This is a genomic window from uncultured Limosilactobacillus sp. (assembly GCF_934202705.1).
GTDB lineage: Bacteria > Bacillota > Bacilli > Lactobacillales > Lactobacillaceae > Limosilactobacillus.
The window spans coordinates 1-57671 of sequence record NZ_CAKPYE010000004.1 but is presented as its reverse complement, the minus strand read 5'-3'; the positions used below and the strand labels follow the sequence as shown (position 1 = coordinate 57671).

Below are 57671 nucleotides of genomic sequence, written 5' to 3'. Positions count from 1 at the left end.
CTAATAAATTAATGTTGGTTTTGTCTCTCCGTAATAGTTGGTACTCAATCGCTACCCGACGAATCCACTGATCCGGATCCATTGACCAACGTAGCATGATCGCGTTAACCGCATGATCACGTAATCCTAACTGACCAATTGGTTTCATCAACTTATCAATTGTGTCCCACCACTGTTTTGTACGCAGATATTGTTCAATTTTTGGCAAATCTTCAATTGTAATTAAATTTTCAACCTGAATTAAGTAATCGCAAACAAAGTATTGCATTTCACGATGTGGATCATGCCACGCCTGATCTAATAGTTGCCAATTAATTGAATTACTATGTTTAGCACGTAATAAATCCTGGTGATACAGCTGTTTTCTTTTAATACTCTGATAGCCATAAAACAAAAATTGGTCCCGCATATAAGAAGACATTTGTTGGGCTAAAGCTAAATTGGCGTTTTTATCAAACCGTTCCTTTAATTCTTTAAATTTCACAATCAATTCTCCAATTTTCTCTTTTCTCTGTATTTAATTATGATAATGATCACTAAACTCGTCAACTAAATCCCATTGTTTAAAATCGATGATGCTATAATTAAATTGATTCAATTATTAACTGTCAATTGAAAGGAGCTCTTAATCATGACGGTCAATCCATTAGTCGCCCAAGATGTCTGGAAAGACGCTGGTAGTAACGTGCTTTTTACAACGTTTGAGCTTAATCGCCAAAACCAAGTTACAGAGCAGGAAGCCATTCAAGAATTTGTAGATCGCTATCAAGCAATTATCCGGTCAATGAGGATTCGTGCTGATAAAGCCAACGTCCGTGCTGCACTGGGCTTTAGCAACGATGCTTGGGAATACCTTTTCCCGAACGCTCCAAAACCAAAAGAGCTTGAAACCTATCAAACTCTGACTGGCCCTAAATATTCAATGCCATCCAGTAAAGGCGATATTTTCATTCATCTCCGCGCTAACGAAGGTGCAGTTTTATACGAAATGATGAGTCAAATGCGTCTATTTTTAAAGGACTTTACAACAGTCGTTGACGAAACTAAAGGCTTCCGTTACTTTGAAGGACGAGCAATTATCGGTTTTATTGACGGAACCGAAAACCCGCAACTTGAAGATGCAGCCAATTATGCCATTATCGGAGATGAAGACCCATTCTTTGAAAACGGCTCTTACGCCTTTGCTCAAAAGTGGCGTCACAATATGGATATTTGGAATCATTTAACAACTGAAACTCAAGAAAAAGCTGTCGGCCGTAAAAAGTTCTCCGACCTTGAATTAACAGATGCCGAAAAATTCAAGAATGCTCATAATGTTGCCTCCCAGGCAACAATTAACGGTGTGGAACAAAAAATCGTGCGTATGAACGTTCCATATTCAGATCCTGCCACCGATAATACCGGAACTTTCTTTATTGGTTACTCTCGGTACTGGAAAGTCACAAAGACCATGCTGCAAAATATGCTGGATCAGAACGATTATCTATTGTCTTTTTCAGATATTTTATCTGGTCAACTTTTCTTTATTCCTTCCCGTCCACTATTAGATCAAATTTCAGAAGGCGAATTAAATTAGCCTTCATTGAATACGTTAAAAGCGGGCTCTCCTTCGAGTCCGCTTTTTTAGTTATGGTAAATCTTCTTTGACAATCATTTCCGCATATTCTTTACTGGATTTTTGCAAATCATCCAATTCATAAATCGTAAAGGGAGTACAATACTTCATCTCGAGGTGAATACTCAGCACCTGAAAAGGCTTGAGTAACTGTAGCAGTGTTGTTCGATATTTGCCACTTTCTGTGAAATCATATGATGGCTCGGAATAAGCCACGGCTAATAACATTTCCTTACCTGCTAAAACTCCTTCACCGTTACTTCCAGAATGAAGCCAATAATCATCCAGTACCGTCTCTTTCCACCGCTGAAATAATGTTGGCGCATCATACCATTTTAGTGGAAATTGAAAGACAATCCGATCAGCAACTTCTAAAACATGGCGCTCTTCTTGAACATTAATTGGTTGATTTCGGTAAAGGGCATACATATCACGCACGGTAACGTTCCGCTTCTGCTGAGCGGCTTCGATCAATCGCTTATTCACCAATGAATGCTCCATATCTGGATGAAATAATAAGACTACTGTTTTCAAAAGGACACCCCCACAACGCTCAGTTACTTTAAAATTATCATACCATAAATTTAAAAAACGGGAATCAATTGTTCGATCCCCGTTTTGCTAATTGTATTTAATTTTTAGTACCAACCATTAGCCATCCAGAACTGTTGTGCAGCAGTCCATGATCCATAACGGCTTGCCACATATTGGTCAGCTACCCGTTCTTGGTTTTCTGGAGATAAATCACCATTTAAGTAAGATAAACTTAATTGGTACTTCCCATAGTACTGACCATTTTGTGCGGTATATTGACCACGTGATTCATGGTAAGCAATCCAGTCCTTAGCAGCTTGATCAGCAGCAGAAAGATTTGAACTACTGTTAGTTGGATGATAAGCCGTTTGTTCTAGTTTTACCTTTGGCTTAGCAACATGCTTGCTACCTTTAATGACAAGTTTTTGACCAACATGAATCGTGTTAATGTCTTCAAGATTGTTCTTTTTAGCAATTGTGTTAACATCAGCGTTATTAAACTTCTTTGCGATTGAAGAAAGGGTATCCCCATTTTGAACAGTGTAAGTTGTGTCAGCATGTGCGACCGCAGCTGTAGCGACCATTCCGAAAGTTGCTGCACTAAGTGTTGCACCCATCTTCAATAGCTTCTTGTTTAACATAAAGTATAAACCGTCCTTTACAAAATCTTTATTTATCAACGGTCTTTATCATACAAGCCAATTATTACTGATTGATTGCAATGAGTTTGCTTTTCCGCCGATTAACTTAATTGTTTGTAATATTTTGTAACAATTACTGTTCACACAATATTAAACATTTTTTATTAATGGTATTGAGCTCCTCAACTTCGGTAACTTTAGGCTTCCCAAAACTATTAGTGAATAATTGATCAAGCCAGTATCAATGGACGAAAAAAGTTGCCAAATCGTTAGTAATTTGACAACTTTTCTACCTGACTTTAATTAATATTACAAATTCTTTGCAAAGAATTGTTCCAAATAAACAGCCACACCGTCTTCATCATTACTTGAAGTCAAATGATCAGCCACTGCCTTAACTTGAGGAAGACCGTTTGCCATTACCACACCATCTCCGGCAGCCTTAGTCATTCCCAGGTCATTGTCTGCATCACCAAACGTCATTAAATTAGAGTAATCCATTTGCAAGTGTCCTAAGAGATGTTTCAAACCAACCGCTTTATCAACACCTTGCGGTAAAAATTCTAAAATATGCGGTTGAGACTGAACAACATTAAAGTGTTGATGAATTTCTTCTGGAATCGTTGGAATGATTTTCTTTAAACGTTCAGCAGGAATTGCCATGACCATCTTCGCATATGCATGACTCCCCTTTGGTAAGTCTGCAAAGTGCCGATCAACAAATTCAATGTGTTTGACTGTCCCTTTATAGACTGACCGTGGCATGTCCATAATTTCATAAACGCGGTCAAAATCTAGTACATCAAGTGAATAACCATGTTCATGTGCAAACCGATACACGAGTGCCAAATCATCAGCTACTAGCCCCATCGAAAACAACGGCTCTTTAGTAACATTATTTACAACTAATCCACCATTAAAGTTTACCGTATAGTCACCTTCGCTGGTTAGCCCTAATTGTTCAATGTAGTGCCAAATGGCATTAATTGGTCGACCAGTACATAAAACAATTTTAATACCTTGTTCATGAAGACGACGCAAGATATTTTCATTTCTTTGGCTAATCTCTTTTTGACTATTTAAAAGTGTGTTATCAAGGTCAAGGGCGATCATTTTTATCATTATTAAATCTCCTATTTTAAAATGCTTTTTACAATCATCCGTGTAAACTGGACGTTACCGTTTTCGTTCATATGAACATTATCACCGGCAAACCAGTCTGAATGATTAGCACTTTCAGCATTCCAATCAACGACATGGACATTGGAATGATTTTTGGCTGCCTTTTTAATTTGACGATTAACAGTCTTTTCCCAAGCTTTGGTTGGTACATGCGCTGTAACCCAATAAATTTGGTGACCCTTACCAACGGCATCAATAATATCGTTTACTGTGTTACCAGTCATCGCCCCATTGGTGCCAAGATTCAGCACCACATTCTTATTTAAATGACCATCAGCCTTCAAATTTTTAATCACCGCTGGTGCTTCACTTCCTTGACGACCAACTTTAGCTTCCACATAGGCGTGCGGCATCACCTGCTGAAGACTATCCGAAGCATCCGCCATGACGGAATCCCCTACCGCTGTTACCCTTAGTTTAGCAGCCCGTTTTAGTTCACTCTTACTTAATCCATACTTTTTTTGCAAGGACTTACTATTAACGTTAATCTGTGGTGTTTTCCCTTCGGCAATCATTTTATTCCGCTTCGCGGTGGCTTGACGGCTCTTTTTAATTCGAGTTTGAACAGCCGTGTTTTTTGGCGCCCGATCAGGAGTTGTGAAACCAGCCACTGCCACAAAGAAAACTAGCATTGCAGGAATAATGGCCAGCCATTGCTTCCAACCACGTCGTTTAACGTCAAACCAGTTCACAATCGTTAATGGTACATCACGCCAATCATAGTGACGAAGCGGTCGTTCTAAATACCGATAGGAAAGTTCACTAATTATGACGATTAATAAAATTTCGATTATTGCGTTAATCATTGGATGTGCTCCTATTTGAATCTTAGCTTCATAAAAAATCATCACTGGGTATTGATACACATATATCCCGTATGAGCGTTCACCAACCCATTTGAAAAAAGGGTTCGTCAACCACCGATTCATATCAGCACCTGGATGAACAATCGTTGCTAACAGCAACATTCCGATGAAACTATAGAAAAACATCCAACCATGATATGTCTTAGGACTTTGTCCATTACTTATAAAAAAGCTGAGGACGGTCAAAAGCAGGCAAACAATCCCTAAAGTGTTTAGAAATCTGGTCTCATTAAGGCTTAACCGTAAACTGAGCTTTTCCCGTGGCCAAATAAATGCTAACCAGCTTCCCAACAGTAAAGAGAATGCTCGTGTATCCGTTCCATAATAAACCCGATTAATATTTTGTGGATCATACAGGATTCCCATTTCAATTGCTGACAGAATCGCTAGTATCAATACCAGCCACTTGGTTGTTCGTTTGCCAAAGAATTTTATTAATAACAGTAAAATAAGCGGCCACAGAACATAAAACTGTGCTTCCACACCTAGTGTCCATAAATGTGTAAACGGAGATTCGCCACCGAACCGGTCAAAGTAAGACTGCCCATTAAATATTTCCCACCAATTATAAACCCATAATAAATTAGTCATAATCACTGCTTTAATATGGTGAAGTAATTGTCTTTGAAAAAGGGTGATATAAGCGGTTGTGAGGATCAGCATAGTTACTAAAACAGGATAAAGCCGACTAAACCGTCGCTGATAAAACCCAATCAGATTAACGTTGCCCCGCTCCTGCTTTTTTAATAGTTGATTGGTAACAAAATACCCTGAAATTAATAGGAATAAGGGTACTCCCAAAAAGCCACCAACCATGACATTTGGTAGCAGGTGGTAAATAATCACGCCAATCACTGCTAGCGTCCGCATACCGTCAATTCCTGTTACATATTGGCGATGACGCGATGGCAATTGATGTTCTTCAAAAGCTGGGCGCATAAGCCTGGCCTCCTCTTCAAGTAATTCAAATAAATACTTTACTATTATAGTCAGAAACCTTACTTGCGTACAGACCATTTATTAATAAAACTGGATTAAGTTCAGCGACCTTCACTTTTCATAATAATTGGACCATTTCATAAGATAACGGGTTGCTTAACGCAACCCGTTATCTTAACCGACATGATTTTCTGCCATAATATCTTGAACTAACTTTTCCATTTCTGGTGTCTTCTTCCATTCTTCCCAGTGATTCATCGATTCATCCTGCATCTGATAATGACTATTAATGTATTGTTCATACTTAATGACATTCTGTGAGTGAGGAATATTTAACTTTAAAATTCGTACCTGTTTAATAAATTTTCGTTCGGCCGCTAGTTCTGCACGACCGTTATGAACCATATTCCCAATTTCGTAATATTTTCTTCCGTCTAGTCTCGTAATTTCTTCAATTAAATCTAATGTTCCTGGTTGATCCGCCATCCTTATTCACCTCTTCTCTATCATAACAAAAAATCACCGCCAGGGGACGGTGATTGGCATAAGAGAGAAAGAGAATTGATTAGAAGGTAATTATTAATACCTTATGTCTGTATAATAGCCCTGATTGTAAGCGCTGTCAATAGTTTTGCTAAAAAAACGACTATCCATGATAGTCGCTTATTCTAGACTATTATTGCACAGTGACAGATTTAGCAAGATTCCGTGGTTTATCCACGTCTAAGCCTTTGCCCAGACTTGTATAGTATGCCAACAATTGGGCTGGGATAACACTGAGTAAAGGTGTCAATAATGGGTCAACATCCGGAATGACGATTGTATCGTCTTCCTTAGCTAAGTGCCGTACAGCAATGGTTAGCGTATTAGCACCACGGGCTTCCGTTTCTTCAAGATTGCTGCGGGTTAACCCAGCTGTCCGATCTTGGGTCACAATACCAATCACAGGTGTGCCCTTTTCGATCAGTGCAATGGTTCCATGCTTGAGTTCACCAGACGCAAACCCTTCAGCCTGTACATAGGAAATTTCCTTTAGTTTTAGTGCCGCTTCAAGTGAAACTGACCAGTCAATCCCACGGCCAATGTAAAAAGCATTCCGTGGCTTTGAAAGGTAGTGAGCAGCTAGCGATTCGAGCTTATCCTTACTGTCAGTAATTGCCTGCATTCCATTAGCAATAATTCCGAGTTGCTGCTTTAAATCAAATTGCTGAGCTTCTGCCAATCCAATTTTTTCGCCAAGCGCCTTGGCTAAAATTGCTTCAACGGCAATTTGAGCTGTATAGGCCTTTGTTGAAGCCACCGCAATTTCTGGACCGGCATGTAACAACAACGTGTACGTTGCTTCCCGAGAAAGGGTCGACTTATCAACATTTGTAATCGTCAAGCTCGGCCATTGTTTTTGATTAACATGAACTAATACTTCACGACTATCTGCAGTTTCACCACTTTGTGATAGAAATACAAAGAATGGCTGTTCTGAAAGGAGTGGCTGTTCATAAGCAAATTCTGAAGAAATATGAACCGTCGTTGGCGTCTTGGTGAGGTGCTCGAACAACCGTGCACCAATCAGTCCAGCATGGTAACTGGTTCCTGCACCAACAATATAAATGTGATCAGCTGTCGCCATCTCATTCAGGAGGTTACTATCTAATTGTGGCTGGTCACCATTAAAATAGTTCTGAACTAGTTTACGCATTACGGCAGGCTGCTCATCAACTTCCTTTAACATGTAGAATGGGTATGCACCCTTGTCAGCTGCACTTGGGTCCATGTCAACCGTAAAGGTATCACGAGTCTTTTCGTTACCCTCGAGATCTTCAATTTTAACGACATCTGGTTTAACAATCACCAACTCATGGTCATCAATTTCCATGAACCGATTGGTCTGCTTCAACATTGAAGTTGCGTCTGAACCCACCAAGTTGTATCCATCTGCTAAACCAACAAGTAGTGGACTCTTGTTTTTCGCTACAAAAAGCGTGTCTGGTTGTTCCCGATCCATTAAAACGAATGCGTAAGATGAATCAGGACTGATCAACCGTAAAGTCTTTAACAGTGCTGATTTAGTGTCCAAGTTATACTTAGTAACAAACTTATCAACTAACTGCACAATAACTTCAGTATCCGTTTGACTCTTAAATTGAACGTCTTCCAGATAATGATCACGCAATTGCTGGTGATTTTCAATCACACCATTATGAACTAAATAGAATCGATTATCATTTGAATATTGAGGATGGGCGTTAACTTCATTGGGTTCCCCATGAGTAGCCCACCGCGTGTGACCAATTCCGGCAGTTCCGTGAACTTCTGGCGTTAATGCTGCTTCCAGATTACTGATTCGTCCAGGACGTTTTACAAGGTAGTCATGTCCTTTTTGATCATTAACATAGATTCCAGCAGAATCATAACCACGATATTCCAACTTTTTCAAGCCATTAATTAAAATTGAAACACTATCTTTATTTCCGGTTACACCGACAATTCCACACATAATTATGTTCCATCCTTTAAATTAAAATTCCATAAATTGGTATAGATAACTTTCCTATCCAATTCATCTGTCATCGTTTAGACAATAATAATATAGTAAAGACATTCACATGGATTGTCAATGTTTTCGATCAATATTGGTCTATAATGTTAAGCGATTATCATTAGCTTGATTTACTGAAGTTTTCATTTCTTTTTCCACTTTTAAATTAGCATATTAAAAAGCCTCCAGAATCAGCCGCAGCCATTCCTGAAGGCAATTATTTTAAACTTCTAATTCAGCTTTTGCTACATTAGCAATTTTCATGACAAAATCATGGACTGCTTCTTTTGTTGGTGCTTCGGCCATAATCCGTAATAATGGTTCTGTCCCACTTGGCCGGACAAGGACTCGCCCATCACCATTCATTTCATTTTCCACTTCTTTAATTACCGCAAGAAGTTGCTCATTCTTCATTGCTGCCTGCTTATCAGCAACTCGAATATTAACTAATTCTTGTGGATAAGTTGTAACATCTGCCGCTAATTCTGCCAAGCTTTTACCAGTGACTTTCATTACTTGGAGCAGCTGCAATGCCGTTAACATCCCATCCCCCGTTGTATTGTGATCTAAAAAGATGATATGGCCAGATTGTTCACCACCGAGATTATAGCCATTCTTGAGCATTTCCTCAACGACATACCGATCGCCAACCTTGGTTTTTACGCTCTTCATGCCGTGAGCTTCCAATGCCTTATACATTCCAAGATTACTCATCACCGTCGTTACAACCGTATCCTTCTTCAAGCGGCCATTTTCATCCATGTTCTTACCACAAATATACATAATCTTATCGCCATCAACAATTTTACCCTCGGCATCAACCGCAATGCACCGGTCACCATCTCCATCAAAGGCAATGCCTAAATCAGCCTGATTATCAACAACGGCTTTTTGGAGACCTTCAGGATGAGTTGATCCACAATTTAAGTTGGTGTTTAACCCGTCTGGCTGATCATTAATCGGTACAAAGTCAACTTCCACATCAGCAAAGAGGTTCGATACAAAATCACTCGTAGCACCATTGGCTGCATCAACAACCACTTTCAGACCAGTTAATTCCGTTGAAATGGTTTGTTCAAGAAATGAAGTGTATTTCAGTGCGCCTTCTTTATAATCCTCAACTATTCCTAATCCATCATCAGAAGGACGGGGCAAATCATCAGTTGGAGCATCCAAAATCTGCTCGATTTCGTATTCTAATTCATCAGAAAGTTTAAATCCATCACTGCCAAAATACTTAATCCCATTGTATTGAATGGGGTTATGAGATGCAGTAATCATTACTCCAGCATCTGCCTCTTGGGCGCGTACTAAATAGGCCACCCCGGGAGTTGTTACAACGCCCAAGCGCAGGACTTCAATTCCTACAGAAAGTAATCCAGCAACTAAGGCATTTTCCAACATTTGACCTGAAATCCGGGTGTCCCGTGATACCAGCACCTGTGGGCGCTTGCGTTCAGAGTGTCGAGTTAGTACGTACCCACCTGCACGTCCAACACGAAATGCTAATTCAGGACTTAAGTCTTGATTGGCTACTCCACGAATACCATCTGTTCCAAAATATTTTAACTTCATTCGTCTATCTCCTATCTCAATTAGTAATTAGTCATTATTGTTTGCGCTGCTTGATGAACTTTCACTGCTTGATGAACTGCTATTGTCTTTACTATTATTGCCGGAATTAGCACTCTCGCTACTACTGGAAGAGCTTGTTTGATTAGTATTTCCCTGACCTGTAATGGGCACGTCAACATTAATGGAACTTGGCATTACTACCACATTAACCGTCCGTCCCTTCTTATCAACTGCCTGCAGTGTAACCTGCCGACTAAAGTTCGTATGAGCATCTCTTGGTACATCTACGTATGCAATTACCCGTGTTACCCGTTTAACTTGGTTCCGCGCACCGGTAATCTGGACTGTCTTCATCGCTGGTCGTGGCGTCCCAACGTGGTAATTACCATCGACTGACTTTGAATTCAAGCGAACACTCACTGGTGCAGTGATTGTACTACGTGGTTGAATATTAACCTTAATTTGCTTTGGCTTAATGTACGAACGCAACTCTGAATTGAGCCCACTCTCTTTAAGAGTGACCGTATGCGACCCGACGCCCAACTTTGTTAAGTCAGCATACACTTTAAAGTTTTGGGTATTAGAAACTGTAGTTACCATTGCAGAAGGACCAGAAACCCGTACTTTAACGTATTGTGGATAGCCGGTCACCACGTACTTTTGTGAATTCATTTTTAATTCCAGTGGCATCCGCACAGCCATCGTTTTGTTGGACATAAGCGCATTACCGCTTCCCGATCCACGGGTTGTTTGACGTAAAAAGCCATTTTTGTCACTATTGACATACATAAAGAGGAAAATTGCCAAAATTAATGAAGCAATTCGCATAAACCAAACGCTGCCAAAGAATGAACCCTTTTTACCGTTCACTATGCTTCCCTCCTTGCCAATGGATCTTAGTCAATAAGTAACCGAATAATCCATGATCTTTATGCTCTTCCTTTTTATATAGATGAGCACGCATGAATTTCAAGTAATCTTTTTGTGACATATTACGTAGCAATTCATTATCCTTTGTAATTGATACTTCACCAGTTTCCTCAGAAATAACAATTGTCAATGCATCAGTGACTTCACTAATGCCAACTGCCGCTCGATGGCGGGTACCTAATTCCTTTGGGATGAGTTTGCTGTCGGATAATGGTAAGTAAGCAGCAGCAACCGCAATTCGATTGTCCTTGATAATCACAGCACCATCATGTAATGGCGTATTAGGAATAAACGTATTGATTAACAATGCGCCTGTAATGTCGGCATCCATTGGAATTCCCGTTTCAATATATTCTTCCAATCCAGTATCCATTTGAATGCTGATTAAAGCACCTATTCGTCGTTTCGACATATATTGAATCGCTTGATCGAGTTGCTTAATCATCTCTTTTTCTTGCTCATTTGCCGTTCGATTCCGCGCAAAAAGCGTACCCCTTCCCAAATGCTCAAGGCCACGTCGAATTTCTGGCTGGAAAATTACGACAATCGCAATCACACCCCAGTTAATTACCTGGTCCATTAACCAGGAAACAGTACTCAGCCCAATATACCAACTAACTAATTTGATAAAAAGAATCACAAGAATTCCTTTAAAAAGCTGAATGGCCCGTGTTCCCCGAATGAGCATAATTAACTCATAAATTAAAAACCAGATTACTAGGATATCGATTAAGTTAATCAAGTTTCGCCACGTTAGTAAAGTAGCGATTGTTTGCATTGAACTAACCCTCCGATCCTAAACTACCGTTTAATTATATCATCTTCACCCCCAAGCGCAATTAGTAGCAAAATGGCTACTAATGAGCAGAAAGTCCGTTATAATAATTACTATGATATTAAAAGGACGTGATCATCATTCAAATCGCTCATATTTCTTACCGATGGCAACTTCGTTGGTTCTTTTTTCTCTGGATTATCTTTTTAAAAGTGGTGATGAAAGCTCCCTATAATTTTATGGCTTTCAACACTTTTCTTGGTTATCTACCAATTGAAATTAGTTTTCACTTACCCAAATTAGCCGATCGTCGTTCACTGCTCTTTTGGCTTTCATCGCTAATTTGGCTACTCTTTTATCCCAATGCGCCATATGTCTTGACCGATCTATTCCATCTTTCCTGGCTCCATCCACACACCGATGTCAGTGGTATTTTAAAATCGACACCATCCATCTGGCTCATCTTCGCCATTATGATTATCAGTGCCTTTTGTTGTGTTCTAATTGGTTCACTCGAACTACTCAACACTAGTAGTCTCATCGCCCGGGTCATTGCTCCCAAGCTTCCGCAACTTCGGTATCTACTAATGGTTGTCTTTACGACTTGTTCAAGTATTGGGATTTATATTGGTCGTTTTTTACGATTACATTCCATCTATATGCTTATTACTCCCAGCTGGTTTTGGCGCCAAATCTTAGCTGCAATGACCTGGAATGCATGTCAGTTTATTGCGATTTTAACCATCCTACAATTAATCATTTGTTGGTTTGTCCATCTTTTATTAGTGCTCCGCAATTAAAAATAAGCATCCTTGGTCTTACATTGACCTAAAGGATGCTTATTTTGATGTAATTTACTAATCCCGACCAATAATGCGAACTTCAGTTTCTAAATCAACACCAAATTTTTCTTTAACCGTCGCTTGAACATGATGAATCACATTTAAGTAGTCAGTTGCTGTCCCATGATTAATATTTACAATAAAACCAGCATGTTTCTTAGAAACCTGTGCACCACCGGATGTATAGCCTTGCAAACCGGCATCATGAATAAGTTTACCAGCAAAATAACCTACTGGTCGTTTAAACACACTTCCACAAGATGGTAAATCTAGTGGCTGTTTAGCTGCTCGCCGCGCGTTTAAATCATCCATTTCATGCTTAATAGTTGCAAAAGTTCCAGGCTGTAAAACAAAATCAGCCGATAAGACAATGAGATTTTGTGTCTGCACCGCACTGTGCCGATAACCAAAATCCAAATTTTGATTATCCAACTCAAAGATTTTACCATCACGATCCATTACCGTAGCTTTAGAAACCACATTTTTAGTTTCACCACCGTATGCTCCAGCATTCATAAAGATTGCCCCACCAACACTTCCAGGGATGCCGGCAGCAAATTCAATGCCGCTTAACGAATGATCACGCGCAACTTTAGTAACATCGATATATGCAGCCCCTGCATCAGCAGTAACTGTCTGACCATGAACCGCAATCGATTTCATATCCGTCATAATTAGCACTAATCCGGCAATTCCACCATCCTTAACAATTAAATTACTAGCATTACCAAGGACAGTCACGGGAATCGCCTGTTGGTGTGCGAAAGCTACTAATTGACGAACTTCATCAACATTCTTCGGAAAGGCAAGCCAGTCTGCCGGCCCTCCAGTATGTGTAAATGTATACTTGGATAATGGTTGATCCTGTTGGATATTAATTTCTGGAAAATGTGTTCTGATATTTTCAATCATTTTTGTCGTCCCTTTATCTATTGATATTAAATATTGTATCATTATAGAATCAGATTTAAAATCATTCAGATTACTGATCGGAGGTAACTTTAATTTGAATTTTATCGCGATGGACTTTGAAACAGCAAGTCCTAAAAGGTTCAGTGCTTGTTCACTATCATTAGCCATTGTCCGCAATAACCGAATTGTTGACGAATTTTACTCCTTGATTAACCCACAAACGCCATTTAGTTGGCGAAACATCCAAATCCATGGCATCCACGAACGAGACGTTGTCAATGCACCCACTTTTCCGGAAGTGTGGCAACATATTGCACCATTCTATGCACCGGATAAACTAGTAATTGCCCATAATGCGACATTTGATAATAGCGTGTTAAAGAATACTTTACAACATTATGGGATCAATCCACCGGCATATCAAACCCTCGATACTTTACGAACGAGTCAAAAATTATTACCACAACTGCCTAATCATAAATTAAATACTGTTGCTGATGCTTTGCACATTGAGCTAAATCACCATCACAATGCCCTTGATGATGCACAAGCATGTGCTGATATTCTCATTAATCAAGCTGTTCACTTCGGTCCTGCACAACTCAAACCTTTTATTAAAATGATCGGTTAAAAAATTCAATCCAGCCAACGTTAATTGATCGTAATTAACGTTGGCTGGATTTTTTAATTTTGATATTCCATTAAAATCACAGACTGTTGTTTACCACAACTATCTTCGCGCGAAGCTGTACTGGTTTGAACAAACCCAGTTTTACGGTATAAAGTTAGTGCCCGCTGATTATTTTTAAACACATCCAGTACAAGGTGGTCTAAAGAACTATAGTTTTTAAACCAGTAGGTAGCCTCATTAACCAACATTGTACCAATTCCTTGCGACCATAACTGTTTTAAAACTGCAATTCCCAATTCACCAGCATTTGCTTCTTCATCAATTTTAGTGACCGTCACAATTCCAACTGGTCGTTCATTTTGAACGGCCAGCAAAACCAAACAATCACTCCGTAAATTAATTTCATGCAAATAATCCTGCTCATCTGCAATCGTTAATGATCCCAAGTGGTCAATCATAACTACGTTCGTTTCTTGATTAATCTGTTGTAATAGTTTTAAAGTGCCTTGAGCGTCCCTCGGCTCTGCTACCTTTAGCGTAATCTCATTTTGACCACTCATAGGGATGCCACCATTGTTTTAAAATGATCACCACGAGGATCAAACGTTAAAATTCGGCTATTTTCGTCATCTGTCCGACGAAAAGTAACTGCCAAGAAGTTATCTGGCAGCTCATCTTCAGCAAATTGCGCCCACTCAACAACACTCACCCCATCACCATCAAAATATTCATCAAGGCCGAGATCCTCAGCGCCACCTTCTTCTAGACGATAGGCATCCATATGGTACAGTGGCAACCGACCATCAAGGTATTCACGAATGATGGTAAATGTTGGACTCTTAATGATTTCACTAATTCCCAGTCCCTTAGCAATTCCTTTTGTAAAAGTCGTTTTGCCAGCACCAAGATCACCATTCAAAACAATGACATCACCCGCTTGTAGCATTGGTGCCAGTCGTTGACCCAAGCTAATGGTTTCTTGACGATTATTTAATGTAAACTTTTTCATATTAATCAACCTGGGCTGCTGTAATTACGGCAACTTTGTATACTTCATCTTCATTCGTTCCACGGGAAAGATCCGCCACGGGAGCATTCAATCCTTGAAGAATGGGACCAACTGCTTCGAAGCCGCCAAAACGTTGAGCAATCTTGTAACCAATGTTACCAGCTTCCAAGCTTGGGAAAACAAACACATTCGCTTGTCCAGCCACATTAGACTCAGGAGCTTTCAATTCACCAACGGATGGAACAAAAGCTGCATCAAATTGTAATTCACCATCTACGACCAGTTCTGGGGCTTGTTCATGAACAAGGCGGGTTGCATCGGCGACTTTCGTTACCATATCCCCTTTTGCCGACCCCTTCGTGGAGAAACTCAGCATCGCAACTTTTGGATCTAAGCCAAATAACTTTGCGGTATGCGCACTCTCGATGGCAACTTCTGCCATCGTTGATGCATCTAATTCAATGTTAATTGCACAGTCAGCAAACACATATCGTTCGGACCCCTTTTGCATAATAAACGCACCACTAATTCGTTTCGTTCCGGGCTTCGTCTTAATAATTTGTAAGGCTGGCCGCACTGTATCACCAGTCGCGTGGACAGCACCAGAAACCATGCCGTCTACCTTTCCCATGTAAACCAGCATCGTCGCAAAGTAACTCACATCTTGTAGCATCTGATCAACTTGTTCTGAAGTGTTCTTACCTTTGCGTCGCGCTAAAAGTGCATCATGCATTTCCTGCTTATCATAAGTCATCGGGTCAATTGTTTGGATTCCCGCTAAATTCCAGCCGTGGTTTTCAGCAACTTGTGCTAACTTCTGGGCATTGCCTAGTAAAATTGGTTGGAGAATGCCGTCATTATGGAGTCGCACTGCTGCTCCCATAATCCGTTCATCGTCCCCTTCTGGAAAGACGATTGTCCGATTCTTGCCCTTTAAATCACTTGCTAGTTGTTCAAAAATATCCATTTGTATTTCCCTCCTTAGTGAGATTGAATATCAACATGCGCAGGTAGTTGCCAATCAATTGGGGTTTCGCCCATCGCTTTTAACGCCTCATTAGTCCTGGAAAACGGTCGCGAACCAAAGAAACCGCGATTCGCAGAAAACGGACTAGGGTGCGCCGATTCTAAGACAATATTTGTTTCGGTATTGATCAACGCCTTTTTTGCCTGAGCAGCCCGCCCCCATAAGATAAAAATCACTGGCTCGGGACGATTGGAAAGCGCCTGGATTGCGGCATCAGTGAGTTTTTCCCAACCATGTCCTCGATGCGAAAATGCCTGCCCATCGCGAACGGTTAAAACTGAATTCAAAAGGAGCACCCCTTGATCAGCCCACTTTTTTAAATAGCCATGGTTAACCGGCGGATAACCGAGATCATTTTGTAATTCCTTATAAATATTTTGTAACGATGGCGGGATTTTGACCCCTGGCAAGACAGAAAAACTGCAACCATGCGCCTGGTGAGGCCCATGGTACGGATCTTGACCCAAAATAACAACTTTAACCTTACTAAATGGTGTCCACTCAAAAGCCTCAAAAATATGATGCATCTCAGGATAGACTGTGTGCTGACGATATTCCTGAAGTAAAAACTTTCGTAACTGTTGGTAGTAATCAGCTTCAAATTGTGGTTTTAAAATGGGCCACCAATCATTATGAATAATTTGTTTCAATGCTGTCCACCTCGTCAATATTTTACCATACTCCGTCTTTAAACTCTCTTTAGAAAACTGTTCAACTGATTATACAACTGGTAAAATAAAATTGAAAAACTAAGAGAAAAGCGGTGAATTGAATGCGGACATTGTACCTGAAAAACCGGTCAAATGATCATTCAGCAACCATTATTCATGATAATTTTGATCAGGCTTGCTACCTCTTAACCGGTAAATGGGGAATTCGCAACGATGCGCTTTCTCTTTATACGATGCAGGGACAACTATTAGCTGAATTAAAACAACTGTCACTTGGTTTAATGCCTAAATTTGCAATTTATCAGAATCGGCAACGAATGGGGACAATCGGTAAATCCTTCGGCTTTGTTCGTGAGTTTATCTATATTCACGGTCTTAATTGGGTTATTGTCGGTAACGCATTTACAAATCGTTATCGAATCTTTCGCAATAATCATTTAGTGTTTACAATGGAACCTGAACAATCCCATCTCTATTGTCGATTAACAATTAATCAGCAATCTGATGAACCAATTGCAATTCTCATTGCCTGCGTTTTAGACCACTGGGCTAACAAGCGTACTCCTTCTAGCCTTCAACGTCGGGCCCGTTTATGGCACTGGAATCGTAATTCACTTCCCCAGCTTGGCTGCTACAAAACAAAATAGACAAAATCGGACGAGCAATATGAGTTAAAACTTATTGCTCGTCCGATTAAATACTAGTAATGTTTCATTACCCGTTCAATTTGACGTTCTTGTTCCCGCTTCTTGATGTCATTTCGTTTATCATATTCATGTTTCCCTTTAGCAAGCCCCAGTAAAACCTTTGCAAAACCATGTTTTAAATAAACTTTCAGTGGGATCAAGGTGACCCCCTTCACACTCATTTCACCGGCTAATTTCTTGAGTTCTTTCTTATGCAAAAGTAGTTTACGATTTCTTAATGGGTCATGGTTAAAGATCGTGCCGTTACTATATTCACTAATATGAACATTCATTAACCATAATTCACCATTATGAAACTGCGCATAACCATCTTTTAAGTTGATCCGCCGTGCTCGGACGGATTTAATTTCTGTCCCAGTTAATACTATCCCTGCTTCATAGGTCGCCATAACTGCATAGTCATGACGGGCTTTTTTATTTTGGGCTACCAAATTGTTATTTGGCGTCTGACGTCGTTTACCTGCCATCCAATCACCCCGCTTTTAGTGCCGTCGGTTACGCTCATGTTGCGGTCGATCGCCACCATGACGTGTCTGTCCACGATTAATCTGCCGATGATTACGATGTCCATTATCGCGATTACCATGATGACTCCGACGTTGATCATTATTTTGCCGATGATTACCATTATGGCCTCGTCTATGACCACGACGGCCATTATCACGACCAACCCGCAGCTTGGTAACTGGAGCTTCTTCCGGATTAACTAGCTCAAAATCCACTTCTCGTTGGTCTTTATCTACCCGCAGTAATTTAACTTTCACCGGTTGACCAATCCGGAAAATGTGGTGATTACTTCGTCCGACCAAAGCCATCTGCTTCTCAACATATTCATAATAGTCATCGTTCATCGCACTAATATGAATTAACCCTTCAACAGTGTTCGGAAGTTCCACAAATAAGCCAAACTTCATTACGGAACTAACCACGGCTTCAAATGTTTCTCCAACATGATCTTCCATATACTCAGCTTTTTTCATACTGTCAACATCACGTTCGGTATCAATCCCACGACGTTCAGTAATCGAAGTATGTTCAGCAATTTCCGGTAACCGGTCTCGATACTTAGCCTTTGCAGTTTCACCAGTACCATGTTCACGGTACCATTTAATTAAACGATGAACCGTTGTGTCTGGATAACGGCGAATTGGTGAAGTAAAGTGAGTGTAATATTCTGCTCCTAAACCAAAGTGCCCTAGTTCATCAGCGGAGTATTTGGCCTGTTGCATGCTCCGCAACATCATAACTTGAACCATTTCCTCTTCTGGAGTACCAGCAACTTGCTTTAACACTCGTTGGAGCATCTTTGGCTTAACATTATTGAGGTCACCCTTCATTTCAATGCCAAGAACGCTCAAAAAGTCTGCGAAATCTTTGATGCGATCAGCATCGGGTTTTTCATGAATTCGGTAAAGAAATGGTACATGCAGGTGATCAAAATGTTCGGCAACAGTTTCGTTTGCTGCTAGCATAAAGGATTCGATCATTCGTTCTGACAACCCGCGTTCACGAAGCTGGATATCAATTGGATGTCCAATCTCATCAACAATGATCTTAGCCTCTGGTGCCTCAAAATCAATGGCCCCTCGTCGGTGACGGTGTTTGAATAAGATTTTATGTAATTCTGCCATCGTCTTAAACATCGGGACTAACTCTTGATACTGAGCCTTCGTTTTTTCATCATCTGCTTCGAGAATTTTATTGACTGCTTTATAAGTCATCCGCGCATGTGACTTAATCACACTCGGAAAAATCTCATGCTTCAGAATGTTTCCTTGCTCGTCAATTTCCATCTCACAAGACATTGCCAGCCGTTCCTCATTCGGGTTTAAAGAGCAAATTCCGTTTGATAATCGCCGTGGCAGCATTGGAATTACCCGATCTGTTAAGTACACTGAAGTTCCCCGTTTGAAAGCTTCTTCGTCTAATGGCGTTCCGGGCTGAACATAGTGACTCACGTCAGCAATATGAACACCTAGATGATAGTGTCCATTGTCCATTTTCCAAGCAACAACCGCGTCATCTAAATCTTTAGATTCGATACTGTCAATCGTCACTAGTGGTTGCTTTGTAATGTCTCGCCGTCCCTGCTTTTCTTCTGGTAGAACTTTCAATGGAATTTGGTTAGCCTGATCCATCGCTTCCTTAGGAAAGTCGTGAGGAACATCATGCGCATAGACAACAGATAAAATATCAATTCCAGGTTCATTCTTATCACCAACAACCTCAGTAACAGCTCCTGTCATTACTGCTGGTGCATCTTCATTTGGATATTCACTAATTGTAGCAGTTACGATCTCGCCATCTTGCGGATGGAGGCCTTGATCAGAAACATAAAATTTCAGATGGCTAATCTTTTTGTCTTTCAGAATAATTTCACCGATGTAATTACCCATCGTTAAATTCTTGAATTCACCAACCACGTGGTCATAATGATGATCAATAATCCCTTCAACGGAACCTTCTGGTCCTTGTCCCGATCCGGGATCACCAGCACGCAAAATTTTTACCTGAACTTCATCTCCGGATAACGCATACATCGTATGATCAGGATTAATATAAATATCCGGTAGCGTTTCGTCATAGGCAACAAAGCCAAAGCCTTTACTGTTACCATGGAAAATTCCAGTAACTAGTTGTTGTTGGGGAACCATTTTAAACTCTCCCTGATCAGTTACTTGGACTTTTTTTTCTCGTTCCAGCTGGGCAAGGGCTTGAACAATCGGTGTAAAGTCTTCCGCAGAAGTCATCCCCAATTTGCGAGCAATTTTTTCTGCAGACAGACTGATCGTTGGATTTGCTTGTAAATCTTCTAATATTCTTGCTTTTAATTCAGTCATGTTATTCCTTTCCAATGAAGTTAAATAAAACAAAAGGCTGCGAAACAACTGCCGTTATTTCTCAGCCTCTCCTGTGTATTTCTTTAGTGCGCCGAAACATAAACCAACGCCAATGCCAAAATAAAGAAAAGGGCACCGACAATTGTGGTAACAATTTGCATGACGGCTTCAAAGCCACGTGCTTTTCGACGTGAAAATAGATCGCCAGCACCACCGGTTAAGGCTGACATGGCATCATTATCATTCTTTGCTGGCTGCATCATAACACATGCGATCAAAACGACGCAGTCAATTAAGAAGAGGGTCATTAACATATTTTGCAAGGTTCTTCCTCCTAATTTCCCACACTATAACCATTAAATGATAACATACTTTCTTATTCTTGACCAGGTTTCTCCTCGTGATGGGCTGCCTGATTAATCACTTGCTGATTTTCTAAATGATCATGACCGGTTAGCTGAATCACCAAGGTATCACCAACTTGCAGTTGTGTATTTCCACGGGGAACCAATTCTTCTTCACCCCGATAAATTGCTAATACTAAACTCCCTTTTGGCCAGGCAAAGTTCTTAATTAAGATTCCGTCTAACTGTGCCCCGGCAAAAATGGAAACTGTCATTTGAGTCATTCCAGACAACTCTTTGCGTGGACTCCGGTGAATAAAATTATTAAACATCGCCATGTATACGGGAAGGCCACCCAAAATATCATTGATAACATATGCTGTAACTGCAACTACCGCCAGTGGCATTAAGTGAGTCATGGAACCAACCATTTCAGTGATTAGCAGAATGGCTGTAAAGGGGGCTTTCGAGATGCAAGCAAAATAGCCAGCCATTGCATAAATAGCATAGTTGCCAAGATACTGTTTAGGAACTAAACCAAACGATACCAAAGTAGCACAGTAGCAAGCACCAATCACTGCTCCTAAAGTTAGGATTGGCAGAAAAATCCCCCCAGGAATTTCTGAACCATAACTAATCATTGAAAAAACAAAGCGCAACAGTAAGAACCCAAATAATAACGGAATGGAAAGCGGTAATTTGGGTAAAGAAACAATTAGACTGTTTCCACCGCCCAGTGTCACTGGCCAATACCAAGCAATCGGAATTACAAGCAAAAAAGGAATCACTGGATACCAGCTTGGTTTTAACCAAGTCAGTCGTCGACTCCAAACGCCCAAATGCAAAATGACATACTGGTAAACCCGTCCTAGAATTCCTAAAATCAGCCCAAGGACGATTAAGTGAATATATTGATTAGCGGGAAATAACCCCTCATGAGGCAAGTCTAGATCAGGACGTAAGCCAAAAAAGGTCATCGAAACCCCATTTGAAACTACTGCACTGATAAAAACTGATAACCACACTAAGGGTGAAAAGTTATGATACACTTCTTCTAAAATAAACATGGAACTGGCAATTGGCGCGTTAAAAGCTGCCGATAAACCTGCTGCAGCTCCGGAAGCAATTCCGACACGACGCTCAATTTTAGTAACCTGATTATGTTCAGCAATGCCTTGACCAATTGTAGCACCCAGTTGGATTGACGGACCTTCCCGACCCAAAAAGAGGCCAGAACCAATGCCCAGAATTCCACCAACAAATTTTCGCCACAGGACTGGCCACCATTGCTCGTCAAACTGACCAGTTAGTTGTCCCTCAACTTGAGGAATTCCAGATCCCTTAATGTTTGGATTATTTTGGGCCATTCGTCCCAATAACAAAGCAATGATAATTGAGCCAAGTACCCACGGGATCAGCCAAATCGGCTGATGATGGAATAAATTAAAACAGGCAATTACCAATGATAGTCCGTGTTGGATTGCCGAGCGAAACACGCTCACAACTAATCCAGTCAACACTCCAATGACAATTGCCCGTCCAATTTGACGAAGATTACTAAAATTTAACTTTCCAAAATATAGTTTACTCAAGATTGCCACTCCAAATTTTTCATTCTTTTAGAGTGTACCACATTCACTAGTTCCTTGCTGACTGAGCTTCTTTATGACGAACCAGGTAAACAACCGTTGCCACAATCAAAACCGCGGCTCCGACAATTACAGAAATCCGTGTATCTGGATTAATAAACATAAAGATCACAATTACCAATAACATCAAAAATGCAAAGTAATTAGAAAACGGATATAACGGAAGGGTAAATGGGTGATCTTTCATCAGGTCCGGATTGTTATGACGAAATTTAAGTTCTGCTAAGAGAATTACAAACCACGGTACCATGCCTGGGAGTACTGAGGAACTGAAGACTACCACGAAAAGGTCAGACGTCGACTTGCTAAACATTGTCGCCACCATATTCAAAATAAATCCAATCAGAATTCCTCCTGAAATACCCAAGATCGCAGCATCAGGAACAATTCGTTTTGATAACCGACCAAATATTTTAGGCGCATCCCCTTCATGGGCCAATTTAAACAGCATTCGACTAGAACTATAAATACCAGAATTAGCACCAGACAAAGCAGCGGTCAAAACCACAAAGTTAATAATTGACGCTGCTGCAGTAATCCCAACTTTTGCAAAAGTAGAAACAAATGGCGAACCAACAGCACTAAGTTTGTTCCATGGATAAATCGTTACAATCACAAAAATTGCACCAACATAAAAAATCAAAATTCGTAATAGAACTGACTTCACAGATTTAACGATGGCCTTTTGTGGGTCCGCTACTTCACCAGCCGAAATCCCAAGTAGTTCAATTCCCTCATAAGAACCAACGATAATGGACATTGAAAAGAAAAAGCCCTTTACTCCACCAGTAAAGAATCCCCCGTGGGCCCATAAATTAGAGAACCCAGTTGGGTGGCCACCGTTACCAAAACCAAAGAAGATTACCATAAAACCGAGCAAAATCATCATGATAATCGTCACCACTTTAATCATGGCAAACCAAAACTCTAGCGACCCATATGCTTTAGCGCTGGCTAAATTAGCCAAAACCAAGAAAATTATAATAACGATCCCCGCAAACCAGGTATGCAAATGAGGCCACCAGTACTTCAGGTATTCAGTAGCTGCCACCACTTCAGACATACCAACTACGATATATTCAAAAACATTTGCCCATTTGGCAAGGTAGCCGGCCAAAGGGTGCACATATTCCGTTGCATAATCAGCAAACGATCCAGTTCCCGGATTAATGTAAATCATTTCCCCTAGTGCCCGCATTACAACATATAAAATCAACCCAACAAAAGCGTATGCCAATAACACAGATGGACCAGTCCATTTAATGGTCGATGTTGACCCCATAAACAGGCCAACACCAATTGCCCCTCCAAGCGAGATCATCTCCATTTGTCCAGCAGTCATTGTCCTTGACAATTCTGGAGCATCTTTTTTTGCCATTGACTCATTCACTCCTTTAAATAATTTCTGGAGTTATTATAAAGAAGCTTAAATAAAAAATCAATGAGAACTTCTTAGATTAATTTCATAAAAAAGAGACTGAACATTAATGTTCAGTCTCTTCAACGGTTAGTAAACCTATATTAACGATTTTCGATATCTAACTTGGCTTGTTCACTTAAGTTATAGAAGGAACGAATTCCCTTGTACTTAGCAACATCGCCAAGGTTATCTTCAATCCGCATTAATTGGTTGTACTTAGCAAGACGGTCAGTCCGGCTCATAGAACCAGTCTTAATTTGGCCGGCATTTGTAGCGACAACCAAGTCAGCAATCGTTGTATCTTCAGTTTCACCTGAACGGTGGGATACGATTGCCGTGTAACCAGCTTCTTTAGCCATTTCGATTGCTTCAACAGTTTCAGTCAAAGTTCCAATTTGGTTAAGCTTAATCAAGATTGAGTTAGCAGCCCCCATCTTGATACCCTTAGCTAAGTAGTCAGTGTTCGTAACGAAGAAGTCATCACCAACTAATTGAACCTTCTTGCCAAGCTTGTTGGTAATCGTTACCCAGTCATCCCAGTTGTTTTCATCAATTGGGTCTTCAACAGATACCACTGGGTATTTAGCAATAATCCCTGACAGGTAGTCAATCCATTCTTCCGTCGTAAATTCTTCACCAGTAGACCAACGAAGCTTGTACTTCTTGTCATCATCATTCCATAATTCTGAAGCGGCTACGTCAAAGGCAATGGCAACGTCCTTACCTGGCTTGTAACCAGCGTCCTTGATTGCCTTGATCAAGAATTCAAATGGTTCTTCATTATTGGCAAAGTCAGGTGCAAATCCACCTTCATCACCAACAGATGTAACTTTACCAGCAGCTTCCAATTCCTTCTTCAAAGCATGGAAAGTTTCGGAACCCATCCGAATGGCTTCACGAACTGTTGGCGCACCAACCGGCATAATCATGAATTCTTGGAAATCAACCTTGTTGTCAGAGTGTGCACCACCATTAATAACGTTCATCATTGGAGTTGGCATTACATGAGCGTTAAAACCACCAAGATAATTGTAAAGAGGAACTTGTAGTTCATCAGCAGCAGCCCGAGCAGCAGCAAGTGAAACTGATAGAATCGCATTAGCACCTAACTTACCCTTGTTTGGGGTACCATCTAACTTGATCATTGCCTTATCAATTGCAATTTGATCAGTAACTTCCATCCCAACAATTTCCTTAGCAATCACGTTGTTAACATTAGCAACGGCTTTTAAAACACCCTTGCCGCCAAAACGGTTCTTATCACCGTCACGAAGTTCAACAGCTTCGTGTTCACCAGTAGATGCACCTGATGGTACGATTCCACGACCAACACCACCAGCTTCAGTGTAAACTTCAGCTTCAACGGTTGGGTTACCACGTGAGTCAAGGACTTCACGAGCATAAATATCTGTAATAAGTGACATTATATTTCTCTCCTCCAGAATAAATTGGAAAGCTCTATGCTTACGTTTTCCATTGTATTATTTTGTGAACCTTAAAACAAGTCTAAATAATTAGTGATTCACTAACTTAAGAAAGGTTTGCGCATCAAGACTGGCTCCTCCTGCTAAAACGCCATCGATGTCTTGGCTTGCCATTAATTGATTGATGTTATTAGTATTCACGCTACCACCGTATAGTATCCGAACGTCATTTGCAATTTCATCACCATACATATCTGCAATGGTTTGACGAATTAAATAGCACCCTTCTTCTGCCTGGTCTGGGTCCATACTCTCGCCAGTACCAATGGCCCAACTCGGCTCATACGCAACCGTGACTTTAGTAACATTATCTGGCTTCAGGTCTTTCAGATCAGCTAAAATCCGACTAACCACCCAATGAACCTTCTTCCCTGCTACTCGTCGGCCCATTGTTTCATCACAACAAACAATGGGGCAAAGTCCCGCATCTAAAGCCGCATGTACTTTAAGATTAACCTGATGATCAGTTTCATTGAATAGTTGCCGACGCTCGGAGTGACCAAGAATCACATGATGAATACCAGCACTATAGAGTGTCGTCGGACTAGTTTCGCCAGTAAATGCCCCAGCATCTTTGTAATAACAATTTTCGGCAGCAATTTTTAATGATGTCCCGGTTGCAGCTTTCACCATCGGTACTAGCGCAATTGTTGGTGCAGCTAGAACGTTTTCTTGAACGGCAGGATCTGGCAAATGATCTTTAATTTGATTAACAAAGTCAACCGCTTCTTCCACTGTCTTGTTCATCTTCCAATTTCCGGCAACAATTGGCGATCTCATTAATCGCTCCCCCATTTCTTTTAACGACAAACGGAGGTAAAAGTTACCCTTCGTTAACCTTAGCCTCCGTTCATTATCAATATTTACTTATCAGCAATTGCAGCAATTCCTGGTAATACTTTTCCTTCAAGGTAAGTCAGAGAAGCCCCACCACCAGTAGAAATGTGGCTCAACTTTTCAGCAATCCCTAGTTGTTTAGCAGCAGCAGTAGAGTCTCCACCACCAACAATCGTTGTTGCATCACTCAGGTTACCAAGGAATTTACCAATTGCTAACGTTCCCTTAGCAAAGTTTGACATTTCAAAGACACCCATTGGACCATTCCAAACGACCGTCTTAGCATCCTTAAGGACATTTTCGAACTCTTCAATTGACTTTGGACCGATATCTAATCCCATCCAGCCATCAGGAATATCGCCATCAACAACCTTAGTATTAGCATCGTTCTTGAATGCATCAGCAATCACACTATCAACTGGCAATACCAATTTGTCTCCAGCCTTAGCCATGATGTCCTTTGCAACATCAATCTTATCCTTTTCAACCAGTGAGTTACCAATCTTAATACCCTTGGCAGCAAAGAAAGTATAAGCCATTCCTCCACCAATAATAATCTTATCAGCCTTACTCAGCAGGTGATCAATTACGCCAATCTTGTCAGAAACCTTGGCCCCACCAAGAATAGCAACAAAAGGACGAACCGGGTTATCAACTGCATTTCCTAAGAACTTGATTTCCTTTTCCATCAAGAAACCAACACCAGACTTGCCGTCACCAATATTTTGCGCAATTCCAACGTTAGAAGCGTGTTGACGGTGAGCAGTTCCAAAGGCATCGTTAACATAGACGTCACCAAGTGAAGCCCAGTACTTACCTAATTCAGGGTCATTACCAGACTCACGCTTAACATTTTCGCCATCCTTAACATCTTCGTAACGAGTGTTTTGCACCATTAAAACGTCGCCATCATTCATCTTGTCAATGGCATCTTCGAGTTGCTTTCCTTCAGTAACTGGTACAAAGGTTACTGGCTTGTTGAGCAAGTTAGAAAGTCGTTCTGCTACCGGACGCATAGAAAGACCAGGTTTGTCTTCTTCCTTCTTAATCCGTCCTAAATGTGAGAACAAAATTGCCTTTCCATTGTGGTCGATTACATATTTAATGGTTGGTAATGCTGCCACGATTCGATTATCGTCACCAACAACCCCATCTTTAATTGGCACATTAAAATCAACTCGCATTAATACCTTCTTACCTTCCAAAGGCAAGTCTTCAACAGTCATTTTAGCCATAATTAATTCTCCTCTTTCTGTTAAAAAGGTGGGCGAAGTTTCCTCCTCCCACCTTTTAATTAGTAATTATCCCTTGCTTACAGAGTAGCAAAGTGAAGCAAAGTACGGATCATGTTTGAAGTGAAGCCGTATTCGTTGTCGTACCAAGCAACAGTCTTAACTAATTGTGAACCATCGTCACCTTCCATGATTTCGGTTTGTGATGGGTCAAATACTGAACCATAAGTTGATCCGATGATGTCAGTTGATACAATCGGATCTTCAGTGTATCCAAAGGCATCATTACCATCAGTGGCCTTCTTCATTGCGTCGTTAACTTGGTCAACAGTAACCTTCTTGTTAAGAATGGAAACAAGTTCAGTTAATGAACCGTCAACAACACCAACACGTTGTGCGTGTCCTGAAAGCTTACCATTCAATTCTGGAATAACAAGACCAATGGCCTTAGCAGCACCAGATGAGTGAGGAATCGTGTTAACACTTGCAGTACGGTTGTTACGCATCTTCTTGCCACGAGGGCCATCAAGGATCGCTTGAGTTGAAGTAAATGCGTGAATCGTAGTCATAGTACCAACTTTGATACCAAAGTCCTTGTTAAGGAAGTAAGCCATTGGTGCAAGACATGAAGTAGTACATGAACCAGCAGAAACGATCTTGTCATCCTTCTTCAGGGTATCAAGGTTAACACCAGGAACAACGGTTGGAATATTACCAGCAGGGGCTGAAATCAGAACACGCTTAGCACCAGCATCCAAGTGTGCTTGTGACTTTTCAGCAGAAGTGTAGAAACCAGTACATTCAAGTACAAAGTCCACACCATCATTCTTAACCCAAGGAATGTTCCGTGCATCACGTTCAGCGTAAACTGGGTATTCCTTACCGTCAACAACAATTCCTGTGTCGGTAGCGGAAACTTCACCAGGGAACTTACCATGAGTTGAGTCATACTTCAAAAGGTATGCAAGCATTGCAGGAGTAGTCAAATCATTGATGGCTACAACTTCAATATCCTTAGCACCCAATTCGTGAATCCGACGGAATGCCAACCGACCGATACGGCCAAAACCATTAATACCAATCTTTACAGTCATACTGCAAATTCCTCCTTTAGGAAAACATATAATTAAATGTACGTTATTATTTTAACACTGAAAATTAGATTGTACAGTTCAAAAATTAACGAACACTTTCAACGTTCTTTATGATAACCGATTATTAGCAGAATGTCCATCACACTGCTAATCTCATCACTAAATTTGAAAAAACTATTGCATTTTGATCCTTAATTCGATAAGATATTATTTGTTGTTAAGCGCCCTTAGTGTAATGGATCGCACGTGAGATTCCGGTTCTCGAGATCAGGGTTCGACTCCCTGGGGGCGCATTTAACTTGCCCAAGTGGCGGAATTGGCAGACGCGCAACGTTCAGGTCGTTGTATGGGTTTCCATGTACAGGTTCGAATCCTGCCTTGGGCATTCTGGTACTATTTTACCAAGTTCTAAAGTGTCTTAATCGTTGTTATTAAGGCATTTTTTTTGGCCAAAACACCATTATTTTTCAATTCTGCGACCAAACTGCTTCTAACCAACACTCCAACCACTTCCATTTTTGAAAGTGGTTTTATTTTCGCTTGGAAACTTCCGTTTCGTCAGCACTCAATTAAAACCACCGGCAATAAAAAAGCAAGGATCCAATGATCCTTGCTTTTCTATTAATTAGATTACTTTTCGTCAGCTGGCTTCTCTTTGGCCCACTTACGAATTTCTTCAATTTTCTTTTCCTTTAATGCCCGCTTGTACTTAGGAGCAACGGGACGACGGCCTTGTACGCCATGTGGATGTGCTTTACGCATGTCAATATGCCTCCTTTAATATATTATCGTTAATAATCAACATTCCGATTATAACCAAATGTGTCGCAAAGCGCAACCTTTCCTCTCGGAACGACCAATTATTTATCCTTTTTTATTTAGACCATTAGTTGAAAACGTTTATCAAAACTGTAATGATAAACTTCTTGAAAACTATACCAATTTAAGATAGTATGTAAACTGTTAAAAGATCAGAGTGTTTAGCAGAGCTAACCAATTTAAACACCAAAACTAAATGGAGGATCATTATGTCCAAACAAGAATTACAACTTAAACTTTTTGAAATTAAACCAGATCAGGATCGCGATCAATTAGATAATGAATGCGCAAATCTAGAATTAGATTTAATTGCTGAAAATCTTAAATAATATCGAAAGGACTGTTAATTCAGCCCTTTTTCTTTTAACTTTATTTGACCTTTCTTGACCTATAGGGTAAAATACAATCATACGTTAGCAATTAACGCTAATAAGTGCTAAAAGGAGGCCACTTAATATGAATCTAGTTCCAACTGTGATTGAACAATCATCACGTGGTGAACGTGCTTATGACATTTACTCACGGCTTCTTAAAGATCGGATCATTATGCTTTCCGGTCCAATTGAAGACGAAATGGCAAATTCAATTGTTGCGCAACTTCTTTTTTTAGACGCGCAAGACTCAACCAAAGATATCTATCTATACATTAATTCACCTGGCGGTGTGGTTACTTCAGGTATGGCTATCTATGACACCATGAACTTCATTAAAGCTGACGTTCAAACTATTGTAATTGGAATGGCAGCTTCCATGGCCAGCGTCCTCGTTTCCTCAGGTGCTAAGGGCAAGCGGTTTGGTTTGCCACACTCTCAAGTATTGATCCACCAACCTTCTGGTGGTGCTCAAGGCCAACAAACTGAAATTGAAATTGCCGCCACAGAAATTTTGAAGACACGTAAGATGATCAACGGAATTCTGGCAGAAAATTCTGGTCAACCAATTGAAAAGATTAACCAGGACACTGAACGTGATCATTACTTAACTGCTCAAGAAGCAGTTGATTACGGTTTGCTTGATGGGATCATGGAAAACAAGCCTAAAGCAGATTAATTGTTAAATAAGTAGAAAAACGGTGTTGCATTTGCAACATCGTTTTTTTATTTTCCGGTTTTAATTTTATCCGCATAAGCATTCAATTTTCTTAAACGATGGTTGACTCCAGACTTAGAAATTGGTCCTCCTGGAACCAACTCCCCCAGTTCCTTCAAACTTACTTCCGGGTGTGCTAACCGCGTTACCGCAATTTCACGCAATTTCTCCGGAATGTTATTTAGACCGACATGTTCATCAATCAACTGAATGTTAGCCACTTGCTTATTGGCAGCATTCGCAACCTTATCCATATTCGCATTTTCACAATTAACCAACCGGTTCACAGAATTTCTCATATCCCGCACAATTCGAATGTTTTCAAATTGAAGCATACTATTTGTGGCACCAATCAACTGGAGAAAATCAGCAATCTTTTCTGCCTCTTTCAAATAAACGATATAACCGCTTCGCCGAGCCGTCATTCGCGCATTTAGCTGAAAATGATTTATCATTTCGGCAATCATTTCATTATGTTCTTCATATAAAGAATAAATTTCCAAATGATAACGAGAAGTTTCTGGATTATTCACCGAACCCCCCGCTAAAAAAGCGCCCCTCAAATATGACTGAATCATTAAATCGTTTTTTAACAAACCGGTGGGGACTCGTTCCATAATGTGAAAGCCATCCAGAATCCCCAATTCCGTCAATAATTTCTTCACATGGTACCGAAGACGAACAACATAGGTATTATTCTTTTTCAATTTCATTTTACGTCGAACCACAATTTCAGATTCAACGTTGTAAAAATTCTTTAATAGCGTGTATATCCGGCGGGCAATTGCCGGGCTTTCGGTCTGGACGCTCAATACCATTTGCTGATTGGCAATCCCAAGTGATCCGTTCATCCGAATCAGAGCCATCAATTCGGCCTGAGCATTGTCCTTATGCACCGTTAAGCCAGTTAATTCTTTCTTGACCTGACTTGCGTATGACATTTCATCATCCTTTCCTAATCCCCATGAACGTCATGGAGCCGGTTCAGTAATTCGCTCACTACTTTGTCGCGATCATGGAATGCTCCGTTATCACGTAAACGCAAGAAATTAGCCGAAATTACTCGACAGCCTTGCTCACGCAATCCGGCAAAATCATGGGTTACTGGTTGGGAAATTTCATTCCACTCTTGAAAGTTAATGTAGTCTTTGGGGACGGGTTGAATATTCACGAGGACCGTATCAATAAACTGCTCACCAAGATGACGGTTCAACACGCGAACATGATCTGCATCCGTAAAATGGTCTGTTTCCCCTTTTTGGGTCATGATATTACAAATATATACCACTTCGGCCTTCGTCCTCTTCACTGCCTCGCCAACATTACTAATCATGAGATTCGGTAAAATACTCGTAAACAAGCTGCCGGGGCCTAAAACAATTTGATCTGCATCCATGATTGCATCAATGACTTGTTTGACTGCTTGTGGTTCTGCTGGTTGTTCCGCATCCGTTACCCAAACTCGTTGGATTTGTTTATGCGCTGCTGTAATTTCAGATTCACCGGCTAATTTACTACCATCAGTAAATTCAGCATTCAGTGTTAGCGGTTCATTTGCTACTGGAAAGATATGCCCATGAATTTGCATTAATTGCGATAATTCTTGAACCGCATCAAAAATATTCCCTTTCATTTCAGCTAATGCGGAGATAATTAAATTTCCCAATGCATGCCCGGCGAAAAAATTGTCCTGGCTATTAAACCGGTACTGAAAAATTTCCTTTTCAATCTCTGGCAATTCAGATAAGGCCACCAGCGCATTTCGAATATCGCCAGGTGGAACCACATTAATATAATTCCGTAAAATACCTGAAGATCCGCCATCATCCGCAACAGTTACAATCGCTGTCACATCGACATTTTGGTCACGTAACCCCCGGAGAATCACAGGGAGGCCTGTTCCTCCGCCAATAATCACAATTTTGGGTTTATGAAACATCCTGTACCTCCTTAATGTGCTTTGTCGATATCACGGTGATGTGAATTAACAACATAATTTTGGCTACGCAAATCTGTTGCTAATTTGTTTGCAATCGTTACTGAACGATGTTGTCCACCGGTACAACCGATGGCAATCGTCAAACTTGTTTTTCCTTCTTTAATATAGCCCGGTAACGCTGTGATAATCAGTGAATATAAATGTTGATAAAAATTTTGTGCTTCTGAACTTTGCATAACATAGTTTTGTACCGCTTGGTCATTCCCAGTTAGATGTTTTAACTCTGGAATATAAAAGGGGTTGGGTAAAAATCGAACATCCATCACAATGTCGGCATCCAACGGTAGTCCATATTTAAAGCCGAATGACATCACATCAACGTAAAAGTCCATCCCTTGTCCATTGTTAAAAACTTCAGTTAAGCGAATTTTTAAGTTACGAGGCGTTAAATTGGTAGTGTCAATTTTAACATCAGACTGCGATGCTAACTCTCCTAGTAATTTTCGTTCACGCTCAATTCCTGCTAACACCCCATCTTGTTTTGCCAATGGGTGAGCACGACGAGTTTCTTTATAACGAGCCACTAGTTCAGCATTCCCCGCATCTAAGAATAGGACCTTAACATTAATATCGTCTCGCTGACGAAGTTGATGAACCACTGGTAATACCTGGTCATAAAATCCCTTGGCTCGCGTATCCATAACCATTGCCATTTTGGGAAAATCTGCAGATTGTTTAATAACATCAACAAATTTTTCCGCGAGTGTGGGCAACATATTATCAATCACAAAGTAGCGTAAATCTTCAAAAAGCTGCACTGCAACTGTCTTGCCAGCCCCACTCATTCCCGTAATAATGACAACTTCCAATTTTTGGGACATTCAAATGCCTCCTTTAATTCAGTTCCTCTAATATTGTAACATACCGGGCGTGTCTTTTCTGCTATTAGCAATTAAAAGAGTGGAGCAACTCTAGGCACACCCTATTGATCCACTCCACTCTCTAAACAAGCTTCTGATTTCATCGTTTTGATTCTTTATGCTGCTGATCCATCACCCATTGTTGATCACGTTCAAGCATTGGCTTAAGATAGCGACCAGTATAGCTTGCTTTCACGCCTGATACTTCTTCAGGAGTTCCGGTAGCAACAACGTAACCGCCAGCATCTCCGCCTTCAGGTCCTAAGTCAATTAACCAATCCGCTGATTTAACAACATCAAGGTCATGTTCAATCACCAGAACAGTATTACCAGCATCAACAAGCCGTTGTAAAACGCCTAACAACCGCTTGATATCATCCATATGCAAACCAGTAGTTGGTTCATCTAAAATATAAAAGCTCTTGCCATTTGATTGACGGTGTAACTCACTAGCCAATTTCATCCGCTGTGCTTCACCACCAGACAGTGTCGTGGCCGGTTGACCCAGGTGAACATATCCCAGGCCAACGTCTTGAATGGTTTGTAGTTTTCGGCGAATTTTCGGAATTGCATTAAAGAAATCAAGTGCTTCCGTGACCGTCATATTTAGAACTTGGGCGATATTTTTACCTTTATATTCAACTTCTAACGTTTCTGAATTATACCGTGTCCCATGGCAAACTTCACAAGGTACGTAAACATCGGGCAAGAAATTCATTTCAATCTTTAAAATCCCATCACCGTGGCAGGCTTCACACCGACCGCCTTTAACGTTAAAGGAGAAGCGCCCCTTTGTGTATCCGCGCATCTTTGCTTCGTTAGTCTGTGCAAACAAAGCCCGAATATCATCAAATACTCCCGTATAAGTTGCTGGATTACTCCGTGGTGTTCGACCAATCGGGGATTGATCAATATCAATGACTTTTTCAATATTTTCCACACCACTAATTGATTGATAACGACCTGGTTTAGCCGAACTATGGTTCAGTTTCTGGGATAAAATCCGCTTTAATATCTGGTTGACTAAGGTTGATTTACCAGACCCTGAAACTCCAGTTACACAGATAAACTCGCCCAACGGAAAGCGAACATCAATCTTCTTTAAGTTATTTTCGGCCGCTCCTTTAATCGTAATAAACTGACCATTTCCTTGACGACGTTTTTCAGGAACCGGAATCATTTTCTTCCCTGATAAATATTGACCAGTCAGGGATTTACGGCTCCGCATGATCTGTTTTGGCGTCCCAGCAGCCATCACCCGACCACCATTTTCACCCGCACCGGGGCCAATATCAACAATGTAGTCAGCCGAACGCATCGTATCCTCATCGTGCTCCACAACAATTAACGTATTTCCCAGATCACGCATCTTTTTGAGTGAATTAATTAAGCGGTCATTATCTCGCTGATGAAGACCAATTGATGGCTCATCAAGCACGTATATGACACCTGATAAGTTTGAACCAATTTGCGTGGCTAAACGAATCCGCTGTGCTTCACCACCCGAAAGCGTTCGTGCTGAACGACTAAGCGTTAGATATTCCACGCCAACATTCTTCATAAAAGTTAGCCGATCAACGATTTCTTTTAAAATCGGTTTGGCAATGACAGCTTTTTGCTGATCCAGTTCCAGATTTTTAAAAAATGGCAGTGACTTGCTAATTGGCAAGCCAGAAATTTCGCCAATATTACGATCCGCAATTTTCACAGCTAATGCCCGTTCATTGAGGCGATAACCATGGCAAGATGGACATGGAAGTTCGGCCATGTATTTTCTCATTTGTTCACGGGTAAAGTCTGAATTAGTCTCTTTGTAGCGACGAGAAATATTATTAACCACGCCTTCAAATGGTACGTCCACGTCCCGAACACCACCAAAGTCATTTTCGTAATGAAAATGGAACAGCTTATCCCCATTACCATATAAAAGTTTCTCTCGTTGACGTTTGGTCAATTTATTAAACGGCTTATCCATGTCAATCCCTTCAGACGCACAAAATTGCTCAAGCATTGATGGATAATAGTGTGAAGAAATTGGATTCCAAGGAACTAACGCCCCCTCACGTAACGTCTTTGTCTGATCAGGAACTACTAGATCCAAATCCACTTCTAATTTAGAACCTAATCCTTCACAAACTGGGCAAGCTCCAATTGGAGCATTAAACGAAAATAGTCGCGGCTCTAGCTTGCCAACTGTAAAGCCACAAATTGGACAAGCATATTGCTCTGAAAATGGAATGTTCTCTCCACCAATCACATCTGCAATTGCATAGCCATCACTTAATCGCAATGCAGATTCAAATGAATCGAATAGACGCGAACGGACCCCATCTTTAACAATAATTCGGTCAACCACCACGTTAATGGTGTGCTTTTTATTTTTATCTAATTTGGGAACTTCTTCGAGATCATAAGTTTCACCATCCACTTGGACCCGAACAAATCCTTCACGTTTGATTTTTTCAAATACTTTCTTTTGGGTTCCCTTTTGATCACGAACTACCGGTGAAAGTACCTGTAATTTAGTTCGTTCGGGAAGTTTTAATACCCGATTAACCATCTGCTCAGGTGACTGACTTGTAATTGGAATATTATCATTCGGGCAGATTGGCGTCCCAACTCGAGCCCATAACAGTCGTAAGAAATCATTAATTTCCGTCACTGTTCCAACCGTTGAGCGCGGATTATGCGATGTCGTTTTTTGATCGATTGAAATGGCCGGAGATAACCCATCGATTGAATCAACATCCGGTTTATCCATTTGGCCCAGAAACTGGCGTGCATATGCAGAAAGGCTTTCCACATAACGACGCTGTCCTTCAGCATATAAAGTATCAAAAGCTAATGAACTTTTGCCTGATCCGGAGAGACCGGTGATGACCACCAGTTTATTCTTCGGAATTGTCACATCAATATTTTTTAAGTTGTGAGCACGTGCACCATGAATCACAATTTTATCATTTACCACGAATTGCAGACCTCCTTATTTGGTCTTCTTCCCCTTCTGTTGAGCAGATAATTCCATAATCGTATCCCGCAGTGTTGCTGCTTGTTCAAAGTCAAGCCGTTTTGCTGCGGACCGCATTTGCTCCGTTAGTTCATCTAACATTTGCTGTTGATCATTCACAGATAATTTAGCAAAATCTTGATTCGTAAATTCAGCGCTTGGTTGATCATCTTGATCTTCAACCGGCTTAACTGCTGAAATTGCATCTTGAATTGGTTTAATAATCGTCTTGGGTGTAATACCGTGTTCTTGGTTATACCGCTCCTGGATGGTCCGTCGACGCTTGGTTTCATCAATAGCAGCCTTCATGGAGTCGGTAATTGTATCAGCATACATAATCACAGCACCATGAGCGTTCCGTGCAGCCCGACCAATTGTCTGAATTAATGAGCGTTCATTTCTTAAAAACCCTTCTTTGTCTGCATCCAAAATTGCCACTAATGACACTTCTGGAATATCCAAGCCCTCACGGAGTAAATTAATACCAACAAGCACATCAAATTTGCCAAGCCGAAGATCACGAATTATTTGTGTTCGTTCAAGTGTTTTAATATCACTATGCAGATACTTTACTTTTAAACCCAAGTCTTTCAAATAATCACTTAAATCTTCTGACATTTTTTTGGTCAACGTTGTGATTAAAACTCGTTCATGTTTTTCAATCCGCTTATTAATCTCGCCAACCAGATCATCAATTTGTCCCATCACTGGGCGAACTTCAATGGTGGGATCCAAAAGCCCTGTCGGTCGAATAATTTGTTGGACAACATGATCGGTCTGGGCTTCTTCATACGGACCAGGCGTTGCTGACATGTAAATCACCTGATTAACATGTTTTTCAAATTCATCAAGTTTTAATGGTCTGTTGTCAAGCGCACTCGGCAAGCGGAATCCGTAATCGATTAGTTGTTTCTTACGCGCTCGATCACCATTGTACATTCCCCGAACTTGTGGCATCGTTTGGTGAGATTCATCTACTACCAGCAAAAAGTCTTTCGGAAAGAAGTCTAATAATGTAAATGGCGGTTCTCCAGGTTGACGACGATCCATATAGCGTGAATAATTTTCAATTCCATTGGTGTAACCCATTTCACGCATCATTTCAATATCATAAGTTGTCCGTTGTTGAATTCGCTCCGCTTCAAGCAGTTTCCCTTCTTTGGTAAATTGCTCAACTTGTTTTTTCATATCAGCTTCAATTTCTGGCAAAGCGACCTTCATTGTTTCTTCGGTAGTTAAAAAGTGGGTCGCTGGAAAAATTGAAACATGGTCACGATCTCCTAAAACTTCACCAGTTAAAGCATCTACTTCGCGGATCCGATCGATTTCATCACCGAAAAATTCAACACGAAGGGCCTTTTCTTCACGTGAAGCGGGGAAAATCTCTACGACATCCCCACGAACCCGAAATCTTCCCCGTTGAAAATCAATATCATTTCGATCAAATTGAATATTTACTAATTCACGTAATAAACGGTCTCGTGAAATTTCTTGTCCGGTTCTTAGAGAAATTACGTGATTTTGATATTCAGCTGGTGAACCCAACCCAAAAATACTAGAAACGGAAGCCACCACAATCACATCATTACGCTCCAGCAACGAACTAGTTGCAGAGTGGCGGAGCTGATCAATTTCATCATTGATGGAGGCGTCCTTTTCGATGTAAGTATCACTTGATGGCACATATGCTTCTGGTTGATAGTAGTCATAATAAGATACAAAGTATTCAACCGCATTGTGGGGGAAGAATTTTTTCATTTCACCATATAGCTGTCCCGCTAACGTTTTATTATGTGAAAGAATTAAAGTTGGCTTATTCACATTTGCGATCACATTTGAAATGGTAAATGTCTTTCCGGTCCCAGTAGCGCCAAGCAAAATTTGCGCTTTATCGCCTTCTTGAATGCCCTTAGTTAGTTGAGCAATTGCTTCTGGCTGATCACCCGTTGGCTGGTAGTCCGAAACTAAGTCGAACATTTTATCTGCCTGACGATAAATCATAACAATTCCTCCTCATTTTCCGTAAGTAACTAGTCTAATTTTAGCACACGAACATTTATTCGTCGACGCCAGAATATTGCGCGTCAATAAGTAAAAAGCCCGTCACTTCATTTTGAAAGCGACAGGCCTTTATTGTGATAATTGCATTTATTGCTGAATAATCTGTGTGGTAGCAATGGCCAATTGATTTTTGGCATTGGCATCAGCATTATCTTTCAATAATTCTGGTAGAATTTTCTTCAGGAAGTATTGAACGCTGGCCATTTCACGGAATTTCATAATTGCCGTTAAACTTGATTTATAAATATCCATGTAGACCGGCTCTGGATTACCCTTTTGAATTTCACCGAACGATTCGTACATTAAGTCAATTTTATCAGCAACGGATAAAATTTTACCTTCCAATGTATCGTCTTTGCCCTCCGCAAACCGACGTTCGTATGCCTCTTGAAATTCTTGTGGTATTTCCTTTTTTATGAAATTCTCGGTTAAAGATGTATCAACCCGGGCTAGCATTTGGCGGAGCTCATGGGTTGCATATTTCACAGGAGTCTTAATATCGCCGATAAAGCGTTCCGTATAATCATGATTTAAGGCCTTTTCATACAAAGAACGCCAGTTAATCTCATTCCCGGCTTGCTCTTCAATATCACCTAACATTTGGGCTGCTTGTGTCACCTTGAAAGAGTGTGCCGCTACATTATGTTGTTCAAATTTAAAATAACCCGGTGCCCGATTAATCATTTCTAAATCACTCAGACTCTTTAAATATTCATGCATTCCCATCACTTTCTACCCCTTTCAAAAAAGGATTGCCACTTCAACGCGTCAATCCTTAAATCACTTTATGCTTCAGCAAATGATTGCAAAGCTTTTTCAAAATCTGTCAACTTTTGTTCTGCCGCTTTATCGGTATCCGCACTCGTACCAATGTAAAACTTCAGCTTTGGCTCAGTTCCAGATGGCCGAATAGCAATCCAAGTTTCGTCATCTAAAACATATCGTAAAACATTTGATTCTGGGATTCCTAATTCACTGACTTGACCATCAGCTGTCTTTTTAGTGTTGTTAGAAAAGTCTTCTGTCAATACCACTTGATGTCCAGCAAAGTTCGTCGGCGCCTCTTCACGGAACTTCTTCATTAATCCCTTAATCTTGGCTGGACCTTCCACTCCAGCATACGTATTGGCAATCGTCTTTTCCTTAAAGTAACCATACTTTTGGAATAGTTCTTGGACTCCATCGTACATCGTCATATTCCGACTCTTATAGTAAGCCGCAATTTCTGCAAGGAGGGTCAATGATTGGATTGCATCCTTATCACGAAGAAATGGTTTAATCAGGTAGCCGTAACTTTCCTCAAAGCCAAACATAAATGTATGGTCAACTTGTCCCGTTTCATATTGGTGAATTTGATCAGCAATCCACTTGAAACCGGTTAGTACATTAATCATTCCCACACCGTAACTTTCTGCAATTTTGGCTGCAAAGTTAGTAGAAACAATTGATTTCACTGCTACAGCATTTGCTGGCAACGTTCCAGCTTGCCGGTGAGCTTCCAAAATATAATTAAGCATTACTGAAGCAATTTGATTTCCCGTCAATAATTGATATTCACCACTTGGTTGACGCACTGCACAGCCGAGTCGATCAGCATCCGGATCTGTTGCAATCAACACGTCAGCACCAATTTGTTTGCCAAGTTTAATGGAACGGACAAATGCTTCTGGAAATTCAGGGTTTGGATGTTCCAATCCAGGAAAATCGCCATTCGGTTGGGCTTCGGTTGGTTCAATGGCAAAGTTAGTAAAACCAGCTTGACGTAGTGCACGCTCGCCTAACATCCGCCCAGTCCCGCACAATGGTGAAAAGACAAATTTCATATCTTGACCGTACTTTTTCGCGAGATCCTTATTGATCGTAACGTCTTTTGCATGTTCAAGGTAAGCATGGTCGACATCTTCACCCATCACAATTTCCAGCCCGTTATTTAACATTTCTTGTTCATTCGCCAGTTTAATGTCAAAAATGTCTTTAATTTGACGAATATAACCAGTCATCATATCAGATTCTTTTGGCGGCATTTGACCACCATCTTCTCCATAAATCTTATACCCGTTATACTCTTTTGGGTTATGACTTGCAGTGATCATAATTCCCGCATATGAATGGTTGTAGCGCACTGCAAAGGATAGTTCTGGTGTTGGCCGAACATTATCATAAATGTAAGTTTGGATTCCGTGAGCTCCAAGTACTCGCGCACAATCATGCGCAAATTCTCGAGAATGGTGGCGCGAATCATAGCTAATGGAAACCCCACGCTTCTTCACTTCGTCACCTAATGAATCCATTAAAACAGCTAACCCTTCAGTGGCTTGACGAACCGTATAGATGTTCATTCGATTAATTCCTGGGCCCATTAGTCCTCGCATTCCGGCAGTACCAAAGGAAAGCGGACCATAAAAAGCATCCTCAATCTCATTATCATCCATTGTTTCCAATTCAGCTTTTAATGCTGGCGCCATTTTCGGTTGTTTTAACCATTCATCATAGGTTTCTTTCCAACTCACTACAAAGCATCTCCAATCTCAAGATAATTTATCAACCCTATTTTACCAATACTTGCTTTCAATATCATTAATTTAACTAATTTAGTCTTTGAATTGCTGGAGAAATCTTGCAATTCCGTTATTTTGATTGCTAGCAATGAGTCGCTCTGCCACCTGTTTTACCTGTGGCACTGCATTGGCAACCGCTATTGCATGCCCGGCTGCTTTCAACAATGGCAAGTCATTTTCATCGTCGCCTACTCCAGCAATTTGGCCACGTTCATTTCCTTGACTAATTAAATACTCTACCAGATTGCCTTTATTAACACCGGCAGCATTAATTGTGAGATAACCATCGCCTGAACAATGAATCGTTAGATCAGCAAATCTCCGTTGTAAATGATTCTTCACTAGATTAAATTCCTTCACATCTTGAATAATGAGCACAATTTGATCTGGAGCTGTCGTTTCTTCTAGTTGTTTTCCAATCACTGGGTGAACACCAGAATACTTCATTTCCTCTCGCATCGCAGGGGTCATTTGAGGAATATACCAATGGTCACTGGTAATCCATGTAAAATCCACATTCGGCGCAATTTGCTGTAATGTATTCTTTATTTCAACAGCCAACTGAGTTTCGATCGGTTGTTCATGTAAAATCTGAAGCTTGCCTCGATTAAGCTGAAAAATCAAGGACCCATTCATTGCCAATTGCGGTCCCGTTAACCCCAACTGGTCAATAAAGCTAACCATTGAGTGGGGGTTCCGTGCGGACGCCAAGCATAAATTGATCGAAGAAGCTTTCACTACATTAATTGTTTGCTGATCAAGCTGTCCGTCATTGTGTAATAGCGTATGATCCATGTCACTTATTAAATACTTTAACATTCTTCATTCCTTAAAAAAGAGGCCGGAAACTCGCCTAGCCTCTTGTTGTAACCCTCCAGGGTATTACTTTAAATTATCAATATATTTAAACACTTGTTGACCAGCAAGCGCCCCATCACCAACCGCCGTTGCAATTTGACGGAGCAAAGTTTCGCGCACATCACCAACAGCAAATACTCCCGGAACCTTTGTTGCCATGTGATCATTAGTCATTACCCAGCCTTGCTCATCAAGAATACCCAGGTCGGCAAACGGTTTCGTCATTGGGACATTACCAATATAGATAAAGACACCGTCGGCCTGCATCGACCCGTCCTCACCAGTCTGATTATTATGAGTCTTAACTGCAGTTACCCTTTGATTGTCACCCTCAATTTCGGTCACACTAGTATTGAAAATAAACTCCATTTTTGAATTTTGCTTTGCCTTATCTTGGGCAATCGCTGTTGCGCGCAAACGGTCATGACGCACCAATACAGATACCTTAGAAGCAAATTGGGTTAGATACATTCCTTCTTCAACAGCGGAATCACCGCCACCAACTACTATTAAATGCTTCCCTTTGAAAAAGGCCCCATCACAGACCGCACAGTAGGAAACACCCTTCCCGCCATACTCTTGTTCACCAGGAACGCCAAGCTTCTTTTGTTCAGAACCGCTAGCAATTACCAATGCCTTCGCGGTATACGTATCCCCCATGTCGGTTGTTACCTTTTTGAGATCACCGTCTAATTCTACTTTTTCAACAGTCCCATAGGCATATTGAGCACCAAATTGAACCGCCCCATCATACATTTGTTTAGCAAGGTCTGGTCCTTGAACTGAAGGAAATCCAGTGTAATTTTCAATCGTTGCAGTATTGTTAAGGTTCCCCCCGTAAATACCGCGGTCCAGCATGAGTACAGATAGGTTGGCACGTGATGCATACAGCGCTGTCGTCATTCCAGCTGGTCCAGCGCCCACAATGATAACATCAAAGTTTAACTGTTTTTCTTCTGCCATTTTGATTCCTCCGTTCTATAGTTAAGTTTATTCTACTTGAATTTGACTATTGTGTCTATCATTTCACTTACTATTTATAAGTTATAGTAATTATAGCCTACCGCTAAAAACATGTAAAGGACTGGTCATTGTTCAATAACCAGTCCTTTTGTTAAATTATTTAGTCTGCTTCTTCTTATCTTCCGCACTTAACTTCGCACCGAGCTGTTTAATATAAGTCCGTAATTCATCCTTGGTTTGTGGATGTTGTAATCCATATTCAATATTTGTCTGGATCCAGCCAAACTTGTTACCAACATCGTAACGATCACCCATGTATTCATGAGCAAAAACCCGTTGAGTCTTGTTCAAGGTGTTAATCGCATCCGTTAATTGGATTTCACCACCCTTACCTGGCTTTGTCTTAGCTAGGACATCAAAAATTTCAGGAGTAAAGACGTAGCGACCAATAATTGCCAAGTCACTTGGCGCATCCTTTGGATTAGGCTTTTCAACGAAACTCGTTACATTATAAAGGCCCTTTTCCACTTCCGCACTTGGATTAATAACCCCATACTTAGCAGTGTCTTCATGCGGAACCCGCATAACGGCTAGTGTTGAAGCACCAGTTTGATGGTAACTATCAATCAATTCCTTCGTTAAGGCATTACCATTGTTATTAATGTTGTTCAGATCATCACCAAGCATCACGACAAATGGTTCATCCCCAATAAAGTCCCGTGCAGTCAACACTGCATCGCCAAGTCCCCGTGGGTGTGATTGACGAATAAAGTAGATGTTAATATCCGTTGTTTCTTCAACTAACTTCAGCATTTCATCCTTATGCTTAGCACGTAAGTTGTCTTCCAATTCAGGATTTGAGTCAAAGTGGTCTTCAATTGAACGCTTGTTCTTACCATCGACAACAACAATGTCTTCAATTCCAGACTTCCGTGCTTCTTCAACGATAAACTGGATCGTTGGCTTATCGACAATTGGCAACATTTCCTTGGCTAAGGCCTTGGTTGCTGGTAGAAAACGTGTCCCTAATCCAGCAGCTGGAATAATTGCCTTACGTACTTGTTTCATAAATCTAATTCCTTCCCATTAGTAAAATGTATGCGTGTTCATTTTACCACAGTTTCTAGTATTACTTTAATTCCGAAGTAACTTCACGATCCATCAAGTTAGTGATCGCTGTTTCAATATTCTGTCCTTCGTATAAGACATGATAAAGGGCTTCAGTAATCGGCATCTTGACCTGACGTTTTTGCGCCAGCTCATAAGCTGCCTTAGTAGTGTAAACACCTTCAATTACCATTCCCATATGACTAATTACATCTTCTAGCTTTCGTCCTTCACCTAGTTGATATCCGGCACGCCAGTTCCGCGAATTCTTACTAGTTGCCGTCACCACTAAGTCACCTACCCCAGACAAGCCAATAAAGGTAAATGGATTCGCACCAAAGGCAACCCCAAGCCGACGAATTTCAGCCAGTCCACGCGTAATCAACGCAGCGCGCGCATTATCCTTGTAACCGAGCCCTTGTAAAGCACCAGCCCCAATTGCAATAATGTTCTTTAAGGCCGCTCCAAATTCAGCGCCAATTACGTCATCATTGGTGTAAACCCGGAAAAAGTTATTGCTGAAGAGTTTTTGGGCTTTTTCTGCGCTGCTCATATTAGCGCACGCTGCCGTAACTGCAGTCATGTCTTGCAAAGCCACATCCTCTGCATGACTAGGTCCAGATAATACCACGATATCTTCACGATGTTGTGGTGCAATTTCTTCTGCTAACATCTGTGAAGGACGCTTATATGTATCTTGCTCCAGCCCTTTGGTTGCATGAATAATCAATGGTGTACTATCTTGATCTTCCAAAACTTGGTTAAGTTTGCCAGCAACTTCACGTAACCCCTTGGTTGGAATTACAACTAGCACGTACTTAGCACCATTAACTGCTTGAGCCATATCATCAGTTGCTAACAAGTTTTGATTATATTTAAAATCCTTCATGTATTGTGGATTAATATGCCACTCATTGAGTGCTTCGACTTGCTCCGGATCACGAGACCATAATTGCACTTCGTGACCATTCTCAACCAACATATTTGCCAAAATGCTACCCCAAGATCCAGCACCTAATACTGCCACTTTTTCACTCATAATTTTTACCCCTTTTAATTCAAGTACCACTTTAATTGACGACCATAGCGGAACCGTCGCCAAACAACTATCACAATCGCGCCAATCAACAAAACGATGGAAAGTAATTGTGAGATCCGAACCGGCCCAAGCATTAGACTATCCGTTCTCATTCCTTCAATCACCAACCGACCAGCTGCATACCAACCAACATAGGCTAGAAAAACTTCCCCTTGTTTGAAGAATTGTCGGTGGCGTCGCAAAAGGACCAATAAAATAAAACCGGTCACATCCCACACTGATTCATATAAAAAGGTCGGCACTCGGTAAGCTCCTTGAATGTTCATCTGTTGAACCATCCACCCTGGCAAATGCTGAGCTTGCAACGCTACCTTCGTAGTAATTTTACCAAATGCTTCCTGATTCATGAAGTTACCCCACCGACCAATTCCTTGCGCTAAAATGACCGTTGGTGACACTACATCTAGCATCGTCCAGATCGGAATAAATCGGTGCCGGCAAAAAATGATCATCACAATCAAGCCACCTAAAATGGCGCCATAAATTGCAATTCCGCCATCCCAAATTGCAATAATTTCATCTGGATGGTGTTGATAATAGGACCATTGGAAAATGACATAATAAATTCGTGCACAAATGATCGCAATTGGCAAAGCCCATAATAAATAATCATAAAAATCGTCTTCAGGAATTCCTTGTCGTTTGCCCTCATGAACCGCAAGCCACAAAGCAATCACCACGCCACTTGCAATAATGACTCCATACCAATGGATTTTAAATGGCCCTAGCTGCCATGCAATCGGATTTAATGCTAAGCCTGCTCTCATTATGCCTTATGATCCTTTCCGTCATCAACTGAATTCTTCTTAATTAGTCGATTCAAGTTATCGTCAAATGTCTTCGTTGCATCGTACCCCATTGTATTGGCACGGAAGTTCATCGCTGCTGATTCAATAATGATGGCTAAATTTCGTCCAGTCTTAACCGGGACCGACACTTTTGGTACAGCAACATCTTGAATAATCTGCTGATCACCGCGGTCACCAAGACGATCAAACTGGGTATCAGGGGTCCACGTTTCCAAATGAACAATAAAGTTAATAGTATCTTCAGGCATCACTGAACCAGTTCCATAAAGGGTCATCACATCAATGATCCCAATTCCACGAATTTCCATTAGGTGCTGTAAAATGGCTGGTGCCGAACCTACCAGGGTCTGTTCATCACGTGCATAGACTTCAACGCGATCATCGGCAACTAATCGGTGGCCCCGCCGTACTAATTCTAGTGCCGTTTCGCTCTTACCGACTCCTGAATCACCAGTAATTAGAACGCCAACCCCACTAATATCAACCAAAACACCATGAATTGATTGACGCTTTGCCAGTCGACTTACTAAATAAGAAGTCATATTCCCCAACACTCGTGAAGAAGTTAAGTGCGTCCCTAAAATTGGAATATGAGCAGCCGCAGCTGCTTTTTCCAATTCAGGCATCACTGGTAAGTCAGTTGAAACAACAAAACAAGGTGTTTGCGGTTGACACATCCGTTCCAAATAATTTTTCCGCTTTTCATGGGTTAATTCTTGAGCAAAGGACGTTTCGGTAATCCCTAATAATTGAATCCGCATTGCTGGATAATGAGTAAAATATCCCGCAAATTCGAGTGCCGGTCGACAAATGTCACTCGTGACAATTGGTCGATCCAGTCCTTCTTCCCCCTGTAAAACTTTTAACCGTGCATTTTGTACAAGTTCACGAACCGTAACTGTCTCTGCCTGTTCCATCGTCTTCCCTCCTTAATCCATCGTTTCAAAATGACGAGTAATAATAACGTTACAGATAGACATAATAATCGCAACGACCATTGCCATTCCAAATGACGAGAAATTAAATACGTCCTCACCCACTACAAGTGATGTAAGTTGCAGCATCAAACCATTAATGACAATACTAAATAATCCTAACGTCACCACGGTAATCGGCAGTGAAAGGAGCAGAAGAATTGGTTTCACTAACGTATTTAGAATCCCCAAAACGACACTTGCAATGATCGCGACTCCAACACTTGCAACATAAAATGTTCCAGAATCCCTTAACAATCCAGCAAGTGCAATAAACAAAATGGTATTGATTAGAACGCTTTTGAAGTATCCTTTCATCTGTTAAATCCCTTATAAATCCTTCTCTTCAACATCGTGAAGTTCTTTTCGTGCTGTCTGGGCGTCATGCTGACGTCCTTGGCTAAATAGACTCGCCAGGTTTTTCCACAGATTATCCTTATGTGGATCATCAGGCATTAAGACTGCTAACATCAAATAAATCACAATCCCTGGTACAAATGATGTCAGAGCCGTTAGCACTAAATAAACCACCCGGACAACGTTAGGTTTGACATTCCAATATTCAGCAATTCCACCAAGCACTCCAGCAATAATGCGGTTAGAATTCGACTTCGTCAATTGTTTATGCATCTTTCTACGTGTTGACATCTGTTCACCCTCTAATAAAAATTTAGGCACTTTATAATCACATCATTAATGCGGATTTTTCTTGCTTAGCTGCCACTGCAAGTAAGCATTAATAAATGGGTCTAAGTCACCATCCATAACTGCTTGTCCATCATGAGTTTCATAACCGGTTCGGTTGTCCTTAACCAAGGTATACGGATGGAAAACATAGGACCGAATTTGGGAGCCCCAGCCAATCTCTAGTTGTTCGCCTTCCAGTTCTGCCCGCTTTTTCGCCTTTTTTTCTTGCTCCAACTCATAAAGTTTGGACTTTAACATATTCATCGCTGTAACCCGATTTTGTAGTTGCGAACGTTCAGCCTGTGAAGAAGTAACAATCCCCGTTGGAAGGTGTGTAATCCGCACTGCAGATTCAGTTTTATTAATGTGCTGCCCACCAGCACCGCTTGACCGGAATGTATCAACCCGTAAGTCAGCCGGATCAATATCAATGTCCACACTTTCGTCCAGTTCGGGCATCACATCGACCGATGCAAAAGAAGTATGTCGTCGCCCGGCTGCATCAAATGGTGAAATTCGAACTAGTCGGTGAACTCCCTTTTCTGGATGCAAATATCCAAAAGCATTGTGACCTTTGATTAATAAGGTAACACTTTTAATTCCAGCTTCTTCACCAGCCTCATACGCTGCAGTTTCAACATCAAAATCATGCTGATCAGCCCAACGGAGATACATTCGTAGTAACATTTCGCCCCAATCTTGAGCTTCCGTTCCACCAGCACCTGGGTGAATTTCTAAAATTGCATTGTTAGCATCATAAGGTCCACTCAAAAGTTGACTTAAACGATACTGTTCCAGCTGTTTTTCCACTTGCGGTAACTGATGATCCAATTCAGTTCTGATCTCTTCATCAGGAAGTTCCTTGAGCAATTCAACACTCGTTGCCAAATCGTCCAGTTGGTCGCGTAAATTGGTAAACGTGTCCCGTCTAGTTTTCAATTGATTATTTTCATTGATCAACTGTTGTGCACGTTCACTGTCATTCCAAAAATCTGGTGCTGTCATCCGATGTTCGTTTTCAGCAATTTGTTCATTGAGTGCATCAAGGTCAAAGAGACCTCCCGAAGTGCGAAACTTCTGTTTGCATCTGGTTGATCTTTTTACTAATATCTGTTAATTCCACAATCTAAGCTCCTTAACAATTTTAATCATCCATTGAACGAAAATAAGCCCCCAGAGTCCGGTTTTACCGTCCCCTTGGAGGCCATTACGTACCATGCTATTCATATTTTAGCTTGGTAAAAGGACTTATGACACAGCCCCCATGTTTCATCATTCCCATGAATTACCTGGTAACGTTTTGACGAATTTCAGACTTCATGAATAATCGGGTAGTTTCATATTCGATATCAGCGATCATTTGCTCAAACATATGGTAACCAGCAGTTTGGTATTCAACTAATGGATTTAATTGTCCATAGCCCCGTAAACCAACAGACTGCCGGAATTGATCCATCACGTCAATGTGATCAGTCCAATGGGCATCTACCACTCGTAAGATCACGACTTTTTCAAATTCAAGCATTTGATCCGCATCATAAAGCTGACGCTGCTTATCCTTATAAACTCCTTGGGCCAGGCTCATTAAGTAGTCGACAATTTCTTCTTGGTTTTTACCCTTTAAATCATCAACACTGATTTCATCAGGTTTTACTAAGACCTCACCAGCAAAATCAACGATCTCTTGTAATTTCCAATCTTTTTGGTCTCCCAACGTGTGCTGGTCAACCTCCCGTTGAATGGTTCGCTTAACCATTGGCATCAGAACCCATTTTAGAGACTTCTGTTCGGTAATTACCTGTTGACGCTCTTTATAGATAATTTCTCGCTGTTCACGCATTACGTCGTCATACTGCAGAACGTTCTTCCGAGAATCATAGTTGTTCCCTTCAACCCGTTTTTGAGCTGATTCAACTTGTCGGGTCAGGAAACGGCTCTTAATCACAGCATCGTCACCCTTAACTTTCATCCGATCTAGGAAAGCCTTAATTCGATCACCACCGAAGCGTCGCATTAAATCATCTTCCAGTGATAAATAAAATTGTGATAATCCAGGATCACCTTGCCGACCAGAACGTCCCCGCAATTGATTATCAATTCGCCGCGATTCATGACGTTCAGTCCCGATAACTGCAAGGCCACCAAGTTCTTTGACGCCAGGCCCTAGTTTAATATCAGTTCCCCGACCAGCCATGTTGGTGGCAATCGTTACCGCGCCAACTTGGCCCGCGTTTTTAATAATCTCAGCTTCCTTTTTATGGTTTTTCGCGTTCAAGACCACGTGTGGAATATTAGCTTGGTCTAACAGGTGCGACAAATGTTCTGAGGTTTCAACAGCAACGGTCCCCACTAGCACTGGCTGACCTTTTTTATGAAGCTTCTTGATTCGCTCCACCACCGCTGCAAACTTACTATCAAGGGTTGGGTACAGCAAGTCTGGTTCATCTTTCCGAGCTACCGGTCGATTGGTTGGAATGGTAATAACTTCCATATTATAAATTTCACGAAATTCTTCCATTTCCGTCCGGGCCGTCCCTGTCATCCCGGATAACTTGTTGTACATCCGGAACAAGTTTTGGTAGGTGATGTTGGCCATCGTCTTGTTTTCTTCTTGGATTTCTACGCCTTCTTTGGCCTCGATGGCTTGGTGAAGGCCATCAGAGAACCGTCGCCCCTTCATGACCCGACCAGTAAAAGAATCCACAATTAGGACTTCACCGTCCGATACCACATAATCTTTATCTAAGATCATAATGTAATTAGCCCGTAAAGCTTGATCCAAGTGGTGTGTTAACGCCGTATTTTCTGGATTATAAAGGTTATCCAAGTTAAAGTACTTTTCTGCCTTTTTAATTCCCTGGTCAGTTAACGAGACAGTCTTTGATTCAAGGTCAATCTTGTAGTCTTCATCTTTTTTTAGCCTTTTAACAAACTTATCAGTCTGTTTATAAAGCTTTGAGGTTCCGGTCCCTGGTCCTGAAATAATTAATGGTGTTCGGGCTTCATCAATTAAGATTGAGTCCACTTCGTCAACGATACAGTAGTTCAATCCACGTTGAACCTGGTCCTCTTTATAAACCGCCATATTATCACGTAAATAGTCAAAGCCAATTTCACTATTGGTTGAATACATGATGTCACATTGATAGGCCGCTCGTTTTTCATCTGGACTCTTTTCAGCACCATTAACACCGACAGAACAACCAAGCCATCGGTAGAGACGACCCATTTCTTCAGCGTCCCGTTGAGAAAGGTATTCGTTAACCGTAATAACGTGAACCCCTTTGCCACTTAAAGCATTCAAGTACACCGGCATCGTCGCCGTCAAAGTTTTTCCTTCACCGGTCTTCATTTCGGCAATGTTTCCTTCATGGAGCACAATCCCCCCCATTACCTGAACATGAAACGGATAGAGACCTAAGACTCGCTTAGCTCCTTCACGAGCTACCGCAAAGGCTTCCGGTAACAATTGATCTAAGGTTTCACCATTTTGTAATCGTTCTTTAAATGCCGGCGTTTTAGCTTGTAGCTCTTCATCAGTCAGCTTACTCATTGCGTCAGCGTATTTATCAACCTTATTTGCTAATCGGTTAATCCGCCGTAACTCACGACGGTCACTTTCAATCCACTTTCTAAGTATATTTGCCATAGAAGTGTCCTTTCCTCCATCTGATTATTGCAGGCGTTCGCTAATTTTAAGCGAAAAACACCATGCTAAATATATACAATTTATTTTAACATGGAAGATCAATGATTAAAACGGTCAACTAAAAAAGGAGACGATCGATGGATCAATCGTCCCCTTAACTTTAACTACCGTTAATTAATTTCGATTAAACCATAGCGGCCATCGTTTCGACGGTAAACAACACTTGTGCCATTGGTGTCCGCATCTTGGAAGATGAAGAAGTCATGACCTAACATATCCATTTGCAAGACTGCTTCTTCAGAATCCATTGGTTTCAAGGAAATTTCCTTTGTCCGAACAATCTTTAATGCGTCATCATCCACACCATCATCACCCGGAACAAATTCTAGATTCTTTAAGCCTTTTTCACGTGACTTCCGGTTAACCTTGGTCTTGTACTTCCGAATTTGCCGTTCAAGCTTATCAGTAACCAAGTCAATGCTTGCGTACATATCGTTGGAAGTTTCTTCTGCTCTTAAGGTTAAGTAAGGAAGAGGAATGGTAACTTCAACCTTGAAAGTTTTGTTTTTGTAAACCTTTAAATTAACGTGAGCGGTAGCTTCAACGTTATCTTCAAGGAATTTATTGATCTTGCTAATCCGCTTTTCAACATAGTCACGAATTGCATCAGTTAGGTCAACGTTTTCTCCACGAATATTGAATTTTAACATTGTACTTTACTCCTTTCAGTCCAAGCGATTGGGCTTGTTCTGAATATCAGAAGGACCACTCTTCTCATATCCTTAACTCTATTATAGATTGCTTTGACTTAATTAACAATTTATTCTCGTTTGCTTTTATACTTTTTTAACTTGCCAGTGTCACACTCCATACTTGTTGACAGCCGGCTTGTCGACAGAGTGTTGCTGCGTAATATAGAGTTCGCCCGGTTGTATAAATATCATCGACAATCACAATTCGCTTATTTAAAAGGAGCTCTGGTTGAACAAGTTTAAAAGGCTGTGCTGTCCGTAAACGTTCCTGACGGCTCTTTGCTGATTGCGGGGTCACCTTGGCCACTTGACGGGTAAGTAAAATGTTGCGATCAACATGAATATTCAGCATTCCTTCAACTTGGTTAAATCCACGAGTACGACAAGTATATTCATCCACCGGAATGGGTAAAATTAAATCTGGACGCCGTTCAGTAACTAGCTGACTCAATTCATCCATAAATACCAGCCGCAGACGATAATCCCCCATAAACTTATAATCATGCATATATTGTTTCATAGCAGCGTTATAGTGGTATAAGCTTCGATTATGAAGCAAAAATCCCATTGTTTTTTGCCAACGTTGACAATCATGACACATTAGGCCACGCTGACGACCGCATCCTTGACAACGATTCGTCAAACCAATTTTCTCAAACTGAGTGTCACAAGCGGAACATATGACAGGAAAATGATTGTTTAATAACAGCAAATCAGCAATCGTTCTTTGATGATGGATCGTCCGCTCACAAATTAAACATTTGCGCATCGTAGTCTGCTCCCTAACCGATTTAAGTATTTAACTTGTCGAACTGCGGATTGAACCTGACGAGTATTCTCACTAATAAAAAAGGTCACATTGCCAGTTGGTCGTTCTTTAGCACGACCAACTCGTCCGGCAATCTGTACTAGTGCTGAACTGGAAAAAACTTCTTCGTCTGCTCCGAGAACACACACGTCAATTGCTGGAAACGTCACCCCACGTTCTAAAATCGTGGTTGTGATCAAAAATTGATATCGATGATCACGCATTCCTTGGACTTTTGCAAGTCGTTCCGGGTCTTCCGCATACACACTTGTAAAAGCCGCTTGGGGGAATGCTTTTTTCACGGCAGACGCCACAATTGTTAAATCAGCAATATGTGGTACAAACATTAAAAACCGCTGATGACTACGAATCCGTTAACTAATCCAATATAATAGCAAATACGGTATTCGGTCTTTTTGAAACCGCATTCGCCAATTAGTGTTGATTCTTACTCGTCGAATGCTTGGTAATAAAGATCCATGATAACGTAACGGCAGGTAGCTAACTGCTAATCGGCGACGTTTCACTTCACGTAATAATATGTCACCCGGCGTTGCAGTCATCATTAGTAGTCCTCCGGAGATCTTTTTTGCCTGTTCGGCTGCAAACAAAAGCTGAGCATTTGCAGTATACGGGAATGAATCAACCTCATCAATAATTAATAAATCAAAGGCGTGATAAAAGCGTAATAACTGGTGGGTAGTACAAACCGTCAACTGACAATACCGATATGTTTTTTCTTGATGACCATGGAGGAGTACCATGGAAGTTTTTTGAAAAGCTTGTTGCAGCCGTGGGAATAATTCTAAACATACATCTACACGTGGCGAAGCAATACAAACTCGTTCACATTTTTTAAGTGCTTGTTCGATCGCTGGAAAAACCATTTCTGTCTTTCCGGCACCGGTAACGGCCCAAAGCAACCGTCGTTCATGGTTGCCCATTGCAACTTTTAATTCTCGAGCCACCGGTTCTTGTAATGGCGACAGCTGTCCGGACCATGTTAGAGGTTCAATCGGTGGTGAAAATTGGTTTGGCTCTGGAACATGGTAAAATGAATTTAATGTTGATACTCGACCCAAATTAATGCATTGGGGACAGTAATATTGTCCATGCGGTAAGCTTCCTTGACTAAGCGGGATCCGCGCATTACAACGCAAACAATGGATTGTCCTACCAATCCGCATTGTCGGTAAAACTTGCACTTTCGCCGGTAGGTAAGATTTCACATCCACTTTAGCGACTAATTCGCGACGTCCAAAAAACATACTAATATCCATAATTTTCCCTCCACTATCTAAAGACGGGAAAAAATGAAATTTGTTTGAGGCAATTTGAAAATGACTAAAAAAATTTATTTAACCATTGCACAAAATACTACAAATGAAATTGTAATCAAAAAATCACGCTTTATCTGTTCACTGAGCCGCGTGAAAAATGAAGCGGCAGCTAAATCTTTTATTGAAAAAATTAAAGCGAACCACCGTAAAGCAACTCACAATTGTTTTGCCTATCAAATTGGTGACGATGATCATATTCAAAGAGAAAGTGATAACGGCGAACCCAGCGGTACTGCTGGTGTCCCCATTCTGGAAGCTCTCCAACTATCTCACATCCATGATGTTTGTGCTGTCGTTACTCGTTACTTTGGCGGGATTAAACTCGGTGCTGGTGGCTTAATTCGCGCTTATAGTAATGCGACTTCATCAGCTATTCAACAGGCTGGCATTGTGCAACGGGTTCAGCAAACGTTACTCACAATTGAAGTACCATATCGGTTCCATGACCAACTCCTTTACTTACTTAAGGAAAAGCAAATTGAAGTTGCTAAAGAAGATTACGGAGTCAACGTGACCACAACTATTTTTGTTAACGATAGCGAAGTTCAAACGGTTCAAGAACTGCTTGCCAACCATTTTAATAATCAATTAACCATTAGCAATGCAGGAACTCGTTTCCACGAAATTCCCTACCAACCATAAAAAACAGGACCAAAGGAATGATCACCTTTGATCCTGTTTTTATCTAGCCAAGTAATTTAGCAATAATATTCAAGATAATCAAAATTAAACATAAGACAAGCAACAGCCGGATCGTCCGTTTCAATCGACGATCACCGTTTTGAATCTTTTCCCAATGTAATCCGATAAAACCAGCCACAATGCCAAAACACCCGATAATCCCACAAATTCCCGAGAAAAATCGGTCATGTTGAATCGAAAATGAAGCTAAAAACACTAACCCAATTACAAATATGACTGCACTCATCAAAGTTCGTTTATCCACAATACCTCCAACCTTTGCTATTACTCATGTAAGTGATAACTATACGTTGCGACCACAATGTTTTGTCGTGAATTCAAGACCGTTCGTAACCGTAAACTGGTTTGGTTGTGCAACGCTAATTGCCAAGGGTGTTTGGGCACAAATTGTGGTACTAAGACGGTTGTCGAGTAATTTCGTGCCTCCGCCCGTTTAGCAATCACATCTACAAATCTTAAAGTTGGCGTCGCAATCGATCGGTATGAAGAGTGAATATCAACAAATCGGACATCTGGATATTCCGCCTTAAATTCGTTAGCTGTTTTATGCTCTTTTCCCGGATTTTCATCAAATGAAACATGCATTGCAATCACATAATCACCAATAGACCGGGCGTAATTAATGGCACCTCGGGTCACCCGAGTAACGTTTCCAACCAAAACAATGACCGTCGCACCATCATAATCGTGAAGCTGCACAGCCGTCTTTTCAGCCACCCGTAATTGTTTACCAACTTTAATGTAGTGACTGTGAATTTTATGAAACATCCATAGCAAGCATGGCATGATAATCAGGTATGGCCAAACATTTTCAAAATGTTGCCAGAACAAAGCTGCTACTAGGCAAAGTGAAATCAGAGCCCCAACTAGATTAATGAATGATTTACCAATCCACCAACCTTGGCGTTCACGAAACCAGTGAATGATCATTGCAGATTGCGACAAGGTAAATGGCACAAAAACCCCCACCGCATATAATGGGATCAACATGTTCGTTTGCCCATGGAAAATTAGAATCAGGACAATCGCGCCTACTGCTAATGAAATAATCCCATTAGAATAGCCGAGCCGATCTCCCCGATCCATAAAGGCATGGGGAAGAAATTTATCCTTGGCCATGTTGTATGCCAAAATTGGAAATGCAGAGAAACCAGTATTGGCAGCGACCGCTAAAATCATCGCCGTTGATAATTGCAATAAGTAAAAGCCTAGCCCATGGCCACCAAAAATCTTTGCTCCAATTTGTGAAAGAACCGTTACCTTTGCGTTCGGAACAATCCCCAAATAGAAGCCAAAAAAGATAATAGCGATAAAGAAGAACGCCAAAATAGCACTCATAATGGCCAATGTTGTGGAAGCATTCTTTTCTTTGGGCTCGTTAAAATTAGGTACCGCATTGCTTACTGCTTCCACTCCCGTTAAGGACGAAGATCCAGCAGAAAAGGCTCGGACAAACAGTACAAAACTCATCCCGACAACTGGTGTTCCATAATCAGCTGGTGCGTGATAAGTAATATGACCCGTCGCAATATTAACTGCTCCGATAATCACCATCACAAAAATCATGATCACAAAGAAATATACTGGCACAGTTAAAAAGTTGGCACTCTCACTCATTCCACGTAAATTCATGAACATAATTAACAGGACAATAATAATGGAAATTGGTACGGAATATTTATATAAAGCTGGAATCGCTGAAGTAATCGCTTCTGTCCCTGAGGTGGTAGAAACTGCCACGGTCAGCATGTAATCAACTAGTAATGAACCACCAGCGATCAATCCACCATTCTTTCCCCAGTTTTTGGTAGCCACAATATAGGCACCACCACCACTCGGATAGGCATGAATAATCTGTTGGTAAGATAGCGTGATTGCCAATAGCAAGACCAGTACAATCGCCGCAATGGGAATTGAATACCACATTGCCATTGCTGACAACGTTACCAAAACCGTTACAATTTGTTCTGGACCATAAGCCACAGACGAAATTGCATCTGAAGAAAGCATTGCTAATGCTTTGAACTTCGTTAGGTGTGTTTTACCTTCATCAAGGGTTTTTAATGGTTTCCCAATCAAAACCCGTTTTAAATAACGCCACATAAGTTACTCTCCTCAAAAGTAATAAATCAATGGCTATTCTACTCCACCCATTGAATGAATTGCTACCGTTTTTGTGAAATAATCAAAATATTAATTGCCGGTCTTTGAATTTGGCCACGATTGAAAAATAGTTGCCAAAATAATCAAGCCACTACCTATCCAATCCGCTAAGCCAAATGGTGTATCCAGAAAGGCCACTGCTAAAATTGTTGCAACCAATGGCTCAAAGGCAGCTAACATTCCGGTAGTACTAGGTTGAATATACTTCACACTACCGAGAAAAAGGGTATACGCGAGTAATGTTCCAAAAATAATAATAAAAAAGATCATTCCCACATCATTGGTTGATAATTTAGGGACGGGGAATCGCCAATACAACGGCAGAAAAGCCAAACCAGAAATTAACATTGACCAGCCCACGACATTAATTGTTCCATATTCTTTGAATAAGTCTCTCGGCATAATCGTATTAACCGCTTCAGAAATCGCCGCTAATAATCCCCATAAACAGGCCAATGGTGATAAAGCTAAGTGATCTATATGACCACCTGTCACTAATAAAAAAGTTCCAAGCAAGGCAACTACAATGGAAATTACATCAATTCGTCGAGGTAATGTCTTAGTTCTAATTGCAAGGTAACTAATAATAAAAACCGGCCCTAAAAACTGAATAACGGTCGCAGTTGGTGCATTACTATATTTGACTGCCACAAAGTATGACAACTGTGATGTACACATTCCGAAAAAGGAGAACAAAATTAGGTACCCAACCCGCGACCAACTACTGAGCAACGCTTTAACTTTAGCAAAGTTCTTGATAACCGAATAAACAACCAGCAGTATCCCTGCACCCAGTAGTCGTAATCCAACTAGCCAATATTCATTAATTGTTGGATTAGCAAACAAGTATTGGACCGCAGCCCCCGAAGCTCCCCATAAGATGGCGCCACTAATGGCCATTGTAATTCCAATTTGTCGTGAACTAATAATATCTCCTCCAATAGTTATAACTGGTTCCCAAGTTATCATATTCCAATCCAAAACCCAACCCTCATAACAAAAAAGGGGCTGTGACATAAGTCTCTTATAAAGAATGGAGTTCAATGAAATCTTCGGATTTCGTTGAGCTCCATTT

The 57671-nt window shown here is 40.9% G+C and carries 53 protein-coding genes, 2 tRNA genes and 1 pseudogene (1 of these 56 running past the window's edge); 8 read left to right on the top strand and 48 right to left on the bottom strand.

The genetic code is table 11. From position 1 onward, the window contains the following. Window positions 1-484, bottom strand: the 5' portion of a protein-coding gene (locus Q0C76_RS03325; protein WP_295729680.1) for a DNA alkylation repair protein. The gene continues 173 nt to the left of window position 1, outside the view; 484 of the gene's 657 nt are visible here — the first part of the coding sequence; the start codon lies at window positions 482-484; the stop codon falls past the left edge of the window. 147 nt (window positions 485-631) lie between these two features. Here Q0C76_RS03325 and Q0C76_RS03320 point away from each other — a divergent pair, with 147 nt between their 5' ends. After that, entirely contained in the window at window positions 632-1576 is a 945-nt protein-coding gene (locus Q0C76_RS03320) for a Dyp-type peroxidase (protein ID WP_295729677.1), read from the top strand. Window positions 1577-1627: 51 nt separating this feature from the next. Here the strand turns inward: Q0C76_RS03320 and Q0C76_RS03315 are convergent, their stop codons facing one another. The 9 genes from Q0C76_RS03315 to cdaA all read right to left on the bottom strand — a co-directional run bounded on the left by Q0C76_RS03315 (window position 1628) and on the right by cdaA (window position 11596). Further along, window positions 1628-2149 carry an NAD(P)H-dependent oxidoreductase gene (locus Q0C76_RS03315; protein WP_295729675.1) on the bottom strand — a complete coding sequence of 174 codons (522 nt, stop codon included), beginning with the start codon at window positions 2147-2149 and terminating at the stop codon, window positions 1628-1630. A 104-nt stretch (window positions 2150-2253) separates the two neighbouring features. Continuing rightward, the gene (locus Q0C76_RS03310; RefSeq protein ID WP_295729672.1) at window positions 2254-2790 is read right to left on the bottom strand and encodes a LysM peptidoglycan-binding domain-containing protein; all 537 of its coding nucleotides are present in this window, start codon (window positions 2788-2790) and stop codon (window positions 2254-2256) included. A 309-nt stretch (window positions 2791-3099) separates the two neighbouring features. Then, window positions 3100-3912 (bottom strand): Cof-type HAD-IIB family hydrolase, encoded by an 813-nt coding sequence (locus Q0C76_RS03305; protein ID WP_295729670.1) that lies wholly within the window; start codon window positions 3910-3912, stop codon window positions 3100-3102. A gap of 11 nt (window positions 3913-3923) precedes the next feature. Continuing rightward, window positions 3924-5777, bottom strand: a complete 1854-nt coding sequence (locus tag Q0C76_RS03300) for an acyltransferase family protein (protein WP_295729668.1) — start codon at window positions 5775-5777, stop codon at window positions 3924-3926. A gap of 174 nt (window positions 5778-5951) precedes the next feature. After that, window positions 5952-6263 (bottom strand): hypothetical protein, encoded by a 312-nt coding sequence (locus tag Q0C76_RS03295; protein ID WP_295729666.1) that lies wholly within the window; start codon window positions 6261-6263, stop codon window positions 5952-5954. A 190-nt stretch (window positions 6264-6453) separates the two neighbouring features. Further along, a complete protein-coding gene (glmS, locus tag Q0C76_RS03290) occupies window positions 6454-8271 on the bottom strand; it encodes a glutamine--fructose-6-phosphate transaminase (isomerizing) (protein WP_295729664.1) in 1818 nt (605 codons plus the stop codon). Window positions 8272-8535: 264 nt separating this feature from the next. Continuing rightward, a complete protein-coding gene (gene glmM / locus Q0C76_RS03285) occupies window positions 8536-9888 on the bottom strand; it encodes a phosphoglucosamine mutase (RefSeq protein WP_295729661.1) in 1353 nt (450 codons plus the stop codon). A gap of 27 nt (window positions 9889-9915) precedes the next feature. Next, a complete protein-coding gene (locus Q0C76_RS03280; RefSeq protein ID WP_295729991.1) occupies window positions 9916-10716 on the bottom strand; it encodes a YbbR-like domain-containing protein in 801 nt (266 codons plus the stop codon). Window positions 10717-10747: 31 nt separating this feature from the next. Then, window positions 10748-11596: a diadenylate cyclase CdaA gene (cdaA, locus tag Q0C76_RS03275; protein WP_295729659.1), complete on the bottom strand. Its 849-nt coding sequence runs from the start codon at window positions 11594-11596 to the stop codon at window positions 10748-10750. Between the two features lie 128 nt (window positions 11597-11724). On the opposite strand from cdaA, the gene Q0C76_RS03270 reads away from it, so the two are divergent. Further along, the gene (locus tag Q0C76_RS03270; protein ID WP_295729658.1) at window positions 11725-12393 is read left to right on the top strand and encodes a DUF1361 domain-containing protein; all 669 of its coding nucleotides are present in this window, start codon (window positions 11725-11727) and stop codon (window positions 12391-12393) included. Between the two features lie 57 nt (window positions 12394-12450). Here Q0C76_RS03270 and murB read toward each other — a convergent pair whose 3' ends face one another. Next, window positions 12451-13347, bottom strand: coding sequence for a UDP-N-acetylmuramate dehydrogenase (gene murB, locus Q0C76_RS03265; RefSeq protein WP_295729655.1), 897 nt, complete (start codon window positions 13345-13347; stop codon window positions 12451-12453). Window positions 13348-13441: 94 nt separating this feature from the next. Here murB and Q0C76_RS03260 point away from each other — a divergent pair, with 94 nt between their 5' ends. Next, window positions 13442-13978: a 3'-5' exonuclease gene (locus Q0C76_RS03260; protein ID WP_295729652.1), complete on the top strand. Its 537-nt coding sequence runs from the start codon at window positions 13442-13444 to the stop codon at window positions 13976-13978. Window positions 13979-14031: 53 nt separating this feature from the next. Here Q0C76_RS03260 and Q0C76_RS03255 read toward each other — a convergent pair whose 3' ends face one another. The 4 genes from Q0C76_RS03255 to Q0C76_RS03240 are packed head-to-tail and all read right to left on the bottom strand — an operon-like array spanning window position 14032 to window position 16664. After that, window positions 14032-14538 carry a GNAT family N-acetyltransferase gene (locus tag Q0C76_RS03255; protein WP_295729650.1) on the bottom strand — a complete coding sequence of 169 codons (507 nt, stop codon included), beginning with the start codon at window positions 14536-14538 and terminating at the stop codon, window positions 14032-14034. Continuing rightward, a complete protein-coding gene (tsaE, locus tag Q0C76_RS03250; RefSeq protein WP_295729647.1) occupies window positions 14535-14987 on the bottom strand; it encodes a tRNA (adenosine(37)-N6)-threonylcarbamoyltransferase complex ATPase subunit type 1 TsaE in 453 nt (150 codons plus the stop codon). The genes Q0C76_RS03255 and tsaE overlap by 4 nt, the downstream gene beginning before the upstream one ends. A 1-nt stretch (window position 14988) precedes the next feature. Beyond that, a complete protein-coding gene (gene pta / locus Q0C76_RS03245; protein ID WP_295729645.1) occupies window positions 14989-15954 on the bottom strand; it encodes a phosphate acetyltransferase in 966 nt (321 codons plus the stop codon). Window positions 15955-15968: 14 nt separating this feature from the next. Further along, window positions 15969-16664 carry a uracil-DNA glycosylase gene (locus Q0C76_RS03240; RefSeq protein ID WP_295729642.1) on the bottom strand — a complete coding sequence of 232 codons (696 nt, stop codon included), beginning with the start codon at window positions 16662-16664 and terminating at the stop codon, window positions 15969-15971. A 122-nt stretch (window positions 16665-16786) separates the two neighbouring features. Between Q0C76_RS03240 and Q0C76_RS03235 the strand changes: the two genes are divergently transcribed. Continuing rightward, window positions 16787-17332 carry an LURP-one-related/scramblase family protein gene (locus Q0C76_RS03235; protein ID WP_295729640.1) on the top strand — a complete coding sequence of 182 codons (546 nt, stop codon included), beginning with the start codon at window positions 16787-16789 and terminating at the stop codon, window positions 17330-17332. A 53-nt stretch (window positions 17333-17385) separates the two neighbouring features. Here Q0C76_RS03235 and smpB read toward each other — a convergent pair whose 3' ends face one another. The 9 genes from smpB to gap form a co-directional block, all read right to left on the bottom strand. After that, window positions 17386-17859: an SsrA-binding protein SmpB gene (smpB, locus tag Q0C76_RS03230; RefSeq protein ID WP_295729638.1), complete on the bottom strand. Its 474-nt coding sequence runs from the start codon at window positions 17857-17859 to the stop codon at window positions 17386-17388. Window positions 17860-17874: 15 nt separating this feature from the next. Then, the gene (rnr, locus tag Q0C76_RS03225; RefSeq protein WP_295729636.1) at window positions 17875-20232 is read right to left on the bottom strand and encodes a ribonuclease R; all 2358 of its coding nucleotides are present in this window, start codon (window positions 20230-20232) and stop codon (window positions 17875-17877) included. An 83-nt stretch (window positions 20233-20315) separates the two neighbouring features. After that, entirely contained in the window at window positions 20316-20555 is a 240-nt protein-coding gene (gene secG, locus Q0C76_RS03220; RefSeq protein WP_251547395.1) for a preprotein translocase subunit SecG, read from the bottom strand. 53 nt (window positions 20556-20608) lie between these two features. Continuing rightward, window positions 20609-22168, bottom strand: a complete 1560-nt coding sequence (locus tag Q0C76_RS03215; RefSeq protein ID WP_295729630.1) for a ClC family H(+)/Cl(-) exchange transporter — start codon at window positions 22166-22168, stop codon at window positions 20609-20611. A gap of 46 nt (window positions 22169-22214) precedes the next feature. Continuing rightward, the gene (locus tag Q0C76_RS03210) at window positions 22215-23603 is read right to left on the bottom strand and encodes an amino acid permease (protein WP_295729627.1); all 1389 of its coding nucleotides are present in this window, start codon (window positions 23601-23603) and stop codon (window positions 22215-22217) included. Between the two features lie 143 nt (window positions 23604-23746). Beyond that, window positions 23747-25069 carry a phosphopyruvate hydratase gene (gene eno / locus Q0C76_RS03205; RefSeq protein ID WP_295729625.1) on the bottom strand — a complete coding sequence of 441 codons (1323 nt, stop codon included), beginning with the start codon at window positions 25067-25069 and terminating at the stop codon, window positions 23747-23749. A 90-nt stretch (window positions 25070-25159) separates the two neighbouring features. Next, window positions 25160-25909: a triose-phosphate isomerase gene (gene tpiA, locus Q0C76_RS03200; protein WP_295729623.1), complete on the bottom strand. Its 750-nt coding sequence runs from the start codon at window positions 25907-25909 to the stop codon at window positions 25160-25162. 83 nt (window positions 25910-25992) lie between these two features. Beyond that, the gene (pgk, locus tag Q0C76_RS03195) at window positions 25993-27201 is read right to left on the bottom strand and encodes a phosphoglycerate kinase (RefSeq protein WP_295729621.1); all 1209 of its coding nucleotides are present in this window, start codon (window positions 27199-27201) and stop codon (window positions 25993-25995) included. A gap of 77 nt (window positions 27202-27278) precedes the next feature. Further along, the gene (gene gap / locus Q0C76_RS03190; protein WP_295729619.1) at window positions 27279-28292 is read right to left on the bottom strand and encodes a type I glyceraldehyde-3-phosphate dehydrogenase; all 1014 of its coding nucleotides are present in this window, start codon (window positions 28290-28292) and stop codon (window positions 27279-27281) included. Between the two features lie 221 nt (window positions 28293-28513). On the opposite strand from gap, the gene Q0C76_RS03185 reads away from it, so the two are divergent. Together Q0C76_RS03185 and Q0C76_RS03180 are read left to right on the top strand one after the other, a co-directional pair. After that, window positions 28514-28585 (top strand) — tRNA-Arg (locus Q0C76_RS03185). An 8-nt stretch (window positions 28586-28593) separates the two neighbouring features. After that, window positions 28594-28677 (top strand) — tRNA-Leu (locus Q0C76_RS03180). 245 nt (window positions 28678-28922) lie between these two features. Here Q0C76_RS03180 and Q0C76_RS03175 read toward each other — a convergent pair. Further along, window positions 28923-29054 carry a hypothetical protein gene (locus tag Q0C76_RS03175; protein ID WP_006916985.1) on the bottom strand — a complete coding sequence of 44 codons (132 nt, stop codon included), beginning with the start codon at window positions 29052-29054 and terminating at the stop codon, window positions 28923-28925. A 513-nt stretch (window positions 29055-29567) separates the two neighbouring features. Here Q0C76_RS03175 and clpP point away from each other — a divergent pair. Continuing rightward, window positions 29568-30161: an ATP-dependent Clp endopeptidase proteolytic subunit ClpP gene (gene clpP / locus Q0C76_RS03170; RefSeq protein WP_295729615.1), complete on the top strand. Its 594-nt coding sequence runs from the start codon at window positions 29568-29570 to the stop codon at window positions 30159-30161. Window positions 30162-30208: 47 nt separating this feature from the next. Here clpP and whiA read toward each other — a convergent pair whose 3' ends face one another. From whiA to Q0C76_RS03070, 20 genes and pseudogenes are all read right to left on the bottom strand, one after another. After that, window positions 30209-31141, bottom strand: a complete 933-nt coding sequence (gene whiA, locus Q0C76_RS03165; RefSeq protein WP_295729613.1) for a DNA-binding protein WhiA — start codon at window positions 31139-31141, stop codon at window positions 30209-30211. A 14-nt stretch (window positions 31142-31155) separates the two neighbouring features. Then, entirely contained in the window at window positions 31156-32139 is a 984-nt protein-coding gene (gene yvcK / locus Q0C76_RS03160; RefSeq protein WP_295729611.1) for a YvcK family protein, read from the bottom strand. Window positions 32140-32150: 11 nt separating this feature from the next. Then, window positions 32151-33020 (bottom strand): RNase adapter RapZ, encoded by an 870-nt coding sequence (gene rapZ, locus Q0C76_RS03155; protein WP_295729609.1) that lies wholly within the window; start codon window positions 33018-33020, stop codon window positions 32151-32153. A gap of 139 nt (window positions 33021-33159) precedes the next feature. After that, on the bottom strand, window positions 33160-36027 hold the full coding sequence (uvrA, locus tag Q0C76_RS03150; RefSeq protein ID WP_295729606.1) for an excinuclease ABC subunit UvrA: 2868 nt from the start codon (window positions 36025-36027) through the stop codon (window positions 33160-33162). Between the two features lie 15 nt (window positions 36028-36042). Then, complete coding sequence (gene uvrB, locus Q0C76_RS03145) at window positions 36043-38067, bottom strand: excinuclease ABC subunit UvrB (RefSeq protein ID WP_295729603.1); 2025 nt, start codon at window positions 38065-38067, stop codon at window positions 36043-36045. 147 nt (window positions 38068-38214) lie between these two features. Continuing rightward, on the bottom strand, window positions 38215-38853 hold the full coding sequence (locus Q0C76_RS03140) for a YfbR-like 5'-deoxynucleotidase (protein ID WP_295729601.1): 639 nt from the start codon (window positions 38851-38853) through the stop codon (window positions 38215-38217). Window positions 38854-38912: 59 nt separating this feature from the next. Next, complete coding sequence (locus Q0C76_RS03135; protein ID WP_295729598.1) at window positions 38913-40637, bottom strand: phospho-sugar mutase; 1725 nt, start codon at window positions 40635-40637, stop codon at window positions 38913-38915. 81 nt (window positions 40638-40718) lie between these two features. Then, the gene (locus Q0C76_RS03130) at window positions 40719-41504 is read right to left on the bottom strand and encodes an HAD family hydrolase (protein WP_295729596.1); all 786 of its coding nucleotides are present in this window, start codon (window positions 41502-41504) and stop codon (window positions 40719-40721) included. A 63-nt stretch (window positions 41505-41567) separates the two neighbouring features. Continuing rightward, window positions 41568-42506, bottom strand: a complete 939-nt coding sequence (gene trxB, locus Q0C76_RS03125; protein WP_295729592.1) for a thioredoxin-disulfide reductase — start codon at window positions 42504-42506, stop codon at window positions 41568-41570. A 156-nt stretch (window positions 42507-42662) separates the two neighbouring features. Then, window positions 42663-43574 carry a UTP--glucose-1-phosphate uridylyltransferase GalU gene (galU, locus tag Q0C76_RS03120; RefSeq protein WP_295729590.1) on the bottom strand — a complete coding sequence of 304 codons (912 nt, stop codon included), beginning with the start codon at window positions 43572-43574 and terminating at the stop codon, window positions 42663-42665. A 61-nt stretch (window positions 43575-43635) separates the two neighbouring features. Beyond that, window positions 43636-44652 carry an NAD(P)H-dependent glycerol-3-phosphate dehydrogenase gene (locus tag Q0C76_RS03115; protein WP_295729589.1) on the bottom strand — a complete coding sequence of 339 codons (1017 nt, stop codon included), beginning with the start codon at window positions 44650-44652 and terminating at the stop codon, window positions 43636-43638. Window positions 44653-44666: 14 nt separating this feature from the next. Next, the gene (lgt, locus tag Q0C76_RS03110) at window positions 44667-45482 is read right to left on the bottom strand and encodes a prolipoprotein diacylglyceryl transferase (RefSeq protein ID WP_295729989.1); all 816 of its coding nucleotides are present in this window, start codon (window positions 45480-45482) and stop codon (window positions 44667-44669) included. Beyond that, the gene (gene hprK, locus Q0C76_RS03105) at window positions 45479-46438 is read right to left on the bottom strand and encodes an HPr(Ser) kinase/phosphatase (RefSeq protein ID WP_295729588.1); all 960 of its coding nucleotides are present in this window, start codon (window positions 46436-46438) and stop codon (window positions 45479-45481) included. The genes lgt and hprK overlap by 4 nt, the downstream gene beginning before the upstream one ends. A 12-nt stretch (window positions 46439-46450) precedes the next feature. Continuing rightward, window positions 46451-46813: a phage holin family protein gene (locus tag Q0C76_RS03100; RefSeq protein ID WP_295729587.1), complete on the bottom strand. Its 363-nt coding sequence runs from the start codon at window positions 46811-46813 to the stop codon at window positions 46451-46453. Window positions 46814-46825: 12 nt separating this feature from the next. Then, window positions 46826-47143 carry a PspC domain-containing protein gene (locus Q0C76_RS03095; protein ID WP_295729585.1) on the bottom strand — a complete coding sequence of 106 codons (318 nt, stop codon included), beginning with the start codon at window positions 47141-47143 and terminating at the stop codon, window positions 46826-46828. 45 nt (window positions 47144-47188) lie between these two features. After that, window positions 47189-48305, bottom strand: a protein-coding gene (gene prfB, locus Q0C76_RS03090) for a peptide chain release factor 2 (RefSeq protein ID WP_295729582.1) whose coding sequence is annotated in 2 segments (ribosomal slippage) — window positions 47189-48244 and window positions 48246-48305 — 1116 coding nt in all. Because the reading frame shifts where the segments join, the coding sequence is not laid out codon by codon here. 162 nt (window positions 48306-48467) lie between these two features. Next, window positions 48468-50831: a preprotein translocase subunit SecA gene (secA, locus tag Q0C76_RS03085; protein WP_295729580.1), complete on the bottom strand. Its 2364-nt coding sequence runs from the start codon at window positions 50829-50831 to the stop codon at window positions 48468-48470. 170 nt (window positions 50832-51001) lie between these two features. Then, a complete protein-coding gene (gene raiA, locus Q0C76_RS03080; protein WP_295729577.1) occupies window positions 51002-51541 on the bottom strand; it encodes a ribosome hibernation-promoting factor, HPF/YfiA family in 540 nt (179 codons plus the stop codon). 136 nt (window positions 51542-51677) lie between these two features. Beyond that, window positions 51678-52352, bottom strand: a complete 675-nt coding sequence (locus Q0C76_RS03075) for a ComF family protein (RefSeq protein ID WP_295729574.1) — start codon at window positions 52350-52352, stop codon at window positions 51678-51680. Continuing rightward, window positions 52337-53671 (bottom strand): annotated as a pseudogene (locus tag Q0C76_RS03070) (DEAD/DEAH box helicase). The gene Q0C76_RS03075 and the pseudogene Q0C76_RS03070 overlap by 16 nt, the downstream one beginning before the upstream one ends. A 60-nt stretch (window positions 53672-53731) precedes the next feature. Between Q0C76_RS03070 and Q0C76_RS03065 the strand changes: the two are divergent. Then, window positions 53732-54373, top strand: a complete 642-nt coding sequence (locus Q0C76_RS03065) for a YigZ family protein (protein WP_295729571.1) — start codon at window positions 53732-53734, stop codon at window positions 54371-54373. A 43-nt stretch (window positions 54374-54416) separates the two neighbouring features. Here Q0C76_RS03065 and Q0C76_RS03060 read toward each other — a convergent pair whose 3' ends face one another. The 3 genes from Q0C76_RS03060 to Q0C76_RS03050 all read right to left on the bottom strand — a co-directional run bounded on the left by Q0C76_RS03060 (window position 54417) and on the right by Q0C76_RS03050 (window position 57577). Continuing rightward, window positions 54417-54677, bottom strand: coding sequence for a hypothetical protein (locus Q0C76_RS03060; protein WP_295729568.1), 261 nt, complete (start codon window positions 54675-54677; stop codon window positions 54417-54419). Between the two features lie 20 nt (window positions 54678-54697). Beyond that, entirely contained in the window at window positions 54698-56536 is a 1839-nt protein-coding gene (locus Q0C76_RS03055) for an APC family permease (RefSeq protein ID WP_295729566.1), read from the bottom strand. 90 nt (window positions 56537-56626) lie between these two features. Further along, on the bottom strand, window positions 56627-57577 hold the full coding sequence (locus Q0C76_RS03050) for a DMT family transporter (RefSeq protein ID WP_367268463.1): 951 nt from the start codon (window positions 57575-57577) through the stop codon (window positions 56627-56629). Between the last annotated feature and the right edge of the window lie 94 nt (window positions 57578-57671).

What these genes read in the sequence shown, in the direction of transcription:
- Q0C76_RS03320 (WP_295729677.1), top strand. Translation starts at nt 632, where the DNA reads ATGACGGTCAATCCATTAGTCGCCCAAGATGTCTGGAAAGACGCTGGT.
- Q0C76_RS03310 (WP_295729672.1), bottom strand. Translation starts at nt 2,790, where the DNA reads ATGTTAAACAAGAAGCTATTGAAGATGGGTGCAACACTTAGTGCAGCA.
- Q0C76_RS03305 (WP_295729670.1), bottom strand. Translation starts at nt 3,912, where the DNA reads ATGATAAAAATGATCGCCCTTGACCTTGATAACACACTTTTAAATAGT.
- Q0C76_RS03300 (WP_295729668.1), bottom strand. Translation starts at nt 5,777, where the DNA reads ATGCGCCCAGCTTTTGAAGAACATCAATTGCCATCGCGTCATCGCCAA.
- Q0C76_RS03295 (WP_295729666.1), bottom strand. Translation starts at nt 6,263, where the DNA reads ATGGCGGATCAACCAGGAACATTAGATTTAATTGAAGAAATTACGAGA.
- glmS (WP_295729664.1), bottom strand. Translation starts at nt 8,271, where the DNA reads ATGTGTGGAATTGTCGGTGTAACCGGAAATAAAGATAGTGTTTCAATT.
- glmM (WP_295729661.1), bottom strand. Translation starts at nt 9,888, where the DNA reads ATGAAGTTAAAATATTTTGGAACAGATGGTATTCGTGGAGTAGCCAAT.
- Q0C76_RS03280 (WP_295729991.1), bottom strand. Translation starts at nt 10,716, where the DNA reads ATGCGAATTGCTTCATTAATTTTGGCAATTTTCCTCTTTATGTATGTC.
- cdaA (WP_295729659.1), bottom strand. Translation starts at nt 11,596, where the DNA reads ATGCAAACAATCGCTACTTTACTAACGTGGCGAAACTTGATTAACTTA.
- murB (WP_295729655.1), bottom strand. Translation starts at nt 13,347, where the DNA reads ATGATTGAAAATATCAGAACACATTTTCCAGAAATTAATATCCAACAG.
- Q0C76_RS03255 (WP_295729650.1), bottom strand. Translation starts at nt 14,538, where the DNA reads ATGAGTGGTCAAAATGAGATTACGCTAAAGGTAGCAGAGCCGAGGGAC.
- tsaE (WP_295729647.1), bottom strand. Translation starts at nt 14,987, where the DNA reads ATGAAAAAGTTTACATTAAATAATCGTCAAGAAACCATTAGCTTGGGT.
- pta (WP_295729645.1), bottom strand. Translation starts at nt 15,954, where the DNA reads ATGGATATTTTTGAACAACTAGCAAGTGATTTAAAGGGCAAGAATCGG.
- Q0C76_RS03235 (WP_295729640.1), top strand. Translation starts at nt 16,787, where the DNA reads ATGCGGACATTGTACCTGAAAAACCGGTCAAATGATCATTCAGCAACC.
- smpB (WP_295729638.1), bottom strand. Translation starts at nt 17,859, where the DNA reads ATGGCAGGTAAACGACGTCAGACGCCAAATAACAATTTGGTAGCCCAA.
- rnr (WP_295729636.1), bottom strand. Translation starts at nt 20,232, where the DNA reads ATGACTGAATTAAAAGCAAGAATATTAGAAGATTTACAAGCAAATCCA.
- Q0C76_RS03210 (WP_295729627.1), bottom strand. Translation starts at nt 23,603, where the DNA reads ATGGCAAAAAAAGATGCTCCAGAATTGTCAAGGACAATGACTGCTGGA.
- eno (WP_295729625.1), bottom strand. Translation starts at nt 25,069, where the DNA reads ATGTCACTTATTACAGATATTTATGCTCGTGAAGTCCTTGACTCACGT.
- tpiA (WP_295729623.1), bottom strand. Translation starts at nt 25,909, where the DNA reads ATGAGATCGCCAATTGTTGCCGGAAATTGGAAGATGAACAAGACAGTG.
- pgk (WP_295729621.1), bottom strand. Translation starts at nt 27,201, where the DNA reads ATGGCTAAAATGACTGTTGAAGACTTGCCTTTGGAAGGTAAGAAGGTA.
- gap (WP_295729619.1), bottom strand. Translation starts at nt 28,292, where the DNA reads ATGACTGTAAAGATTGGTATTAATGGTTTTGGCCGTATCGGTCGGTTG.
- Q0C76_RS03175 (WP_006916985.1), bottom strand. Translation starts at nt 29,054, where the DNA reads ATGCGTAAAGCACATCCACATGGCGTACAAGGCCGTCGTCCCGTTGCT.
- clpP (WP_295729615.1), top strand. Translation starts at nt 29,568, where the DNA reads ATGAATCTAGTTCCAACTGTGATTGAACAATCATCACGTGGTGAACGT.
- whiA (WP_295729613.1), bottom strand. Translation starts at nt 31,141, where the DNA reads ATGTCATACGCAAGTCAGGTCAAGAAAGAATTAACTGGCTTAACGGTG.
- yvcK (WP_295729611.1), bottom strand. Translation starts at nt 32,139, where the DNA reads ATGTTTCATAAACCCAAAATTGTGATTATTGGCGGAGGAACAGGCCTC.
- rapZ (WP_295729609.1), bottom strand. Translation starts at nt 33,020, where the DNA reads ATGTCCCAAAAATTGGAAGTTGTCATTATTACGGGAATGAGTGGGGCT.
- uvrB (WP_295729603.1), bottom strand. Translation starts at nt 38,067, where the DNA reads ATGATTTATCGTCAGGCAGATAAAATGTTCGACTTAGTTTCGGACTAC.
- Q0C76_RS03140 (WP_295729601.1), bottom strand. Translation starts at nt 38,853, where the DNA reads ATGGGAATGCATGAATATTTAAAGAGTCTGAGTGATTTAGAAATGATT.
- Q0C76_RS03130 (WP_295729596.1), bottom strand. Translation starts at nt 41,504, where the DNA reads ATGTTAAAGTATTTAATAAGTGACATGGATCATACGCTATTACACAAT.
- trxB (WP_295729592.1), bottom strand. Translation starts at nt 42,506, where the DNA reads ATGGCAGAAGAAAAACAGTTAAACTTTGATGTTATCATTGTGGGCGCT.
- galU (WP_295729590.1), bottom strand. Translation starts at nt 43,574, where the DNA reads ATGAAACAAGTACGTAAGGCAATTATTCCAGCTGCTGGATTAGGGACA.
- Q0C76_RS03115 (WP_295729589.1), bottom strand. Translation starts at nt 44,652, where the DNA reads ATGAGTGAAAAAGTGGCAGTATTAGGTGCTGGATCTTGGGGTAGCATT.
- hprK (WP_295729588.1), bottom strand. Translation starts at nt 46,438, where the DNA reads ATGGAACAGGCAGAGACAGTTACGGTTCGTGAACTTGTACAAAATGCA.
- Q0C76_RS03100 (WP_295729587.1), bottom strand. Translation starts at nt 46,813, where the DNA reads ATGAAAGGATACTTCAAAAGCGTTCTAATCAATACCATTTTGTTTATT.
- Q0C76_RS03095 (WP_295729585.1), bottom strand. Translation starts at nt 47,143, where the DNA reads ATGTCAACACGTAGAAAGATGCATAAACAATTGACGAAGTCGAATTCT.
- secA (WP_295729580.1), bottom strand. Translation starts at nt 50,831, where the DNA reads ATGGCAAATATACTTAGAAAGTGGATTGAAAGTGACCGTCGTGAGTTA.
- raiA (WP_295729577.1), bottom strand. Translation starts at nt 51,541, where the DNA reads ATGTTAAAATTCAATATTCGTGGAGAAAACGTTGACCTAACTGATGCA.
- Q0C76_RS03075 (WP_295729574.1), bottom strand. Translation starts at nt 52,352, where the DNA reads ATGCGCAAATGTTTAATTTGTGAGCGGACGATCCATCATCAAAGAACG.
- Q0C76_RS03065 (WP_295729571.1), top strand. Translation starts at nt 53,732, where the DNA reads ATGACTAAAAAAATTTATTTAACCATTGCACAAAATACTACAAATGAA.
- Q0C76_RS03055 (WP_295729566.1), bottom strand. Translation starts at nt 56,536, where the DNA reads ATGTGGCGTTATTTAAAACGGGTTTTGATTGGGAAACCATTAAAAACC.